Source organism: Rothia sp. HMSC071B01, assembly GCF_001808945.1.
Taxonomy (GTDB): Bacteria; Actinomycetota; Actinomycetes; order Actinomycetales; family Micrococcaceae; genus Rothia.
On sequence record NZ_KV795068.1, the window covers coordinates 17,964 to 66,520 of the forward strand.

Annotated in this window: 36 protein-coding genes; 22 read left to right on the plus strand and 14 right to left on the minus strand. The window is 59.0% G+C overall.

The genetic code is table 11. The features are described 5' to 3' along the window. The first annotated feature begins 172 nt into the window (after window positions 1-172). Window positions 173-520 carry a hypothetical protein gene (locus HMPREF2527_RS00980; protein WP_070505742.1) on the plus strand — a complete coding sequence of 116 codons (348 nt, stop codon included), beginning with the start codon at window positions 173-175 and terminating at the stop codon, window positions 518-520. A 94-nt stretch (window positions 521-614) separates the two neighbouring features. Here the strand turns inward: HMPREF2527_RS00980 and HMPREF2527_RS00985 are convergent, their stop codons facing one another. After that, window positions 615-1,361, minus strand: a complete 747-nt coding sequence (locus tag HMPREF2527_RS00985; protein ID WP_070505744.1) for a hypothetical protein — start codon at window positions 1,359-1,361, stop codon at window positions 615-617. A gap of 311 nt (window positions 1,362-1,672) precedes the next feature. Here HMPREF2527_RS00985 and HMPREF2527_RS00990 point away from each other — a divergent pair, with 311 nt between their 5' ends. After that, window positions 1,673-2,242 carry a hypothetical protein gene (locus HMPREF2527_RS00990; RefSeq protein ID WP_049358833.1) on the plus strand — a complete coding sequence of 190 codons (570 nt, stop codon included), beginning with the start codon at window positions 1,673-1,675 and terminating at the stop codon, window positions 2,240-2,242. A gap of 326 nt (window positions 2,243-2,568) precedes the next feature. Beyond that, window positions 2,569-3,234 carry a hypothetical protein gene (locus tag HMPREF2527_RS00995; protein ID WP_070505747.1) on the plus strand — a complete coding sequence of 222 codons (666 nt, stop codon included), beginning with the start codon at window positions 2,569-2,571 and terminating at the stop codon, window positions 3,232-3,234. 105 nt (window positions 3,235-3,339) lie between these two features. On the opposite strand, the gene pdxT is transcribed toward HMPREF2527_RS00995, so the two are convergent. Beyond that, window positions 3,340-3,978: a pyridoxal 5'-phosphate synthase glutaminase subunit PdxT gene (pdxT, locus tag HMPREF2527_RS01000; RefSeq protein WP_070505938.1), complete on the minus strand. Its 639-nt coding sequence runs from the start codon at window positions 3,976-3,978 to the stop codon at window positions 3,340-3,342. A gap of 107 nt (window positions 3,979-4,085) precedes the next feature. Then, on the minus strand, window positions 4,086-4,991 hold the full coding sequence (gene pdxS / locus HMPREF2527_RS01005) for a pyridoxal 5'-phosphate synthase lyase subunit PdxS (protein ID WP_005507298.1): 906 nt from the start codon (window positions 4,989-4,991) through the stop codon (window positions 4,086-4,088). Window positions 4,992-5,426: 435 nt separating this feature from the next. Between pdxS and HMPREF2527_RS01010 the strand changes: the two genes are divergently transcribed. The 3 genes from HMPREF2527_RS01010 (at window position 5,427) to HMPREF2527_RS01020 (ending at window position 10,653) form a co-directional block, all read left to right on the plus strand. After that, a complete protein-coding gene (locus tag HMPREF2527_RS01010) occupies window positions 5,427-7,067 on the plus strand; it encodes a Na+/H+ antiporter (RefSeq protein WP_070505748.1) in 1,641 nt (546 codons plus the stop codon). Window positions 7,068-7,437: 370 nt separating this feature from the next. Beyond that, window positions 7,438-8,925: an AIPR family protein gene (locus HMPREF2527_RS01015; protein ID WP_070505750.1), complete on the plus strand. Its 1,488-nt coding sequence runs from the start codon at window positions 7,438-7,440 to the stop codon at window positions 8,923-8,925. Window positions 8,926-9,153: 228 nt separating this feature from the next. Beyond that, the gene (locus tag HMPREF2527_RS01020) at window positions 9,154-10,653 is read left to right on the plus strand and encodes an MATE family efflux transporter (protein WP_070505752.1); all 1,500 of its coding nucleotides are present in this window, start codon (window positions 9,154-9,156) and stop codon (window positions 10,651-10,653) included. Window positions 10,654-10,767: 114 nt separating this feature from the next. On the opposite strand, the gene nadE is transcribed toward HMPREF2527_RS01020, so the two are convergent. The 6 genes from nadE to HMPREF2527_RS01045 all read right to left on the minus strand — a co-directional run bounded on the left by nadE (window position 10,768) and on the right by HMPREF2527_RS01045 (window position 25,279). After that, window positions 10,768-11,601 carry an ammonia-dependent NAD(+) synthetase gene (gene nadE, locus HMPREF2527_RS01025; protein ID WP_070505754.1) on the minus strand — a complete coding sequence of 278 codons (834 nt, stop codon included), beginning with the start codon at window positions 11,599-11,601 and terminating at the stop codon, window positions 10,768-10,770. A 237-nt stretch (window positions 11,602-11,838) separates the two neighbouring features. Then, window positions 11,839-12,144, minus strand: a complete 306-nt coding sequence (locus tag HMPREF2527_RS01030) for a hypothetical protein (RefSeq protein ID WP_005507293.1) — start codon at window positions 12,142-12,144, stop codon at window positions 11,839-11,841. 364 nt (window positions 12,145-12,508) lie between these two features. Next, complete coding sequence (locus tag HMPREF2527_RS09775) at window positions 12,509-12,649, minus strand: hypothetical protein (RefSeq protein WP_161800493.1); 141 nt, start codon at window positions 12,647-12,649, stop codon at window positions 12,509-12,511. A 95-nt stretch (window positions 12,650-12,744) separates the two neighbouring features. Beyond that, window positions 12,745-16,785 carry a S8 family serine peptidase gene (locus tag HMPREF2527_RS01035; RefSeq protein ID WP_070505756.1) on the minus strand — a complete coding sequence of 1,347 codons (4,041 nt, stop codon included), beginning with the start codon at window positions 16,783-16,785 and terminating at the stop codon, window positions 12,745-12,747. 325 nt (window positions 16,786-17,110) lie between these two features. Continuing rightward, window positions 17,111-21,097 carry a S8 family serine peptidase gene (locus HMPREF2527_RS01040; RefSeq protein ID WP_070505757.1) on the minus strand — a complete coding sequence of 1,329 codons (3,987 nt, stop codon included), beginning with the start codon at window positions 21,095-21,097 and terminating at the stop codon, window positions 17,111-17,113. 234 nt (window positions 21,098-21,331) lie between these two features. After that, entirely contained in the window at window positions 21,332-25,279 is a 3,948-nt protein-coding gene (locus tag HMPREF2527_RS01045) for a S8 family serine peptidase (protein WP_141744432.1), read from the minus strand. Window positions 25,280-25,642: 363 nt separating this feature from the next. Between HMPREF2527_RS01045 and HMPREF2527_RS01050 the strand changes: the two genes are divergently transcribed. The 8 genes from HMPREF2527_RS01050 (at window position 25,643) to HMPREF2527_RS01085 (ending at window position 33,772) form a co-directional block, all read left to right on the plus strand. Beyond that, on the plus strand, window positions 25,643-26,281 hold the full coding sequence (locus tag HMPREF2527_RS01050) for a hypothetical protein (RefSeq protein ID WP_070505761.1): 639 nt from the start codon (window positions 25,643-25,645) through the stop codon (window positions 26,279-26,281). Next, entirely contained in the window at window positions 26,278-27,111 is an 834-nt protein-coding gene (locus HMPREF2527_RS01055) for a type VI secretion protein (protein ID WP_070505762.1), read from the plus strand. Before HMPREF2527_RS01050 ends, HMPREF2527_RS01055 begins: the two co-directional genes overlap by 4 nt. Before the next feature lie 116 nt (window positions 27,112-27,227). After that, the gene (locus tag HMPREF2527_RS01060) at window positions 27,228-28,187 is read left to right on the plus strand and encodes a hypothetical protein (protein ID WP_070505764.1); all 960 of its coding nucleotides are present in this window, start codon (window positions 27,228-27,230) and stop codon (window positions 28,185-28,187) included. After that, window positions 28,184-28,846 (plus strand): hypothetical protein, encoded by a 663-nt coding sequence (locus tag HMPREF2527_RS01065; protein WP_070505767.1) that lies wholly within the window; start codon window positions 28,184-28,186, stop codon window positions 28,844-28,846. The genes HMPREF2527_RS01060 and HMPREF2527_RS01065 overlap by 4 nt, the downstream gene beginning before the upstream one ends. Window positions 28,847-29,031: 185 nt before the next feature. Further along, entirely contained in the window at window positions 29,032-30,267 is a 1,236-nt protein-coding gene (locus HMPREF2527_RS01070; protein WP_070505769.1) for a pyruvate ferredoxin oxidoreductase, read from the plus strand. A 277-nt stretch (window positions 30,268-30,544) separates the two neighbouring features. Then, window positions 30,545-31,015 carry a DUF4870 domain-containing protein gene (locus tag HMPREF2527_RS01075; RefSeq protein ID WP_012904287.1) on the plus strand — a complete coding sequence of 157 codons (471 nt, stop codon included), beginning with the start codon at window positions 30,545-30,547 and terminating at the stop codon, window positions 31,013-31,015. Window positions 31,016-31,250: 235 nt separating this feature from the next. Continuing rightward, window positions 31,251-32,543, plus strand: coding sequence for an adenylosuccinate synthase (locus HMPREF2527_RS01080; RefSeq protein WP_070505771.1), 1,293 nt, complete (start codon window positions 31,251-31,253; stop codon window positions 32,541-32,543). A 203-nt stretch (window positions 32,544-32,746) separates the two neighbouring features. Beyond that, window positions 32,747-33,772: a magnesium and cobalt transport protein CorA gene (locus HMPREF2527_RS01085; RefSeq protein ID WP_070505773.1), complete on the plus strand. Its 1,026-nt coding sequence runs from the start codon at window positions 32,747-32,749 to the stop codon at window positions 33,770-33,772. A gap of 66 nt (window positions 33,773-33,838) precedes the next feature. Here the strand turns inward: HMPREF2527_RS01085 and HMPREF2527_RS01090 are convergent, their stop codons facing one another. From HMPREF2527_RS01090 to HMPREF2527_RS01100, 3 genes are all read right to left on the minus strand, one after another. After that, window positions 33,839-34,522 (minus strand): hypothetical protein, encoded by a 684-nt coding sequence (locus HMPREF2527_RS01090; protein WP_049338289.1) that lies wholly within the window; start codon window positions 34,520-34,522, stop codon window positions 33,839-33,841. Between the two features lie 285 nt (window positions 34,523-34,807). Further along, window positions 34,808-35,860 carry a FecCD family ABC transporter permease gene (locus tag HMPREF2527_RS01095; RefSeq protein ID WP_070505774.1) on the minus strand — a complete coding sequence of 351 codons (1,053 nt, stop codon included), beginning with the start codon at window positions 35,858-35,860 and terminating at the stop codon, window positions 34,808-34,810. A gap of 25 nt (window positions 35,861-35,885) precedes the next feature. Continuing rightward, window positions 35,886-37,175, minus strand: coding sequence for a FecCD family ABC transporter permease (locus tag HMPREF2527_RS01100; protein ID WP_070505776.1), 1,290 nt, complete (start codon window positions 37,173-37,175; stop codon window positions 35,886-35,888). Window positions 37,176-37,298: 123 nt separating this feature from the next. Between HMPREF2527_RS01100 and HMPREF2527_RS01105 the strand changes: the two genes are divergently transcribed. Both HMPREF2527_RS01105 and HMPREF2527_RS01110 read left to right on the plus strand, forming a co-directional pair. After that, a complete protein-coding gene (locus HMPREF2527_RS01105) occupies window positions 37,299-38,321 on the plus strand; it encodes an ABC transporter substrate-binding protein (protein WP_070505940.1) in 1,023 nt (340 codons plus the stop codon). 266 nt (window positions 38,322-38,587) lie between these two features. Further along, window positions 38,588-39,487 (plus strand): YwqG family protein, encoded by a 900-nt coding sequence (locus HMPREF2527_RS01110; RefSeq protein ID WP_070505778.1) that lies wholly within the window; start codon window positions 38,588-38,590, stop codon window positions 39,485-39,487. 93 nt (window positions 39,488-39,580) lie between these two features. Here the strand turns inward: HMPREF2527_RS01110 and HMPREF2527_RS01115 are convergent, their stop codons facing one another. Beyond that, window positions 39,581-41,182 (minus strand): ATP-binding protein, encoded by a 1,602-nt coding sequence (locus tag HMPREF2527_RS01115; protein ID WP_070505780.1) that lies wholly within the window; start codon window positions 41,180-41,182, stop codon window positions 39,581-39,583. Between the two features lie 418 nt (window positions 41,183-41,600). Here HMPREF2527_RS01115 and HMPREF2527_RS01120 point away from each other — a divergent pair, with 418 nt between their 5' ends. The 6 genes from HMPREF2527_RS01120 (at window position 41,601) to HMPREF2527_RS01145 (ending at window position 47,594) form a co-directional block, all read left to right on the plus strand. Continuing rightward, a complete protein-coding gene (locus HMPREF2527_RS01120) occupies window positions 41,601-43,061 on the plus strand; it encodes an O-acetylhomoserine aminocarboxypropyltransferase/cysteine synthase family protein (protein WP_070505782.1) in 1,461 nt (486 codons plus the stop codon). Next, entirely contained in the window at window positions 43,061-43,567 is a 507-nt protein-coding gene (locus HMPREF2527_RS01125) for a CoA-binding protein (RefSeq protein WP_012904274.1), read from the plus strand. Before HMPREF2527_RS01120 ends, HMPREF2527_RS01125 begins: the two co-directional genes overlap by 1 nt. A 298-nt stretch (window positions 43,568-43,865) precedes the next feature. Beyond that, window positions 43,866-44,870: an Abi family protein gene (locus tag HMPREF2527_RS01130; protein WP_049361881.1), complete on the plus strand. Its 1,005-nt coding sequence runs from the start codon at window positions 43,866-43,868 to the stop codon at window positions 44,868-44,870. 460 nt (window positions 44,871-45,330) lie between these two features. Beyond that, a complete protein-coding gene (locus HMPREF2527_RS01135; RefSeq protein ID WP_049357881.1) occupies window positions 45,331-46,149 on the plus strand; it encodes a transporter substrate-binding domain-containing protein in 819 nt (272 codons plus the stop codon). 28 nt (window positions 46,150-46,177) lie between these two features. After that, a complete protein-coding gene (locus HMPREF2527_RS01140) occupies window positions 46,178-46,852 on the plus strand; it encodes an amino acid ABC transporter permease (RefSeq protein ID WP_070505784.1) in 675 nt (224 codons plus the stop codon). After that, window positions 46,845-47,594 (plus strand): amino acid ABC transporter ATP-binding protein, encoded by a 750-nt coding sequence (locus tag HMPREF2527_RS01145; RefSeq protein ID WP_070505786.1) that lies wholly within the window; start codon window positions 46,845-46,847, stop codon window positions 47,592-47,594. Before HMPREF2527_RS01140 ends, HMPREF2527_RS01145 begins: the two co-directional genes overlap by 8 nt. 99 nt (window positions 47,595-47,693) lie before the next feature. Here HMPREF2527_RS01145 and HMPREF2527_RS01150 read toward each other — a convergent pair whose 3' ends face one another. Beyond that, the gene (locus HMPREF2527_RS01150) at window positions 47,694-48,485 is read right to left on the minus strand and encodes a trimeric intracellular cation channel family protein (RefSeq protein WP_070505788.1); all 792 of its coding nucleotides are present in this window, start codon (window positions 48,483-48,485) and stop codon (window positions 47,694-47,696) included. Between the last annotated feature and the right edge of the window lie 72 nt (window positions 48,486-48,557).

Here is a 48,557-nt window from a genome sequence, read left to right on the forward strand (position 1 = left end):
GGGGGGGGGGTGTTTACCTCTTGAATAGGGTTCATGTTTGCCGTAAAGTAACCCACAATACGATATGCACGTGTTGCACGCTACTTGTTTTTGAGAAGTTTTCACCAATGATGGTGCGCCATCAGCTCGTCACCGGCGTAGCGAGCGAACCCCAACATGAAAGGCGGTTCCCATGTTCTTCGATATTTCTGTGTTCCCGCTGGCGGTTTTGATCCTTGTGGGTCAACTGAAAAAAGCACCACCAAGGTTGCTAAACAACCCTAGCTATCAAAAGGAGAGGGAGCAGGTGCTAAAGCATCGGCGCATCCTGGATACGCTCGGCGTGGGTTTTGCTCTTGCCCTGATGATTATTCAGTGGGGTAACCCCGCGTTATCGCTTGCCTTTCAGGCGTTCGTTATTTGGTTGATTCCCAGCCAGCTGTATGATCTCTGGCAGAAGTTCAATGTGTCGCGTGGGGTACTCTTCGCGTGTGCTATCGCGCTGATTGTTATTGAGTTTGGGTTGGCGCTCCTGCCCTAACCTGCACCCTATAACAGTTGTGGCGGTGACCGAACAACGGTCACCGCCACAACTATTTTTAAGATGAGACAGACTCAGATTAGACGGGGTTCGATTAGACAGGGTTGTCGGGGCTGGGCAGGGTTACCACCTCAGACCAGCGAGTATCCTGAGCGGCCGCACGGTTCGCGTCGCTCTTCTGCTTCACATCGGCTGGCGCCTGCCGCGCCCACGCCTCAAAAGCAACAATGTAGTTCTCGGGGTAGTTTGCCGCGAGCAGCTCCTGGCGGGTCGGGAAGTACTCCTTACCCTCTCGAATATCGACGTAGTTGCTTGCCTTATAGGGGTCGGCGCTCTGGATGTCAGCGCGCGGGCCGGAGGCTACCTTTCCGCTTGCCACGTTATTGTCATCGATAGCGCGCACCCACGCCGCGGCGTAGGCGTGATCGGCCTTGTTCTTCTCGTACAGTGCCAGGCACTCGGCTCCTGCTGATTCAGCTTCGGCGCGGGTGGGGAAGTTCGCCTGGTTGCGTACAACATGCCGTGCGGAGACATAGGAGGGGAGTGCCGTACCGCGGTCGGCGCTGAGGGCTTCCTGCTGCTTGAGGGTTTCAGCTTTCGCGGCTTCGTCAGGTTCAAGGCAGGGGGTGGAGGTCTTCTTCGCCGCGGAAGAGGAAGCGGACCCGGTGGGACTTGTTGCTGACGGGGAGGAAATCACGGTCGTATTCGAGGGTGCCGGAGTATTTGATGCCGTGCTGGTGGAGCTACCGCAGGAGGCAAAAAGCAGGGGAAGAAGCGCCAGCGCGGCACTTCGTCGTAGACCGCTGGAACGGAACGAAAGAAGAGCAGGGGTGTGGGTCATGAGACCACCTCACAAGAGGGATGGAACGATATATTGCGTCTAAACATACCCGAATATTTGATAGATGGTCAATGGAAAATATCATCTTAGTTTAAAACCAACACTCTAGACGCAAGATGTGCAACCCAGTAGTCTTAAAGTTCTGACCTGCTTAAATATGTGGTAGATGGGGTAAGAGTGCGGAGGCTTTGCGGGTCGCCTACCTATCCCAGTATTGGCTTTGAGGCTTAGTGGATAAGAAAAACAACATTGAGGCTATGTGTTCGATGTTCCGCTACTAGCTTTTTATGCTACTGAAAGGAAATGGCATCATGAATTCTACTTATAAGATGTTTGCCGTAAATGAGAAAATAATTTTGTATATCTTATTTCTCATTGTATTGCAATTTTTCTATATTTTCCCAACTAGCCTGTATATAGAGTTCAATGGATTTGTCTCGCCATGTGATAGGTGGCAAAGTGCATATTTCGACTATATACCCTTCTTCGTGGTGGGAGTTGTATTAGCTAGCTTGTGGCAGATCTTTAGTATATGGCTGGGTGTAAAGCTTCGCATAGGCATTTTTTGGATTGCGTCGCTATATTTAGTTTTTAAAATGTATGGGACTTATGAAATTTTAAAAGGCAATATCTTAAGTTCATGTAAAGTTCCTACAGAATATATGCATGGAATATTGTGGCCATATGATCTACAGGCATTCATTCTCTTGGGTCCCGATATTGTCTCATGCGTTATTTTTATAGCAGTTTTTATTGCATGTTCTAAGCGTAGCTACTGGATACCAACCCTCGCAGCTGTAGCCGCATTTGTTGTGCAGTGCGTCATCTTGGTACTGCTCTGGGAATACGTTAGGGGACTTATCTATTTCCTCCTGCAGTAGCGATGGACCGTTGAGGCGCAGGCTTTTACGGAGCTGGAGGTTGCACCATCGGCACCCTAACCGTGCTCCTCCGGGCATGTTGGCTTCCGCTGATTATCGGGCAAATAGCAATATCTGATGCTGGTGTCTTTGTGCCGTATTTGCTTCAAGAGCCCGGTGGCTTCCGTGTTTACGCAAGTCAAGGCGCTGAATAAACTTGTTTATCGATTTTCCTCCGAGGTGTTGGATTTTAAAAAATAAACATATTTTTCTCTTGACCATGTATCAAAACTGCCCGTATAGTGAGGGTCAATTCGGCATGTTCCAGCCCACAATGAGGTGACATTATGGCCCTGAATTCTAGGACCCCCAACCCCCGCTATAACGCACTGCGATACGGCGCCGCTCTCTTAACCCTGCCCCTGTTCCTTGCCGCCTGCGGCGGTGCGAACACCGCGGCAAGCAGCACCTCCTCACCCTCCACGGCGAGCGCCTCAGCAACGGCAAGCACCACGCCCACCGTCAGCTGCTCCTCATACTCCGCTGAAGATCTCGCATCAGCAGAAGCCGCCAAGCCCGTCCCGCGCACCGATGAACAATACCCCGCGTACATCCAGTACCGGCACATCCTCGCAGACGGCGCCCACATCATTGAGCCCAGCGAAATCGACAGCAAGTGCCACGCCGCACTCAAAGCAGGGCGCAGCACCCTCCCCGAATACGTTCAAAACATTGATGTCTACAACGCCCGCCCCAGCGTCGGACTCACCGACCCCTTCGCCGGTAGCGAGTACCGAGACATCAAGAACCGCAACGAATTCATCCCCCACCGCGCAGACCTGGAAGAAGCCGGGTACCCCGAGACGATTATTCGTCTCTACGAAAAGTGGTACGAGGCAGCCCCCGCAGACATCAAGAAGCTCAGCGACGGCAACCGTGCACGATTCCTCGCCACGAGCGCCTACCAGCAGTGGAAGGCCCAGCCCCAAACCCCCAGCAGCGCCCGCCCATAAACCCACTCACGCATAAACCCACTCAAAAAACAGCTGTGGCGGTGACCGAACAACGGTCACCGCCACAACTCTTTAACAGGTCTACAACGGGCCTCGGGGGAGGGGCTACTTGCCCTTCACCTCGCGTGCCAGAGCCAGCAGCTCCTCATGCACCGTCGTATCGCCCGTAACCTCCGGGTGGAAAGAAATACCAATCAGGTTGCCCGAACGCACACCCACAATCTTCCCTTCATGACGAGCCGTCACCTGCACACCCTCACCGGTACCAGTCACAATCGGCGCACGAATAAACGCCGTATCAATAACTACCTCATCACCGGCAGGGGTCAGCCACGGCAGGCGCACCTCCGCAGAATCAACCTGCGAACCAAAAGCGTTACGACCCACCGAAACATCCAAAATACCCAGCGACTGCTGACCCGGTGCCGGATCATCAATACGCTCCGACAGCATAATCAGGCCAGCGCACGTACCCAGAGTCGGCATGCCCGAAGAAATCGCCTCAATCAGCGGCTCACGCACACCAAAAATACGGGTCAGGCGGTCAATCGTCGACGACTCACCACCCGGCAGAACCAGCGCATCCAGGCCCTCAAGCTGCTCCGCGGTACGCACCCAGCGCACCTGCGCACCCAGCGACTCCAGCATCTCCGCATGCTCACTCACGCCGCCCTGCAGCGCCAAAACACCAACCGTCAAACCCTCACCCGGCAAAACACCGGTAGGCTGAACCTTCTCAACCATCACCGCTCCCTTCAGAAAATCAACAAAAACAAGGAGGGTGGGACCCGCCTCAGCGAACCCCACCCCCTCATCAAACACTCACCCCAAACGTGGGGTGCGCGCACGAATTACCAGCCGCGCTCCGCCAGGCGGTGCGGTGCCGGAATGTCAGCAACGTTAATGCCGACCATAGCCTCACCCAGGCCGCGAGAAGCCTCAGCAACCTTCTCCGGGTCATTGTAGAAAGCGGTAGCCTTCACAATAGCCTTCGCACGAGCAACCGGGTCGCCCGACTTGAAGATACCGGAACCAACGAACACGCCGTCAGCACCGAGCTGCATCATCATTGCAGCGTCAGCGGGGGTAGCCACGCCACCAGCGGTGAACATGACCACGGGCAGCTTGCCGGTCTGAGCAACCTCACGAACCAGCTCGTACGGTGCAGCCAGTTCCTTAGCCTTCACGTACAGCTCATCGGGCATGGTGTTGTACAGGCCCTGCAGCTCAGCAATCTGACGCTTAATGGTGCGGATGTGCTTGGTTGCCTCAGAGACGTCACCGGTGCCAGCCTCGCCCTTCGAACGGATCATAGCGGCACCCTCGGTGATACGGCGCAGAGCCTCACCCAGGTTGGTAGCACCGCACACGAAAGGCACCTTGAACTGGTGCTTATCAATGTGGTTCACGTAGTCAGCGGGAGAAAGAACCTCAGACTCGTCAATGTAGTCGACCTTCAGGGTCTCCAGGATCTGAGCCTCAACGAAGTGGCCGATGCGTGCCTTCGCCATGACCGGGATCGAAACAGCATCAATGATGCCCTCAATCATGTCCGGGTCAGACATACGAGCCACGCCGCCCTGCGCACGAATATCCGCGGGAACGCGCTCGAGAGCCATGACGGCAACAGCGCCAGCATCTTCAGCGATCTTAGCCTGTTCGGGGGTGACGACGTCCATAATGACGCCGCCCTTGAGCATGTCGGCCAGGCCGCGCTTAACAAGCGGGCTGCCGGTTACGGTGTTGTTATCAGTCATGACCTTATCTTCTCACGTTCTGAGTGTTCGCGCGCACTCACAGGGGCGGATTTTCTGTTCTCTGACACAGTACGACCCCAAGTTCACGTCAGAACGACACAAAACGTCATGAAAAGCGGTCAGAGTAGGGCGGTTCGTGGGCTGAGCAGGCCCGGCTGAGCAGACCCGCCGGATGCACGCAGGTCGCCTCCCATAAACTCACATCCCGAGCGGCCATAAGGCAAGGTTTTGCTCAGGGTAAACATCCACCCACCCGCACTGAACAACGGTAAAATACAGAAGCTACGCCCGCACTCGTCCCCACGCGGAAGCCTCACGGCCCAGGGAACGAGCAAAACATTTTGGGCACCCTGGCACCCGCACACTCGCGGACATCAGCCGTCTATCAGACGCACACCATGAACCAGCCGCCACATCCAAAAGGAACACACCAAATTGCTTGAAGTCATCATTGCCCTATCGCTGGCAATTCTTCTGGGTAATATCCTCGCCCATAAAATACGGATAACCCCCGCCATTGTGCTGATATTCATTGGCCTGGCTATCGGCATTATGCCCGCCCACGAACTGCACGAAGTTCAGAGTATCGGCCTGCCGCCGCACGTCATCCTCGAAATCTTCCTGCCCATCATGCTCTTCTGGGAAGCCCGCAACACCTCATGGCGTGAAGCGCGCGCCCGTCTGCGCGGCATCCTGCTCTCGGGCACGGTGCTCGTAATTCTCACGGCGTTCGTTATCGCTTGGGTGATTCACACATTTATGGGCGTCTTCATCTGGCCTGTGGCGCTGATTATCGGTGTGGCGCTCGCCCCCACCGATGCTGTGGCCGTGGCAACGCTCAACGGCAAACTCCCCAAATCTTCCATCACCACCCTTAAAGCGGAAGCACTCATTAACGACGGCACCACCCTAGTTCTTTTCGCACTCGCCCTGCAGCTTGCGGGTGGTCATGAACTTACCCTGGGGACTGCATCCGGAATGTTCTTCTTCTCGTTCCTGATTGGAACTCTCGTTGGCCTGGCCGTCGGATGGGGTGTAGATAAGCTGCGTGCGCACATCGGCAACCCCATGAACTTCAGCGTGTTCATGTTTACCGTGCCGTTTATTGCTTTCTTCCTGGCTGAAGAGATCGAGCCTTTTGAGGGCATGAAAGGTTCCGGAGTGGTGGCTGTGGTGGTCGCCGCTTTCTACCTGACCTATCGCGGACCGGATACCATCAAACCCCAAAACCGTTTCTACGGTCTGCCCATCTGGTCGTTTGTCTCCTATGTCATGAACGGTGCGCTCTTCGTGCTCGTGGGTGTTCAGCTGCCCAGCGCCACAGCGCCTGTGGATGATGTTCTTCGTGAATACAACTATGCGTGGGCTTTGACGTTCGCCGTGATTGTGGTGGCATGGCTTGTTTCCATTGCGGCGCGTTTTATTTTCCTGCACGTCTCGATCGGTATTATTCGTGCCCTTGACCGTTCAGAAAAGCAGAAGCAGCTGCGCACAACTTTCCGTGGCCGTGTAGTGAGTACCTTTGCGGGACTGCGCGGCGGTGTTTCCCTCGCGGTGGCTCTCTCCGTGCCGACTGATGTTCCCGCGCGTGACTTTATTATCTTTGTTGTTGCGGGCGTGGTTCTGCTGTCGATGGTGGTTCAGGGGATGCTCCTGCCGCTCGTTATTAGGTGGGCGAAAATTCCGGTTGATACCACCGAAGAAGATGAGATTAATGAAGCAATCCGCACGATCATTGCCGAGTCCTTCGACTCTGTGGCTGAGATCGGCCAGGAAATTGGTGCACCACAGTGGATTATCGACCGCATTGCCGACGAACAGATGTACAACGCGAGTATACACCGCAACCTGCACGCCGTTCGTAAAGACGGTGCGAATGCGCCGGAAGAAGCCCGCCGCATTATTGAAGCGGGCGACCTTGAGAAAGAGCTGCGCCTGCGGCATTTGGAGAAGCAACGCAGCGTGCTCAAGCGCCTGCGTAATGAGCGCATAATCGACACGAATGTGCTCCACGCGATTCAGGAAATCCTGGATATTGAGGAGGTTCGCGTGCTTGGTCCGGTTGAACTCGAATAGCTCACACTCCTACATGCGATACGTATGAGGCGAGGCGCCCCACCCCCAACAGCGGGGGAGGGGCGCCTCGTTACTTTTATGTAATCCCCCTTTTGGACTGTTGTGTGAGGTGCAGGGAGATGACCCGTCCGAAGCTTGACAAAATAAGCCCATTTTAGTGATCTAATGCACAAATTAGATCTAATATGTGACTAAGTATACAATTTAGATAATTGACAGAGGGTGGATGCAACCCGTATAGTTGTGGATACAGGGTTCGGATGAATCCTGGAGCACTTATTTCAAGTGTCCGGATGGCACTTGGTGTATTTATGTGGCGTTTAGGATGCCCGAGTACGATAAGAAGCTAATCATTGAAAGGGCATTACTTATGTCGACTACCCCCTCCAACCCCATTTCTGAAGCAACCGTGAAGATCGAATACCTCGAGGAGCGCACTCTTGACGATCTCCGCCGCTTCTCCGGTTTCATCAAGGTTCGCGGTATGGTTGATGTCATCACGAACCTCAACCTTGAGGCAAACCCCCGTAGCGCAAAGCGTTCTCCCGTCACCGCTGACATTATCGAAACGATTCGCGAAACCCCCGAGCTTTACCCCTTCAAGTCGAAGGGTATCCTCATTGGCGCTGCTGAATACATGAAGCGAGATCGTGACCGTTTCACCCTCACCATTCGCAACCCCCGCCTTGAAGGCATCCTGGACGGTGGTCACAATACCCTCGCCATTGCTCTCTACCTTCTTGAAGAAGCTATTCTCCTGAGCGATGACCCCCGCGAAATTACCAAGCTTCAGAAGGAACTCCGTCGCGTGAAGACTTGGAGCCAGATGAAGGAAATGTGGCACGAGATGGAGCCTAAGCTGAGGACCCTCAAGACCAAGGCAACGGCATCCCACGATGCGCTGGTACCGGTTGAGCTCCTCGTGCCTAATACCGAAAGTGACGCAGGTCAGGAGAAGTTCCTGAATAACATCCTCGATATTTGCGCGGCACGTAATAACAATGTGCAGCTCAAGGAGGAGACGATTGCTAACCAGAGCGGTGTGTTCGACTACCTGAAGCGTGTTCTTGAAGAACGTATGCCTGATGTCTACAAGAATGTAGTATGGAAGACCAATGATCCTGGCGAAATCGACCTTCGCTTCTTGATCGCACTGGCATGGATTTCCCTGGGTGCCGTTGACCTGCCCGCTGAGATCCGTGCGCTACCTGGTACCTCTGCATACAGCTCTAAGGGTGAAGCATTCAAGCGCTTCGATGCTCTTATCCGCCACCCCGAAGTTGCTGAGGAACGTACCAACGGTAACGAGAAGACCTGGGAGATCACTAACGCTCAGGTTAAGTCTGCTCTCCAGATGGTTCCGCAGATCCTCGAGGCATACGACCTGATCTACGCCAACTACCAGGATGCATACAATGCAAATGACGGTAAGTTCGGACGTATCGGTGCAGTGAAGACCGAGACCAAGCAGAAGAAGAACCACTTCGCACCCTTCTCTCGTGAGCAGCTAGATGATGACCTCTGCATTGCTCCTGCAGGTTACATGATGCCTGTTGCATACGGTATGCGTGAGCTCATCCAGAAGAACTCCGAGACCGGTCTGCTCGAGTGGGCTATCGATCCGGTCGAGTTCTTCAGCAACAAGGACAACCTCGCACAGGTTATCGGTAGCCTGAAGGGCATCCTGCGAGATGTTGACTTCGACTCTCAGCGCGTTGGTAAGGGTGAAAGTTCCTACACTCAGGTTGCTAACACCATTAAGGCGATGCGACTGGAGCTTGAAAACCAGCGCACCGCTTCTAAAGCCCAGGAAGAGATCGAGCGTCTCAAGGCTCAGCTGGCAGCACTGCAGGGCTAGCATGACTGCATAGAGAATGCTTTGAATGGCGCATTCTCCAAAAGAACGGCGAGGCGCCCCACCCCTAAACGGGGAGGGGCGCCTCGTTACTTTTTTGTCTAAACCCCTAGCCCAACCACTACGTGGAAACGGTACAATACACTAGCCCGTTTTTTTGTGCGGACCACGCTTCTTACCGCGTCATTCACCGCGCGCCGGACACGACACAGACCAGAACCACAGGAATCTATGGCACCTCAGCAGACTGAAAACAACGCGCCCAAAAACGGCGCACCCGCAGGACACGGCCCGCACGGCGCAAGCGAAGACCCGCAGAACATCTACCTGCTCAAAGAAGCCCCCATCCTCAAGGCGCTCCTCTCCCTCGGCGTGCCCATGGCACTCGGCCTCGCCATCACCAGCATCTACAACGTGGTGAACTCCTACTTCGTCGGCCACTACGGCGGCACCGAAGACCTCGCCGCCACCAGCTACGGCGTGCCCGTCTTCGGCGTCATCATGGCGATCGCAGGCCTGTTCGGCCTGGGCTCCTCAACCCTCGCCTCCCGCAAGCTCGGTGAAGGCCAGCCCGCCCACGAAATTCACCGAGTCACCTCCTTCGCCCTCTACTCGGCGCTCGGTGCCGGTATCGTCGCGGCGGCTATCGGCTTCATTCTCGCCGACCCGATCACCAGCATCATGGGTGCATCCGGCGGCTCCTACGAACCGACCCGTATCTACGTGCACCTCATGTTCCTCGGCGCGCCCCTCGCTATCGGCATGTTCACCCTCGAACAGCTCGTCCGATCCGAAGGCTACGCCAAGCAGTCCATGTACGGCATCATCGTCGGCACCGTCGTCACCTGCATCTTCGACGTGCTGTTCATTGCCATCATGGGCATGGGCGTCGCCGGTGCCGGTTGGGCAATGCTGCTGGCGAACGGCGCATCCATGCTGTACTACCTGCTGTTCCTGATGCGCAAGAGCGAGAACTTCTCCGCGAACATCCGCGACTTCTCCCTCGACCCCGCTATCATCAAGCCCGTGGTCGCGGTCGGTGCCGCTGAGCTCATTCAGAGCCTCAACCTGATCTTCGCCGCCCTGCTGCTGAACAACCTCGCCGCCTCCTACGGTGACGACACCGTCGCGGCGTTCGGCCTGGCAATGCGCCTGAACATGGTGCCCGAAATGCTGTGTATGGGCCTGTGCATGGGCGGTATTCCGCTGTATGCCTACGCGTACGGTGCCCGCAACGGTGCCCGCGTGAAGGAGGCGCTGCGCACCGCAACGATTCTGTCTGTGGCAACTTCCGTGGCGCTCACTATCCCGGTGCTGATTTTCCGCCGCGAACTGCTTGCCGTGGTTGGTGATGAGCGCCTGGTCTCCACCGGCGAAGAGGTCTTGGTCGCGCTGATGCTTGCCGCCGTGTTCAACGCGGTCAGCATCGTGTTCGTTTCCTGGTTCCAGGCGGCCGGTAAGGGCGGCCCGGCAATGCTGATGACCCTCGGCATTGCGCTGCTGTTCTTCCCCGCCGTGTACTTCGGCAACATGTGGTTCGGCTTTAAGGGCCTGACCTGGGCGTTCCCCTTCACTCAGGTGCTTGCCTGCGTGCTGGGTCTGGTGCTGTTCCTCACCACCGGGGGCGCGAAGGTACCCCCGGCTGAGGCTGAGGTTGAGACTGAAGGTTCTGAGGATTCGGATGCTCAGGCTGCCCAGGTTCCCGCCGCACAGCCCGAGCAGAAGGCGTAGTCCTCGGTCTGCGAAAGCATAGTAAAAGCCCCGGACTCCCACCAAGGGAGCCGGGGCATTTACGTTAGTTCTATGGCGGTTAAAGCGCTAGTGTTTCGGCGCTAGTTCTTCCACCTAGTTCTTCCACCAGGAATCAAAAATCGTCACCGGAGTAGTGCGCTTATGGCGGCTACGCAGGTAAATCTGCTCCAGCTTCGCAGCTGCCGCCTCGTCGATTTCCTTACCCTCCAGGTAGTCGTCAATCTGCGGGTAGGTCAGACCCAGCTCATCCTCATCGGTACGGCCGGGCACGCCGTCCAGCAGGTCAGCAGTCGGCGGCTTAGCCCACAGACGCTCAGACGCACCCAAAACACGCAGCAACAGCTGGTTCTGGCGCTTATTCAGGCCGTACAGCGGCAGCAGATCCGCGCCGCCGTCACCGAACTTCGTGAAGAAGCCGGTAATGGACTCCGCCGCGTGGTCGGTGCCGACCACCAGGTAGCCGGGGCCGCCAGCAACCGCGTACTGGGCGATCATGCGGGCGCGCGCCTTCACATTACCCTTGTTGAAATCGCTCATCTGCTCGCCGGTCGCGGCAACGTAGGCGGTGTCGAAGCCGTCGACAGCCTCCGCAATGTTGAAGGTCAGGGAGCGGGTGGGCTGGATGAAACGCAGCGCCTCCTGCGCGTCCTCTTCGTCGTGCTGCACACGGTAGGGCAGGCGCACCGCCACAAACTCGGTGGTGCGGCCACGCTCGTTGAGGCGGTCCACCGCCAGCTGGCAGAGGCGGCCCGCCAGGGTGGAGTCGATACCGCCGCTGATGCCCAGTACCAGGCCGCGGCTTCCGGTGGCTTCCAGGTAGTCGCAGATGAACTGGATGCGGCGCTCCACTTCTTCGCGTGCCTGCTCTTCGGTCATGTTGGGCTTGACGCCCATTTCACGGATGATCTGTGCCTGTAATTCACGCATGACTTAAGTGTACGCTCCACCTTATAGCCCGTGCGGTGAACCGCCGAGGGAGGCGAGGTAGTGTTCCACACGGTGCGTTCAGACCCGCCCGCGCTAACTAGCCCACCTCGGGCAGGGTGAGGCAAGCAAATACCCCCGGCAGACGCGTACAGCATCCGCCGGGGGTATTTAGCTAGAATGAGAATGGCGTCAAAAAATAAATTACATCCCTAATAGTATTAAATCATTTTAGGTGTATTAATTTTTTCGACGATCTTCCTTGCGGGAGATTTTTTCGATTGACGCCTCTATATTATTTTTTTTATAGTTAAGCCACCAAAGGCTAAACATCCCGCTAATAGTATTTTTGCCAATATCGACAATACTTGGAAGTCCTTGGTCTTTGAGGGATTTTTCAATCTCTTCATGTGAATAACCCTGTTCTTTCATGATTTCAACAAGGCTACTAGCTTCGGCGTGAGGCCCAGAAATCATTGGGTGGTGATCAATCTTGTTCTGTATGTCAACAAGCTCGTCGTAGAGGGCTTCTTTATTTTTTGCCATGAGTATCAACGCCCCATAATGCATCGAAGGCCTGCGTAGCCAACACCTGCCAGAATTGCCTCGGGAGATCCAGTAACCAAGGGCAAGATGCCCCAGTGAAGATTGGAAAAAATATTAGACATAATTTCCTCCTAATAATAAGTTGAAAAATTAACCATGTGTTGTGGTTCATAGAGTAGCAGATTTTGGGTGAGTTAAGCCAGGAAAACACTGTTGAAAATATCACATATTTGCACTGTATTGAAATATGTTTGATTTTGTGCTTTTCTATGGTTTTTATAAAATATTTTCATAAAAATTTCTTGGGTTTATGTGGGTTTAAGGGCTTGTGGTGTTTACCGGGGGTATTTCTTTCGAAGGAATATCAGCGGCTTAGATGTTCAAAGACGCTCTCATAGCGGTCAACGAAGTCCGCCGCCGCGTTCAGAAGCTCCTCCTGATTGGGGGCATCCTGGATAGCTGACAGCGTCTCATCCTCGCCGTTCTGAACCTGTAACTCACGCATAAGTTAAGTCTACGCCGCAGACATAACAGCCCACAGAAAAGGCCGTGCCGGGGCAGAAAACTCCACCCCGACACGGCCCTCACATCCGCATCCGACTAGCGGTTATTCAGCACACGCACGTTATAGCGGTGCAAGAACGCCGCCATCGCGCCACGCTCAATCGGCTGAACCGGACGGAACGAACCATCAGCCCAACCCGTCGTAATACGCTGCTCAGCCAGCCACGAAATCTCACGATAGAACTGGCCACCGGTCGACACGTCACTAAACGGCGAAGCCACCGGAGCAGAATACGCCGGCGAACCCGCAAAACGGTAGAAGAACGCCGCCATAGCATCACGGTTCACCGCAGCATTCGGACGGAACGTACCATCCGACCAGCCGGTCGTAATACCGCGGGCACGCATCCACTCAATCTCCTTGAAGAACGGGTGATCACGCGGCACATCCTTAAAGCTCGGAGTGGACGGCGCAGTGAACTGCGGCGAACCCGCCATACGGTAGAAGAACGCCGCCATCGCGCCGCGCTCCACCGAACCGTTCGGGCGGAACGTACCATCCGGGTAGCCGGTCGTAATACGACGCTGAGCCAGCCAGTTAATGTCATTCACGAACGGGTAATCCGCCGGAACATCCTTGAAGTGCGCGCTCGCGGCGGTAGCCTCAGAGTTCGACGAGACACGCAGAACCTGCGCACGCTCACCCGCTGCGCCGTTCACACCGGACAGGTCGCCGGTCGCATTGTGCATGTGCAGGAACAGCGCAGAAACGTTCTTCGCGTCGCCGTTACGGTGCGCCACCAGCTGAGTCTCCGGTGCGTCCACGAACAGGTTCGGCACGCCCGCCGAATCGCCACTGAACCACAGCTTCTGTGCCGCATAGTTGAACACCACCGAATCAGTCGTATCAACCACAGTGGTTGCGGAGAACGCGCTAGAAGTGGTCACCGAGTACGAAATCTCGGTGGACTCGGCGTTCGGGTCCAGACCCAGAACGCTCAGCGGAACAGTCATCACCAGGGTGTTCGAATCCATGATGTTGGTGTCCGTGTCACCCCAGGTGCCGTTCAGCGGGTACAGGGCGTTCTCAATTGCCTGCCACTTGCCGTTGCTGCGCTTAGAAACCTTCACCAGCGGGTAGTCCAGGCCCTTCTCACGCACCGTCTGCAGGCGGTAGTCGCTCGTGCCGTCCTTGTTGGTGTCAACGAACACGTAGTAGGTGCCGCGCGGGGTCACCTCCTGCCAGTTACCCCAGGTGGAAATACCGAAGGACAGGCGCGCGTCGGAGGTGTCCGCACCGGCAGCCTTCAACGCCGCCACGTTCGAGGCGGCACCCACATACTGCAGGTCCATGCGGGAATCCGAGCCGATACCCAGCTTCGCGGTCGGGATGCGCGGGCTCGAAGCGCCCAGCTCAAAAGCACCCAGCAGCGAACGGTAACCGCCCTGGTCCACCGCGGTACCCTGCAGGGTCAGGGTCTGCTCGGTCGCGCCGGAACCCTCAGCATCGAAGGCGATATCGGAGCCAGCCACACGCATCGCGGAGACAGGCTTCGGTGCCACGTGCAGCGGCATGCGCAGGGTCTTCACCGCAGCCGAGGAATCAGTATCGGTCAGGATCAGGCGGCCCGAAGCGCTCGCAATGTATTGGCGGGCACCCGAAATGGTGACCGTACCGGTCGAGTAGTTTACCGAATCCTGGTTCGGGTACATGGACGGGTCGCGGGTCTTCTCCAGCTTCGACGGGTCAATGCGCACCGTCACGGTGAACGTCGCCTTCTGGCCGGCACCCACAGACACGGACTGAGGGTAGGAGAACTCCACACCCGGGATGCTCGTGCTGCCCTCATAGTTCAGGGTGTAGGTGTGCGCCACCGAGTCGGTGTTCTCGACGCTCACGCGGTGCTGCAGGGTCTGCACACCGGCGTTCGGGGTGTACTCGAGCACGCCGAAAGTGTCCGAAACCTGTTCGGGGCGTGCCGCGTTGAACAGCAGCACCTTGCCGGCTACAGCAGCCGGGGTGTTGATGCGGCCGGTACCCACACGGTCCACCGCGTAAGGGTTGCCCCAGGCGTCCTGCATGTGGTGGTCGGCGGTGTTCATGATGACGGTCTTAATCATGCGCGGACCGTACTCCGGGTGCGCCTGCATAATCAGCGCCGCAACACCGGCAACAAAGGGCGTGGACATGGACGTACCGGTCTTCACGCTCGAACCGGTGCCGCTACCAACCTCGATGGAGGAAATGTTCGTGCCCGGTGCCGCAACGTCCGGCTTGGTGATGCCGTGCGAACCGTGCAGACCACGCGCGGTGGAGGTGTTCGCCTGATCCAGCTTGCCGTTGGGCACGCGGATCGAGTCGCGCAGGTTCTCGCCGAGCTGCAGGGTCAGCTCACCCGAATCAATCTGCGCGGAAAGGCGCTCCACCTGGCTCTTTGCCAGGCGCACGCCCGGAATGGAGGAGTTACCGCCGATAGCGGTGTCACCAACCTCAGTGTTCGAGGTGAGCACCACGCCGGTTGCGCCAGCCGCCTGCAGGTTGTCGAAGCGTACCTTCGAACCGCAGGGTGCGGTGCCGTCAGCGTCCGCCCAGTCGATGAGGGCCCACATGCCCTTCAGCGCTGCGGCTTCCTCTTCGGTGAATGCTTCGCAGGCGTAGCGGTTGCGGGAGGCGGCACGCACCACGGTACCGCGCAGCTGCTCCTCGGTCGCCTTCGAGTAGTCGAAGCTCACCGAGTAGTCACCGTAGGTGTCCGCCTCGTTCGCGGGGGCGAGAATCTTCACGCGGTCTACCAGCTGGGTCGAGCCGATGGAGTTCGCCACGGTCAGGCCGTAGGCGCTGGTGCCGGGGCCACCCGAGTTGGAGTAGGTGTCGCCCACGGCGTTGTAGTTGTTGGCGTTACCCGCCGCAACCACGGAGAGGATGCCCTCGCGGTAGAGGGAGCCGACCGCGTAGTTCACGGTCTCATCGAACACGCCGAACTCGTTGCCGAGCGACAGGTTCGCGATGTCGGCGCGGTCGGAGAAGTCGCCGTCGTCGTTGGGGTCGAGCACGCGGTCAAGGCCCAGGGGAACGAACGCGGTGGTGCCCTTACAACCGAAGATGCGCAGGCCAATCAGCTGGGCGTCCGGTGCGGAGCCGGGGCCGATCTTCATGTTCTTGAGCTGCTCTTCGGTGAGCTTGGAGTAGTCGCCGCGGAAGGTCGAGCCGTCCGCATTCACGCCGTAACCTGCCGCGGTGCCCGCAACGTGGCTGCCGTGGCCGCCGCAGTCGAGCGGGTTGTTATCCGGGTGGGGCGTGGAGGTTTCCTTCTTGGCGGAGTTGTAGTCGTCACCGACCAGGTCGTAGCCGCCGAGGAACTTCTTCGGATCGTAGGTGCCCTCGGGAATCGTGTCGGATGCCTTCGCCTTCTCGAAGGCTTCCTGCGTGCCGGGGCCGCCCAAATCGGCGTGCGTGTAGTCGATACCGGTATCGAGCACGACAATCTTCACGCCCTTGCCGGTGTAGCCGGTGGAGGCGGGGTTCGCTGGGCTCTTCGCCCACACGGAGAGCGTGTCCGTATCAATGAGGGTGCCGCTGTTCTGCGGTGCCATGTCCTCAATGATGCTGATGCGTTCCACATCGTCACGGTTCGCGAGCGCACGAATCTGCTCGACGTTACCGTAGAGCGCCACGCCGCGCATCGTGTTGTGGGTGGTGTACAGGACCTGCGCGCCGGATTCCTTCGCCGCGGAGGCGCCCTGCTGCTGCACGCTGGCGCGGATTGCCTGCACCTGTGCTTGCGCGTTGACGGGTGCCTGCGCGCGGGAGCGGACAGCGTCCGGCTGGGTCTGAGCGTACGCGCCCTGACCCTTGAATCGGACGAACACGGCGCGTTCGCCGGTGGCGCCGTCCAGGCTGGGGGAGAGAACTTCGTTGTTGTTCTCGCCGGTGCCGGTGTTCTGGTGGGGTGCATCCCGGTCTGCGCCGCGTACTACGCCCGGTGCCGCGTAGGCGGCGGTACCGAACGGCAGGGCGGTCAGCCCGAGGGTGATCCCCAGGGTGAGTGCGCCGCAGCTGCGTGCCAGCTGCTTGAGGCGACCCGGCTGTGTGTGCCGGGTGGCTCGCGCGGGGGTAGCTTCAGGGAAGGTTGCCACTGAATGCTCCTTTTTAGTGATGGTGCGTTTCTTAGCGGTTTCTGCACTGTGTTTCCAAGTGCGTCTGCACTGCGTCTCCAGCGTGTCTGCAGTGCGCCTCCAGTGTGTCCATGCGGCGTAAACGTCAAGGTTCATGCCGATGGTGAAGAAACCTTCACTTATTGTCTCAACGATTCTTTATATAACCTAGTCAGAATCGTATAACGGAACATTACGCGTAAATAGAAAGCACCCGACCACAGAAAAAGGGAGCCGCACCGCCGCAGATAAACTGCAACGGTACGGCTCCCTCGGTAGAACCTATAGGTTCTTAGATTCCGGAACCCTAGATTTCAGGGCTTTCCTTCAACACACCCGTGCTGTAGCGGTACACGAACGCCGCCATAGCGTCGCGGTGCACCGGCTCCACGGGGCGGAACGAACCATCGGGCCAGCCGGTGGTCACGCCCTGCTCAGCCAGCCACGAAATCTCGCGGTAGAACTGCTTGTCGGTCGGAACGTCCGTGAAACGAGCCTGCGCGGGGGCAGTGTACTCGGGCGAACCTGCGTAACGGTAGAAGAACGCAGCCATCGCGTCACGGTTCACCGAACCCTCCGGACGGTACGTACCATCGGGCCAGCCGGTCGTGATGCCCTGAGCCTTCATCCACTCAATCTCCTTGTAGTAGGGGTGGTTGAGCGGAACATCCGAGAAGCTCGGGGTGGACGGTGCGGTGTACTGCGGCGAACCGCTCATACGGTAGAAGTACGCAGCCATGGTCGCGCGGTCCATGTTGTTCAGCGGGCGGAAGGTGCCGTCCTGGTAGCCGCGATCAATCTGACGGGCAGCAATCCACGTGATTTCACGGTAGAACTGGTTATCCGCCGGAACGTCGGTGAAGCGTGCATCGTGGATGGTACGAGCCACCTTCACGACCTGTGCACGGTCGCCAGCGGCAACACCGTTAGCGGTCTTACGGCCGCTCAGGTCACCGGTCGCGTTGTGCATGTGCAGGAACAGAGCCTGACGCTCCTTGTTGTTGTTCTTGCGGTGAACGGTCAGCTGACCGCCGTCACGGTCCACGAACAGGCCGGGCACGCCCGACTCCTCACCGGTGAACCAAACACCGGGGTTGAAGGGGGAGTACTCGATAGCCGAGGTGGTGTCCACGTAGGGGTTGCCATCGTTGTACCAGGTGTCAGTCTGCACCGTGTACTTGATGCTCTGAGCCTTCTCAGCGGTCAGGCCCAGGTCCTTCAGCGGCACGCCCAGAATCATGGTGTTGGTGTCCATGATGTTGGTGTCGGTGTCGCCCCAGGCGTTGTTCAGCGGGTAGCGAGCCACCACGGTGGATGCCTCACCGGAGATGGACCAGACCTTCACCAGCGGGTAATCCAGACCCTTCTCGCGGGTCACCTCCAGAACGTAATCTGCGGCGGAGTCGTTATTCGTATCAATCTGAACCTGTACCTGACGGCCCCAGTGCATAGTGTCCCAGGTGCCCCAGGTCGAAATGCCGAAGAACAGAGAACCATCGTTCGGGTTCTTACCGGCAGCCTTCAAAGCCGGAGCGTCCGAGGCGGCACCCACATACTGCAGGTCAACAGCCTGGTTCGACGGCAGCTTCAACTGACCGGACGGAATACGGTCACTGACCGCACCCAGCTCAAATGCACCCAGCAGCGAACGGTAACCACCCTGGTTCAGGGTCGTACCGCGCAGAGTCACCGTGGACTCCTTATCGGCAATGCCCTTGTAATCAATACGGGAGGCATCAACACGCATCTTCGAGACGGGCTTCGGTGCCACGTGAATCGACTGGCGGATCGCCTCGCGACCATTCTCAGAGAAAATCAGGCGACCAGAAGCGCTCGCAATGTACTGGCGCTTACCGGCAGCCAGAGTCTTACCGTTCGTCCAGTCCTGAGCGACCTGGTCGGCGCTCATTGCCGGGTCCATGGTCTTCTCCAGCTTGGACGGGTCAATACGCACGGTCACGGTCACGTTCTTACGCTCACCGGCACCCACGCTCACCTGCTGCGGGTAGGAGTACTCCACACCCGGGATGGTCGTGCTTGCCTCGTAGCTCAGAGTGTAGGTGTGAGCCTGCGAATCGGTGTTGTCCAGCACGATTTCACGCTGAACAGTCTGAATACCCGAATCGGGGGTATACTCCAGCACACCAAACGCGGTCGAAACACGCTCGGGGGTCTTCGCATCGTATGCGATAACCTTCGCGTCCACGGCGGCGCGAGCATTCACCATGCCCGTACCCACACGATCCACCGCGTACTGCGCACCCTGCTCATTCTTGATCGGGGTGGACGCGCCGTTCATCAGCGCAGCCTTAATCATCTGCGGGTTGTAATCCTGATGCGCCTGCATCACCAGAGCGGCAACACCGGCAACATGCGGGGTCGCCATGGAGGTACCGGTGAAGGAAACACCCTTATTACCCATACCCACAGCGGCAGACACAATCTCAGTACCCGGTGCCGCAAGGTCAGGCTTAATGAAGCCGTCAGAACCGTGCTGACCGCGAGCACTCGAGGAATTCAAATCAAAAGCGTGCGAGTGAGGACCGCGGCCCGAAGCCTTGTAGTCCAGGTTCATCTCAACGGTCACCGGACCGGCAGCCAGAGCCTTCTCCAGGTCCTTCGTCGAAGAAGCAGTCAGACGCAGACCCGGAATGGTCGCATTACCACCAATGCCGATCGTGTAGCGCTCAGCCTTACCGGCCATCACCACGCCAACACCGCCGGCAGCCTGAACGTTATCGAAACGCACCTTCGAACCGCACGGGAACGTCAAATCGTCCTGATCCCACTCGAAGTAAACCCACTTACCCTTCAAAGCCTTCGCCTCTTCAGCGGTGAAAGCCTCGCAAGCGTAACGGTTACGCTTCGGTGCGGCAACAACCTCGCCGCGCAGCTGATCAGCGGACGCCTTCGAATAATCGAAGTTCACCGAGTAATCACCCTGCAACCACTCCAAACCAGTCTTCGTGGTCACGCGGGCACGGTCAATCGGCTGAGTGGAGCCGTAGGCGTTCGCCACCGACAGCGCCGCAGCAGCATTCGCCGGGCTACCCGAATCGGAGTAGGTGTCACCCACACCGTTGTAGTTATTGGCGTTACCGGCAGCAGCCACAGTGAACACACCCTGGCGCGCCATCGTATTAATCATGTACGACTCAGGGTCGTCAGCCGGGGCGAACTCGCCACCGAGCGACAGGTTCACAATGTCGGCGCGGTCAGAGAAATCACCGTCACCATTCGGGTCCATCACGGTATCGAGCGCCTTCATCACAACACTCGAATTGCCGTAGCAACCGAACACACGAATCGCCAAAATCTGAGCATCAGGAGCAGTACCGGGGCCAATAGACATGCCCTTCAGCTGCTCCTCCGTCAGGTTCTTGTAATCGCCACGGTAAGTCGTACCGTTCGCCGTCACACCATAACCGGCGGCAGTACCCGCCACGTGCGTGCCGTGACCGCCAGAACCGAAACCATCCGGGCGGCAATCCAGCGGGTTATTATCCGGCTGCGGAGTCGACTTCTCAGCCACCGACGCATTGTAGTCATCACCGACCAAGTCAATGCCGCCAATGAACTTATTACGATCAATCAGACCCGAATCAGCGGACGGAAGCTCCGTCATCGCCTTAGCCTTCAGGTACGAATCCACCGTACCGGGGCCACCAAAATCAGCGTGCGTATAGTCAACACCGGAGTCAACAACCGCAATCTTCACGCCCTTACCCGTGTACCCCGTATTCTCACGAGTCCACGTGGCAAGAGTCTTCGTATCAATCTCGCTACCGGAGTTCATACGCTCCTTCGCGATAATCGGCGAAATACGCTCCACATCCGGGCGCTCCGCCAACGCACGAATCTGCGCAGCATCACCAGTAATCGCCGCACCACGCATCGCATTATGCGTGGTGTACATCAGCTTCGCGCCAGAAGCAGCCGCCACAGACTGAGCCTGCGACTGCACCTGAGCTGCAATAGCCTGCACCTGCGCCTGACGGTTCGCCGGCGCCTCCTTACGTGCCAGAACAGCCGCGGACTGGGTCTGCTCATACGCGCCCTTGCCCTTGAACTGCACATACACGGTGATTTGGCCTTCAGCCTTCTGCAGGCCCGGGCTGATACGCGAGGCAGCGTCACCGGATGCGCTCGCAGTGCTTCCTTCGACCTGCTGGGGGCTCTGAGCGTGAGCTGCAGAGAAAGTGGCGGGAACGCCGAGAGTAAGGGCAAGAGCTGCACTCAAACCGGTCGCACCGACAGCCTTCATTCTGCGGCGTGGCGCATGAGGCGTTGTCATGGAATCCTCCTTCGGATTTTCTATTTTTCGATGGTGCTGTGTGCTCTGTGGTTGTGTATCGGTGATGTGCGGAGGCGGCCCCACCGGCAGACGACGAGTGAGTGCATCCGCCGGTGAAACCGCCACCAAAACTTGAGAGGTTCCGGGGTCTTCAGGCCCCGGAGCCTGCCGGTTCCGGGTACCCCTCCCACCCCATGCAGGAGGTGGGAGAGGACCCGAACCATTCGCTACCGTCTAGCGGCCGGCCTGGTTAGCAACCTTCTCGGTGTAGCGGTAGATGAACGCAGCCATTGCGTCGCGGGCAATGGGGGTCACCGGGCGGTAGGTGCCGTCCGGCCAGCCGGTGCTGATGCCCTTCGAAGCCAGCCACGTGATTTCACGGTAGAACTGGTTATCGGTGGAAACATCGCTGAAGTGGCTGGTTGCGGGCAGATCCACGTGCGGGGAACCCGCTGCACGGTAGAAGAACGCAGCCATGGCGTCACGGTTCACCGGTGCGGAGGGGCGGAACGTGCCGTCCGAGTAGCCGGTGGTGATGCCCTGAGCCTTCATCCACTCAATCTCCTTGTAGAAGGGGTGCGTGGTGGGCACATCCTTGAAGCTCGGAGTGGAGGGGGCAGTGAACTGCGGGGAACCCTGCATGCGGTAGAAGAACGCCGCCATTGCGCCACGTTCCACGGACTCCAGCGGGCGGTAGGTGCCGTCCGGGTAGCCGGTGGTGATGCCGCGCTGAGCCAACCAAGAGATCTCGGTGTAGAACTGGTCGGTGTTCTTCACATCGGTGAAGCGGGACGGAGTGATGTACTCGGTCTGCTGCTCCTTGATGTTCAGCACCTCGGCGCGGTTGCCCTTGGCGCCGTTGGTACCGGAGAGGTCGCCGGTGCCGTTGTGCAGGTGCAGCAGCAGCGCCTTGGCGGGGGTACCGGATTCGCCGAGCGCGGGGATTGCGTCAGCGGAGCGGTGCGCCGTCAGGGTGGTGGTGGAGGCATCCGGGTGAAGGCCAGCCACGGCGGAGGAGTCGCCGCTGAACCACAGCTTGGGGCTGAAGGGGCGGTACTTGATCCAGCCGGTTTCGCTGACGTTACCCCACTCGTACTGGGTGGTTGCGCTGACTCGGTACTGGATGTCCGGGTTGTTTGCGCTGGTCAGGCCCAGGTCCTTGAGGGGTGCACTCATGATGAGGGTGTTGGTGTCCATCATGTTGGTGTCCACATCACCCCAGGCGCCGTTGAGCGGGTAGTAGCCAAGCTCGACAAGGTTGCCGTTCTTGTAGCCGTAGAGGCGAACCAGCGGGTAGTCCAGGCCCTTAGCGCGGTCGGTGACCAGCTTGTAGTCGGCGCGGTTGTTGCCGTCAGTGTCGATTTCTACGGTGAAGGTGTTCTCGTAGGAGACAACATCCCAGTTCGCCCAGGTGGAGATGCCGAAGCGCAGGGTACCGTCGTCGGCGTTACCGCCGGCGGCCTTCAGCGCGGGAGCATCCGAGGAAGCACCGACGTACTGCAGGTTCGCCTTAACGTTGCTGTTCAGCGACAGGGAGGTGGGAGCTACACGGTCCACGCTCGCACCGTACTCGAAAGCGCCAAGCAGGGAGCGGTAGCCGCCCTGGTTGACCTCGGTGCCGCGCAGCGAAATCTGGGACTTGGTCCAGCCGGTGTCTGCCTTCTGAGCCTCGTCGCTGGAGGGCTTCTGGGTGAAGGTGACGGTGTCTTCGGCAGCGTGCATGGTGCTCACGGGCTTGGGGGCTACGTGAACGGGCAGGCGCAGTGCCTTGGTGCCGTCTTCGGTGAGGACGAGTCGGCCGGATGCGCTGGCAATGTACTGACGGTACTGTTCGGGAACGATTTCGTTGCCGGTGTAGTAGTCAGTTGCGTTCTGGGTGGTGTCCATTGCTGCGTCGCGGGTCTTCTCCAGCTTGGACGGGTCGATGCGCACGGTGACTTCGAACTTCTTAGTTTCACCGGGTGCGAGGGTGACCGCGGAGGGGAAGGAGTATTCCACGCCGGGAATATTAGTGCTTTCAGCGTAGGACAGGGCGTAGGTGTGCGCCACGGAGTCGGTGTTCTCGACCGTCACCTCGCGGGTGAGGGTCTGAACGCCAGCATCCGGTGCGTACTCGAGCACACCGAAGCTCAGGGACACGGTACCGCTCTTGTCAGCGTTGTAGACGAGGGACTTCGACTGCACGGCAGCGAGGGTGTCGACTCGTCCGGCGCCCACACGGTCCACCGCGTACGCGGCACCGGATTCGGTGCGCACATCGTGGGTTGCGGTGTTCATGAGGGCGGACTTGACCTGTGCGGGGGTGTAGGTCGGGTGGCTCTGCATGACCAGGGCGGCGGAGCCGGTCACGTAGGGTGCCGCCATGGAGGTGCCGCTGAAGGTCACAGAGTTGTTACCGGTCGCTACCGCCGCGGAGGTGATGTACGAGCCGGGTGCCGCAATGTCGGGCTTGGTGTAGCCGTAGCTGCCGTGGAAGCCACGGGCACTCATGGGGTTCAGCTGATCCAGCTTATCGGTGTCCACGCGCAGGGAGGACTTCAGCTCGTTGCCGAGGCGCACGGTCAGGGGCTTACCTGCCGCTTCTGCTGCGGTGATCTGTGCACGCAGGTCCTTAGCGGCGGATGCTGCCAGGCGGAAGCCGGGCAGGGTCTCGTTACCGGCGATGCCCAGGCCGGGCTCCTCGTCGTGACCGGCGAGTAGCACGCCCTTGGCGCCTGCGGCCTGCAGGTTGTCGAAGCGCACCTTGGAGCCGCAGGCGAGTTCACCGTCGGCCTCGGCCCAGTCGATGAGCACCCACTTGCCCTTTACAGCTGCCGCTTCGTCGGCGCTGAGGGCGTTGCAGGCATAGCGGTTGTTCTCGGAGATTGCGGTGAGTTCACCGGTGAATTCCTTGGTGCCCGCCTGTGCCCAGGGGTAGGAGACGCTGTAGTCGCCGCGTACCTTGCGGGTGGTGCCGGTGGCGGGGTCGGTCAGCTCTGCCGCATCGACGGCGCGGGTGGAGCCGTAGGCGTTAGCTACGGTGATTGCGCTGGCTGCGGTGGCGGGGTGACCGGAGTTGGAGTAGGTGTCGCCGCGCAGGCTGTAGTCGTTGGCGTTACCCGCGGAGATCACGGAGAGCACGCCGGCGCGGGTGAGCGCGTCAACGGCGTAGGCTTCGGGGTCGTCCTGCGGGGAGAATTCGCCGCCGAGGGACATGTTGACCACGTTCACGCGGTCGGAGAAGTCGCCGTCACCGTTGGGGTCGAGGGCACGGTCGAGCGCCTCGATCACCACGTTGGTGCTGCCGCTGCAACCGAAGACGCGGAAGGCGTAGATTTCAGCGTCGGGGGCAACGCCGGGGCCAATCTTCATGGTCTTGAGCTGCTCTGCGGTGAGCTTGCTGTAGTCGCCGGTGAAGGTGGAGCCGTCGGCGTTCACGCCGTAGCCTGCCGCGGTGCCCGCCACGTGGGTGCCGTGGCCGCCGGTGGTGCAGTCGAGCGGGTTGCCGTCGGGGGTTGCGGTGTTGCTGCCGTCGTAGGCGTCACCAACGAGGTCGTAGCCGCCAGCAACCTTGGTGCGGTTGATGAGTCCGGAGTCTGCGGAGGGCAGCTCGGTGAGCTTGGATGCCTTCTCGTAGTCTTCGAGCTTGCCGCTACCGCCGAAGTCGGTGTGGGTGTAGTCGATGCCGGAGTCGATGACGGCGATCTTCACGCCCTTGCCGGTGTATCCGCCCGCGCCGGCGGGGTTGGTGGTGCCGGTCCAGGTGGCGAGGGAGCCTGCGTCAATAGCGGCGCCCGCGTTCTGGCGGTACTTGGGCAGGATGGGCGAGATCTTCTCTACGTCGGAGCGGTTGGCGAGTGCCTTGATGGACTCGGCGTCACCGCGCACTGCCACGCCGCGTACTGCGTTGTGGGTGGTGTAGAGGACCTGCGCGCCGGACTGGCTGCTGACCTGCTGTGCCTGGCTCTGCACCTGGGAGGCGATTGCCTGCACCTGTGAGCTGGTGTTGACGGGTGCCTGCACGCCGGCGCGTACGCCTGCGGGCTGGGTCTGTTCAAAGGCGCCCTTACCCTTGAAGCGGACGAAGGCGGTGACGGTGCCGCTGGCGTTCTTCATGCTTTCGCTGAGTACCTGCTTGACGGCGTCGGGGTCTTCCGCGGCGTGGGCGGTGGTGCCCAGGGCTGCGAGGGGGCTCAGTGCCATGCTGAGGGTGAGTAGCCCGCTGCCGATTCGGCGTCGATGCGACCGGCCGCGGGGGTTTGGGGAGGCGGTGTGTTGCACGGTGCTCCTTTGCTTGGCTCCCGGGGTGTTTCTGGGAGGCTGGTGTGTTTTTCTGGTGGGTTCCAGCTGAGCTTGAACACACTAGATGTGAACTAGGATACACCTCAAAATGGCTTGTGAAGCGTTTATTACTCCTAAATGCATCAAATTGTGGACATGTTCGACCCTTTTCTTTTTCACGTTTTTCATTTGCATTTGGGCTCAGGTTCTTTTCAGGTTCGGTTGTTACTGTAAAACCATCTATTGAACATCTATCAAAAATGATGGGATAGGGAGGGCTGAACCATGGTCAAGCGACGCGTTTCTGGTGACGATTCTGTTCTGCTGATGTCCCCCCAGGTTATGTACGGCCGCCCCGGTCCACGGTTGGAACGCATCCATAGAGGAGAGGTGCAGGGCATCCTCACCGAGCACAGCTCATCCGCCTGGCAGATTGGCGAGGTGGTAGGCTACGCCCCCATGGAGAAGCCACCCGAAACCCTGGATATGAAGAGCCTCTTCACCGACTGGAGCGGCTTCACCTGGTATGTCCTGGGGCCGTTGCTTCGGATGGTGTTCTGGTCATCTTTCTTTATCGTGCTGATGAGCCCGATACTTTTCAGCCTGGGTTTCAGGGGAGTGGGCGAGGAAATGGCGATGATACTTGTCATTTTTTTGATTCCGCTCTTTTATTTCCCTCCGCTGATTTTGCTTGTGGGCTTTGTCGGCCTCGTCGCAGAAATCTGGTTGCTGCTCCTCTGCGTAGGAAAGTTTCTGAATGCTGTTGGGGATGCCGTCGAATCGACGCGCCTGCTCGTTAGGCAGCACAAGATTCAGCAGGATTTTCAATTCCGGCTGGTGTACGAGTGCACCCCGCTTGACGGTGGTTCAGCTGAGGCATTGCTGCACCGCATCCTTGAATCGCACCAGGAGGAGGAATCATGACCGACGATAACAACCAGCCCATCGACGACCAACCCGTTTCCCCTCATCAGCGTGTTTTAAAGGTGGCACCGCAGGTGCATTACGGTCGTCCCAATCCGCAGCTGATGCGCATCCACGCGGATGATGTTCAGGGAACTCTCCCCAATGGAGAATCGCCGGAGGAACACGGCGGCGAGCTGGTTGGTTACTGCCCTCTGCCGGTTCCTAACCGCAAGCCCCACACTGGTAGACGCGTGGTGGAGGTGCTGGTGTACCTAGCGTTGGCTATCGCGGCGAATCCTTTCGTATATTTCTTGTTGCCTTCTTATACCCTGAGCGAAGAAACTCTAGGTTCTCTTTACCTGGCAGGCATAGGATTTTCGGTGCTGAGCATCGGTATTCTTCCGCTAACGCTGTTCTTTTTCTCTCTGTGGGCTCTCATCAATTTCTTAGGTGTGATGGTGCGGCTCATCTGGAGGCGTAAGGCCGGGGAGAAACTTACGTTCCGGCTGGTGTATGACTGCGCCCCGCCCTCTAAAACAAACCAGGAGCGCTACGCTTCGCGGCATCGTAGTGGCATTACTCAGCCGGTGACGAGTTTTGGCGGTTCGTCTGATTCATCTCAGAAGGGGGAGGCGAAGCTTCTGTTCTTTGCCGTTTCCGTACTGAATCCTTATATTGCGGCGGGGATTCTCTCCATTACGGGCCTGTTCGGGGCGGGGCCACTCGTCGCAGCTCTCTTTATGATGGTGAATCAGGTGAGCGCAGGGCTCATGGGGATTCCCGGCATCATCTGGTTTGTGGCGTGGATTCTGAGCATCGTGCGGCTTAACGAAGCGGCCGAGGCTTAAGCAGACTAGCCACTGGCTCAAAGAACAGCTACGGGATTGAGCCCCCGCGCACCGAACACACAATGTAGACAACACAACAGACACTAACAAGCAGACAAGCATTGGAGGAGGTTACCGTGGCGGAGCATAGCGAAGCACCGAAAAACCCTCAGAACCCAACCGAGAAGAGCGATAGCAGGTATCAGCCCCTGTGGGATATGGGGCAGCCCGCCCCCGATTATTCGGCTTTGCTTCTTCACGGAACGCCGGTTGCCGCGCCGACCGGGGAGATTCCCGAGCCGGTGAAGGAGGTCATGGAGATACAGAAGGCTCGTTCTGCATCCGCGTCTGCTCACCCCGTGGTTCCTGCAGCACCTGATTCTGCGGAGCCCAACCCTGCAGCGCCCAATTCTGCGGCGTCTACTTTGTCGGTTTCTGCTCCTGCGCCGTCTGCGCAGGCGGCGAATTTTTTCCCCTCGGCGACGGGTCACCCGGTGCTGAACCGACCGCTGTACGGTCGCCCGGGCCCTACGATGCGCCGCATGTCCCCCATGGGCACGGATGCTGGCGCATCTGCACACCGGCAGGTGCCGACCGCTTTTCCTGCCTGGATGGATGAGAAAGTAGTCGGTACTCCGCGACCTATCGGGTATATCTCAGCAACCCCACTTGCGGGCAAGGTGCGCGGATCAGACCTGTGGAAGAAGGCCTGGCCTGAGCTCATTGCCCTCTTCTTCGTGGGTGTGGTGTTAAATCCCCTGACTTATCTTCTGTTGGCTACCGTTACAGGGGACCCTCAGATCGGTGGGTATGTCTTCTACTACTTCTTGATGCTTTCTCTGCTGACGATGGGTCTTCCCATGTTCTTGTGGGGTGGGGCACTGTTTTTTGCGCTAGTCCGAGTTAGCCGAAAGTACCGGGCACTGAAGTGGGAGGCTATGCCGCTTGGGTCGTTCTGGTTCTATCTGGTGTACGACCGTCTGCCCAAGAACACCGAGGAAATGCAGGGAATCCTGGGCGCAACGTCTTCGATGTCCTCTGCGGCGGTTGCTCCTACCCCTGCGCCGCCGAACTCACATATGGGCGGCGCATCATGACCGGCGGAGCGCAGGCGCAGACCCCGCAATGGCGTATGGATTCCTTCACCGTTGATGCCGCCCTGCCTGTGGCGACGGAACCTGTCTACGGTATTCCCGACCCAAGTCTGCAGCCCATGCAACTACTGAGTGCGCTGTCGAAGGATGCCGGACCCACGCAGGTGGCTTCCGTGCGCTGGCAGAATCAGCCCGGCACCGCGACGGCTCTGTCTGAACCGGCTCTGTCAGCACCGGGGGAAGACACCGGCGAAGCTCGGGTTGTTGGCTACATCCCCGCAAGTACACCGGAGGCCACCGTTGATTGGGCTAAGGCTCGTCTCGGGTACATGTGGTGGCTGGTTTTGTGTGTGGTGTTGCAGGTGATTAACCCGTTCCTTGTGCTACCCCTGCTGTACATGGTGAATGAGCGGGTTGCCGGGGAGGTTCTTGGCGCCTATTTCTTTGTCTGGCTGTATTCGTTTTTTACGGTGCCCTTTATCTGGCTTGGCTTGATGATTTATTCGCTGGTGAAGCTCTCGCAGAAGCGGCGGGAGGCGGTAGCGAGGGCAACGACGTACGGTGCGTTCTGGTACCACCCGGTGTACGACCGCACCCTGCAGGAGGGTGCCCACCCGGACGAAGCGGGGGAGCCCGAGGGAGTGTCAGTGCCGGCGGAGTAGCTTCCCGCAAATGCCCCCAGTAGACCCCTGGTAACGTTGAACCCCCGGCAGTGTTAACACGTGCATGTTTGCACTTGTCGGGGGCTTTTTCTCAGCTTTTATCAGGCAGGTTTCAAGGGACTGCCCAGCGCACGCTGGTACGGTGGTGCCACTAGGAGTATGTCTGGTAAGCGAAGGAGACGACCATGGCAGACCGACCCATTGAAAAGAAGGAAACTGCAAAGAAGGACGAGGCATACCAGCCCCTCTGGGACACCGACCAGTCCGTCCCGGAATACATGACGCTACTCATGGGCGAGCAGACGCAGAAAAATGAAGACGCTGAGCTGCACGAAGACTCCGAAGAGGAAGAGTACGAAGAGCTAGAGCACCCCGACCCCGATTATGAATACGTTTACCCGGGTGCCCCCAAGCGCTACGACTCCACGCGGAAAGACTCTCATGACAACGACGACAATGACACCGACGACATCGAAGAGCCGGAAGACGCATCAGAAGATACCCCGGAAGACACTCACGAATCCCGCAAGGACGACGAGGCGAACCACCCGGTAGCGCTCGCCTCCACCCAGCCTACCCAGCCCACCCAGTCCGCCGGGTCCGCCCAGCCTGTACTCTCTGCCCGTGAGCGGGCGCAGGCAATGCAGACTCAAACGATGCACGCCTACGGCGAGTACGTTCAGTTGGAATCCCTCGGTTTGAGTCCGGGCGCTATCCTGCCGGTCATCCCCGACCCGCTCTTCGGCACCCCCGACTCAAAACTCATCGAAATGCGCATGCTCGACCGCTCCCAGGATGAGTCCGCACCCATGCAGGCGTGCGCCGCTCACCTGAACCCGGTCAAGGTTGAGGAGAACCCCATATCGCGGGCGGCAATGCTGCAACCGGTGGGCTACGTTCCAGTGAATAGGCCGCCGACAAGGTACAGCGTTGAAGGCTTGAAGAAGGAACTTGCCCTCTCGAACATTTGGCTTGCTGCCCTGCTGATACTGAACCCCTTCGTGTTGGCGCCTCTTGCCAGCATTGTAGACCCCGAATACGGGTTTATGGTCGCGTTCATTTTCGTAGTGATCGGTGTGGGGTCAGCATTTGTGGTGCCAATTCTGTGGATCATGGGCATAGTTCGCACCTTCAAACGCCGGAATCAGATAAATGACCTCATCGAGGAGGGGCAGGCCCCGCCTACCGAGTTCTGGTACTACCTCGTGTACAACCGCCTGCCGGAAGGCTACACGGGCGTCAACGGCTTCACGAAGGAAGAAGAGGACTCTTTCTCGGTGTACGAGTTTCTGAAAAAGCAGGAACGCGCAAAGCTACACGAGTCTGCAGCACAGCGCGAGGCCGCCGCACAGCGCGAGGCTGCCGCACTACAGAAGCCCGCCGCGCATCCCGCGCTCGCTGATGAAGAGAAACAGGACTAACCCCGGCCAACCCACACCGTAAAACGACCTGCCCCTCCACGCACGTAACACCGCGTGGAGGGGCAGGGGCGTCTTTTCTTGTCATATTCGGGTTTCTTTGTCTGTTGTCCGGCGAGGGTTAATATTCCATTTACCTTGCCTTGATTAGGGTGAAACCATCACGAGCGTTGAGACTAAGCAGAGCAAGGCGGGCACCCGCCGAAAACGGCGAGTTAGCCTGCCGCCGCACCTCAACGATTAGCTGTATCCACTCATCGATAGATTAAGGAAAAGAAAGATGTCCCAGAACCCGAACCCTGAACAGTACAACCAGTACTCCCAGCAGGCACCCTCCTACTCGCAGGCGCCGGGTCAGCAGCCCAACGGTTACGTAGTCTCCTCCAAGGACGACCAGAACATGGCGATGCTCGCGCACCTGGCTTCTGCAATTCTGTCTCTGCTGTCCTTCGCATCCGCAAGTATTCTCGCGCCGCTGGTCATGTGGTTCATCTACAAGGACAAGCCCGGTTACTCCTTCACTAAGGAAGCATCCCGCCGCGCGTTCAACTTCAACTTCTCCCTGTGGGTCATCAGCATGGCTTCCTGGCTGCTGATTATTCTGACCTTCGGCATCCTGGGCATCATCCTGTGGGTCGTCCCGATGGTTGTGGCTATCCTGATGGTTATCTTCCACAGCCTGGCTGCTCTGGCCGCAAACCGCGGTGAGCAGTACACCTACCCGATGACCTTCATCGAGATCATCAAGTAGTCTTCATAAGCTCATACCGGTAGCGCCCCCGTCCAAATATCGGATGGGGGCGTTGCCGTGCCCGGTGAGGCTCACCGGCACCGGATCTGGCACGCCTACCGCCCCGTAACACGGGACTTAAAGGGACGGGCACGGTATCATTAGAAGAGCTGTGCCTACCCGAAACATGAGGCGGTAGGTCGCCGCCGCGCCGTGAAATCCGGTGCGTATCTTCAAGGCTTTCAAGGAGCACAAAATGTCAGCTGTCGTGATTGTGGGCGCCCAGTGGGGCGATGAGGGTAAGGGTAAGGCAACCGACCTGCTCGGCCCCCGCGTAGACTACGTGGTCAAGCCCAACGGCGGTAACAACGCCGGTCACACCGTGGTGGTGAACGGCCAGAAGTTTGAGCTGAAGCTGCTGCCCGCGGGTATTCTGAGCGATAACGCCGTCCCCGTGATTGGTAACGGCGTGGTTGTTAACCCCGAAGCTCTGTTCGCTGAGATTGACGGCCTTGAGGCACGCGGTGCAGACACCTCCCGCCTAAAGATTTCCGCTAACGCACACCTGGTCGCACCCTACCACCAGACCATGGACAAGGTGACCGAGCGTTTCCTCGGCAAGCGCGCTATCGGCACCACCGGCCGCGGTATCGGCCCCGCCTACATGGATAAGGTTGGCCGCCTCGGCGTGCGTGTTCAGGACATCCTGGACGAGTCGATCCTGCGTCAGAAGGTTGAAGGCGCACTGCGCCAGAAGAACGAACTGCTGGTGAAGGTCTACAACCGCCGCCACGTTGAGGTTGACGAGATCGTCGAGTACTTCATGTCTTACGCTGAGCGTCTGAAGCCGATGATTGTGGACACCACCCAGCTGCTGAACAAGGCACTGGACGAGGGTAAGACCCTGCTGATGGAGGGTGGCCAGGCAACCTTCCTGGACGTTGACCACGGCACCTACCCGTTCGTGACCTCCTCCAACCCGACCTCCGGCGGTGCGTGCGTCGGTTCGGGTGTGGGCCCGACCCGCATCTCCCGCGTGATCGGTATTCAGAAGGCGTACACTACCCGCGTGGGTGCTGGCCCCTTCCCGACCGAGCTGTTCGATGAGATGGGCGAGTTCCTGCGCACCACCGGCGGCGAGTTCGGCGTGAACACTGGCCGCCCGCGTCGTTGCGGCTGGTACGACGCCGTGCTGGCGCGTCAGGCTGTGCGCATCAATGGTTTCACCGACCTGTTCATCACCAAGCTGGACGTGCTGACCGGCCTGGATAAGATCCCGGTCTGCGTGGCTTACGACGTTGACGGTGTGCGCCACGACGAGATGCCGATGACCCAGACCGATTTCCACCACGCCAAGCCGATTTACGAGTACTACGACGGCTGGACCGAGAACATTTCGGATGCGAAGAGCCTGGATGAGCTGCCCGAGAACGCCCGCAAGTACGTGCTGAAGCTGGAAGAGCTCTCTGGCTGCCGTATTTCTGCGATTGGTGTGGGCCCGGACCGCGACCAGACCATTGTGGTTCGCGACCTCATCAACGAAGACTAAGCTCAAAAGCTCAATACGCGAAAGCCCCCGGAGGCTACCTTATAGGTGTCTTCCGGGGGCTTTCCCATACTATCGACAGGAGCGTGATCGGAGACTTATCACATGGCGGATGGGAGGCGCCTGCGGTGACTGCGGAGAGGTGCATCCCGTATGCTGGGTAAGGGCCACAAAAGTGGTGCTAGTGCGTTCAGAGGAGAAAAACGATGTCCTATATCACCGGAGCTATCTACCCGAGCTCGGACCGCCCTCAGCTGGGTGCCACCGAGGAAGAAACCCTCCGCGCCTACGCGGACAAGAACACCGCCGTAGCCCTCGGATACGCCAACCCCGACATCCACGAACTACACGCCCTGCAAAAAACCTTCAACCTGCACGAACTCGCCGTGGAAGACGCCACCCGCGGCCACCAGCGCGCCAAGCTCGAACGCTACGGAGACTCCCTCTTCGCGGTCATCCGCCCCGCCATCTACCTCGACAAAGAAGAAGAAGTGCGTCTTAGCGAACTGCACCTCTTCGTTGGCCCCCGCTACATCCTCGCACTCGTTCGCGACGAACAGCGCATCAACGACAAGTTCAACCTGCTCTACGCCACCCCCGATGCATCCCCCGCCCGACTGCTGCACCGCATCCTCGACAGCACCGTCGACGGGTACGCCCCCGTGCTCGAGGGACTCGAGAACGACAACGACGAGATTGAAGACATCCTCTTCTCCACCAACGAGCGGCGAGACGCCAACTCCCTCGCCCAGCGCATCTACGAGCTGCTCAACCAGGTCATCGACTTTCAGCGAGCCTGCCGACCCCTCGAACCGATGATGGGTCGCATCATTGAAGGCCTACGCACCGGCGCGCTCGACCCGTCCCCCTACCCGGGCGCGAGCCAGGGCGAGGTTGAAGACGAGGCCGTGGAACTTGCCCGCCAGTTCCGCAACGTGCTCGACCATGTGGTCCACACGAAGGAACGTTTGGAGGACCTCCGCACCTCCCTCGAAAACGCCCTGCGCGTACACGACACCCTGCTCGGTCAGCAGCAGAACGACGACACCAAGAAAATTTCCGCCTATGCGGCGCTACTCATGGTGCCCACCATTGTTGGCTCGGTGTACGGCATGAACTTTGAGGTCATGCCCGAGCTCAAGTGGGAGTTCGGCTACCCGGCGGCCCTGCTGCTGATGCTGGTCTCCTGTCTGCTCCTCTACTGGTTCTTCAAGAAGAATAAGTGGCTCTAACAGTCCACAAAACGCCACTGGCTAGGCCTTTAAACGCGTATGCCGCGTAGGGCATACACACATGCCTTACGCGGCGCGGTCGTACTGTGCGCGCATTGCGCGGCGGCAATCGCGACGCTCACGCTTGAACTTCTTACACACAGCCTCCGAATCGGCAAACATGTAGAAGTCCTCCGGCTCAGCCGACAGACCCAAAGTCGACAAGTGAACCAGCGACAGCATCGCGTAGAACATCTCGCGGCGCAGCTCAAAATTGCAGGCACCTGGAGCGGACTCCACCGCAAACACGCCGCCGGTGCACTCCAGCGCGCGCATCGCCCAGTGCTGAGTCCACAGGTCACCATTGACCGGGCTCACGCCCAGGCGAGTTAGCGCCAGGCCGGTACCCTGCACACGCTCAAAGCGCAGGCACATCTCCAGGTCCTTTTCCAGGGGGAACACGAACAGCAGCGCGTTCTGCGCCGCCGCACGCAGCTCAGCCAGGTTCGCCTCGTAACCGGAAGCACCCTGAGTCAGGTGACGCATCACGCGGCCCATGGTCGAAGAGGCCGGCGCGGTGCGGAAGCACGAACCGTCAGCCACCAGCTGTTCCAGAACGCCGCGGAGCTCCTCCACGTTGAAACGCTCCATACGAACGATGGTGCCCGCCTGCATCAGCAGGTTGAACTCTGCATCACGGCACAGCTGCTCATCGGCGGTGCAGGAAATCTCTGCGTTTGCGTACTGGCTCTCGTGAGTGGTGTTGTCCATGACCGTTCCTTCCGTAGATGCTGAATCAACCTAGCGGCAACACCGCAGGAGACGGTGTGCCCGGTTGGAAGGATCGTCCCTTCCAACACCTACACTCTATGAGCGACCCCTGACACGATAAGCAGTTTTTAATCTACCCCGGGGTAAAACTGGGAAAATTCTGAAAAATTCTGAAACCACCCGTGAAACCCAGTGAAACCGCTCATGAAACCTAGCGAAATAGAGAAAACCGGGTGCCCCCACAGTCGGGAACACCCGGTCACTCATACGGAATAGACGGCGCAACTAGCGCTGACGGTACAGCAACCACAGCATATACACGCCACCCAACGCACCCGTCACCAGACCCACCGGAATCTGGAACGGCGCCAACGCACGAGCCGACACAAAATCAGCCAGCACCAAAATCACCGAACCCAACAGCGCCGAATGCCACATCGCCATACCCGGAGTGTTCCACAGGCGGCGCGCAATCTGCGGGGCAACCAGCGCCAAGAAACCAATCGGACCCGCAACAGAAATCGCCACAGCCACCAGAAGCACGGCAGCCGCCACCAGCAGGTTCACGGTCCTCTTCACCGGCAGACCCAAACCCGCCGCCAAGTCATCGCCGAGCTCTAAGACGCGCAGGCGATGCGTCAGTATCAGCACCAGCGGAATCGCCACCAGAAGCAGTACCGCCTGAACCGACATCTGATTCCACGATAGGGCATTCAGCGAACCGTGCTGCCAGGTCTTCGCCGCCTCCGCCTTCTCCAAATCACCGCGCGTAATCAGGTAATCATTCACGGAACTGAGCATCGCACTCACCGCAATACCGATCAGCACCATCTTCTGACCCATCGTCGCACCACCGCGCGCACCCGCCAGAAGCATCACCACAGCCGCCGTCGCAAAACCGCCAATAATAGCGCCCAAGCCCATACCCACGCCGGTAGAACTCAACGACCCAATCAGCACCACAGACAGGGCACCGGTCGCCGAACCCACCGTGAAACCGATAATATCCGGCGAACCCAGAGCATTACGCGAAACTGACTGAAAAATAGCGCCCGACAAGCCCAAAGCCGCACCCACCACCACTGCGGCAAGCATACGCGGCAGACGCTGATTCAACACCAGCTGACGCTCAATCTCCGTGCCCTCACCCTGAAAAATCAGGCGAAACACCTGATCAGGGCTCATCTGATAACTACCAAACACCAGGGAGGCGACCGCCGCCACCACAAGCACCGCCACCACCAGCAGGGTACGCGGAATAGGGGTGCGGTAACGCCCAGGGATACGCACAGACCCGGCAACAGCAGACCCGGCTACAGAACGAGACACAACGCTCACAATAAAACCTCTCAGAAACCGGGGCCTACAAACCAGATACGCCAGATGAGCTAGACGAACCAGTCGAACCAGACGAACCACCCACAACAGGGCGGTGAGCACGATGCGGACCGTGCTCCGACACATGAGCCGGGCCCGCCTCGTCGTGCGCCTGCGCCTTCTCACCCATGCGGCCCTTCTTCGCACCGCGCGCACCCGTACTCAACCGCAGCACCAGAACCATCAGCACTGGGGCACCAATAAAGGCGGTCACAATACCCACCTCAAGCTCACTCGGCATCACCAGAACGCGACCCAGAATATCGGAGGCAAGTACCAACACCGGGCCGTACACCAGCGACAGCGGCAGCACGCGCGCAATGTCGGAACCCACCAGCAGACGCACCACATGCGGCACGACCAGGCCCACAAAACCAATCGGGCCCGCAATCGCAGTCGCCGCACCACACAGCGCCATGATCGCAATAATCGTCGCGCCACGCACCATTGTCACCGGTACACCCAGGCCAGCTGCCGCATCCTCGCCGAGTGCCAGGGCACGCAGAGGACCGATCAGCATGAAAGAGAGCACCAAACCCAATGCCACAAAGGGCAGCGCAGACAGCACCTGCTCAAAGGTGCGGTTCTCCAGCGAACCCACCACCCAGAAACGGTGCGAATCAAAAGCCTTCGAATTAAACATTGTGATAATGCCGGTAATCGTGCCCAGGCAGGCGTTCACCGCCACACCCGTCAGCACCAGACGCGCCGTCGAATCCAGGTTCGGCTTAGAATCCACCAGGCCCATGACGAACACCAGCGCCGCCGCCAGACCCGAACCCAGTAGAGCCAGCCACAGCTGAACGAACGGGGACGACACCCCAAAAACGCCCACACCGACCACCACGGAGGCGGCGGCACCCGAGTTCACACCCAGCAGACCCGGCTCAGCCAGCGGGTTACGGCTCAACGCCTGCATGAGCACACCCGACACCGCCAACGCGGCACCCACCAGCAACGCCGCGGCGGTACGCGGGGCACGCTTCGCCCAAATCAGCTTCGACTCGATGGTGTTCGCCTCCGGGTGGAGGAAACCGTCAATCGAGCGGTCCAGGGTGAACAGGCGCGAACCCACCGTAAACGACAGGGCGCAAAGCAGCACTAGCAGAACGCCGCCAATAATGAGCGCAACCGCCAGACGCGAGATAGACTTGCCACCCTGACCGCCAGAGGAGGCGCCAGATACGGCGTCCGAAGAAGCGGAGAGGGCACGAATTTTCGCCAGGGAGGCAGTGCTGACGGTGGGTCCGGAAGAGGGGGAGGTCTGTGGTGTCATAGGCTTTGGAGGTGGTGGGGGAGCGGTGTGCTCCCGTGCGGACGGAGGATGCTTAACGTATCAATAGATAAGTATTAAGTATCGCATATGCATATATGAGGTTATCCTAATAATATGGCAAATATGACGAACAAGATCACCCGCCGCTCCTTCGGCGCACTCGCACTCGGTTCCTTCAGTGCCCTCGCCCTGGCGGCTTGCGGCTCCTCCAACACTTCCGGCTCTTCCTCCTCCGCGTCTGCTTCTGCGACCGGTAAGAAGGTGGCACCCTCCGCCCTGCCCTCCGGCATGGGCACCACCACCGTTGACGGCGAATTCCCCCGCACCGTCAAGCACTTCCGCGGTGAAACCACCATCAAATCCGCACCCTCCAAGGTCGTGATTCTCTCCACCGGTCAGCTCGACGGTGTGCTCTCCCTGGGCGTCGTGCCGGTCGGCGCGGCAACCGCAGGCGACGCCGACCTGGTCCCCACCTACCTGAAGACCAAGTTCTCCAATAAGTCCGCAGAGCTCGACAAGATTGCCAAGGTCGGCAAGCGCACCGACCCGGACGTTGAGGCCATCGCAAACCTCAAGCCCGACCTAATCCTCATCAACAACACCAACAAGAAGGACGAGCTGTACGAGTCCCTCGCCAAGATCGCGCCGACCGTGGTCACCGAGGGCACCGGCATCAACTGGAAGCAGGACTTCCTGCTGATTGCCGCCGCGCTGGGCACCACCGAGAAGGCTGAGAAGCTCATGGAGGAGTACAACACCAAGGCGAAGTCGGTCGGTCAGAAGGCTGGCAGCGAGAAGACCTTCTCCTTCCTGTACACTTCCGCTGACCGCACCCGCATCTTCGCGAAGTCCTCGTTCGTGGGCTCCATCTGCGTGGATGCATCCCTGGCACGCCCCGCGGCTGCGCAGGTTGAGAAGACCTCCGTGGACCTGAGCGCCGAGCAGCTCGACCAGGCTGACGCAGACTACCTGTTCTACGGCGTGCAGGGTGGCGACGAGTCCAAGCTGACCAAGGAAGCCCTGTGGAGCACCCTCAAGGCTGTCACCGAGAAGCACGCACACAGCGTGGATCCCGACATGTTCTTCCTGAACGCTGGCCCGGCTGCTGCGCTCGGTGTTCTGGAGACCATCGAGAAGGCGCTCTAAGCCTTTCTCGTCTCGTGTAGAGATTCGTTTTCGCTGGAAGCCCCGCATCTGTATCTTTCACGTCCTGCGCGTGAGGGTGAGGAGGCGGGGCTTTCTGCACGCTCTGCACCAGCGTTTCTGCCTGCCGGATGCACTCGTGACCGAAACCGGTGCGCGCCTGCCCGAAATAGGGTCTAATGGGGGTAGAAGGCGCCGCGGTACCGTTGCCTCGCGCCTTCACACCGAACCTTTCACACCGATTAATTCACCGACGAAACGAGCACATCATGCCGATGAATAACCCCTCCGAAGAGACCCTGGCGCAGGCACGCCGCGTCATCGACGCGCTCAACGAGCGTGGCGCGCGTAAGCAGGCGATTCGCCTGAAGGTCAGCAGCCCGGACGCGCCGCTGCCGCAGACCGCATCCAAGTTTGGCGGCCGCCCGTACCTGCCCGCGGGCGAGTCTGCACCGACTAATGAGAAGGGTGAGCCGCTGGGCATGATTGCGCAGATTAACTGCGCCGACCTGCCCGAAAACGACATCTACCCGGCGACCGGCATGCTGCAGTTCTGGATCGACCCGAACGACGAAGAGTGCATGTGGGGTTACGACTACGAGAACCCGCTCTCGCAGAAGAACCACCGCGTTATCTACTACGAGACGCTGGGCGAGCCGAACCCGGATGCGCCGTACCCGACCGTGAACTGGGATGACTACGGTTGGCCCTTCGGACGTGACGGTAAGGGCACCGCCGAGGAGGTTGTCGAGTACGCGCTCGCCTTCGAGACCTGGGAGCAGGGCTTCCTGGATGGCGGCTACGAAATCTACGACCGGTTCGCTGACGCCTGGGACGAGATGTACCCGGACCAGAAGCTGCCCGAGGAACCGAACGCACGCGATGACGCCTCCTATAACCTGCTGGAGCCCTTCGAATCGGAGGAGAGGGATTACTCGCATATCGGCGGCTACCCCTCGTTCGTGCAGAATGACCCGCGCGACGAGTTTGAGGAGCTGCGCGGCCACACGGTGAACCTGCTGACCATCGAATCGGAGTGGGGTGAGGACGCCGAGGAGGGCGTGTACGTGATGTGGGGTGATGCCGGTGCGGCGAACTGGCTGATTACTCCGGAGGCGCTTGCCGCCCGCGATTTCTCGCAGGTCGTCTTTGAGTGGGCTTGCGGCTAAACGTGGTTTTGGCTGAATAGTCGAATGGGGAGGGAAATAGAGAATAACTGCTCTATTTCCCTCCCCTTTTTGTGTACCTTTTATCGGGCACGTCTAAGAAGCGCGATACTTACGGTTCTTACTACGCGGTGGAGCCGTAGGAACAATCAGCTTCGCCTCCACAAGATGGCGCAGATCATTCGTAATGGAGGTACGTGAAGCGCCCCGACCCCAATGCTCTTGGATATACGCCGTGGAAACAGCCTCGCCCTGTGCACGCAGGCCGCGCACAATACCAGCCTGGCGTTCGCTGAGGCCGTCAAGCGACGCGTCGGCGCCCGCCGGTTCGACGGCGTCGGCTGAATGTTTGCCCGTGGAATGGGTTGCGTGCTGAGTCTTATCCTCAGGCGCGGTTTTCTGTTCCGTATAAGACACATCCTGCGGGGGCTGCATCAGAGTGACCTGCACATAGAGTAGACGGTCAGCAAACTGGGGAGCGGGTAGACCCGCCTCCTTCAGCGCGCGCAGAACCGTGGGAATACCGGAAGCCCTATTCTCTGCAATCAAACGCCCCGTACCCGGGTCGGGCAGATCAGTCAGAATGCTTGCCAAGTAGCTGTTGCGGGTTGAAGAAACACCGGGCTGACCGAAATCTCGGATAGTCACAGCACCGTAGATACCACCCGGGCTGCGCACCACCAGGCGGTTGGTGTAGAGCTCAACCTGTACCTGTGAGCCGCGCGCACCCGGCGAGTAGTCGCGGTGCATGAGGGCGTTGACCAAGAGCTCGCGGATAGCCTCCAGCGGATACTCGTAGCGCTCAACCCGCCCGATGCCGCTACTGTTGAGACCCTCCATCGTGGACGTTTTGCGCATATTACGAACCAAAACGCCCATAGCTTCATCCAACATGGAGGGGATAGGCCCGGTACAGCTGTGATTGTCCAGAAAACGTCGACCGTCCTCAGTGACCTCACCAAGCTCTTCACCGGGAAGAACAACAACGCTCATCATCAGCTGCGGGAAGAACGCCTGCGGGTAGGATCCCATGGCGAGAAGCGCCCCAAGAGTGGGCACTTCTCGGCCCTCAGAATCGATGCGTAGAATGCGTGCCTGCAGAAGAACCTCACGGTCAGAAAGCGCCGCAAAAACGCGCGGCTGCTCCTCGCGGAGGCGAGCGACATAGGCACTCACAAGGGTGGGGGAGAGGTCCTTGAAGCTTGCCTCGCTGACCAGCTCCTCGTCGTAGCGGGGCTGACTGCGGTTCTCTAGGAGGCGGTCAATCTCGTACTTGGTGAGGCGAATATCGGCCTCGCCGACGCGCTGGTAGGAGCCGTTATACATGCCGTGTGCTTCGATGTAGTAGGGCTTCTGTGTCGGGTCGCCGGGGAGCACATCGATGCGCACGATACGGTGCTGCTCGTCTGCCGCCTCAATCTGAATATCTACCGGGGGTCGAGGTGTGATATTGGAACGGATTGCCTCAACGGATGCGTCGTGGACTGCCTGTGCGTTGAAACCTTCAACTGGCTGTAGACCTTCTGCCGGGTCGGTGAGGCCAAGAAGAATGGTGCCACCGTCTCCATTGGCGAAGGCACTAACGGTTTCAAGAACGGACTTGGGGAACCCGCCAGCTGCAGCTTTGACTTCTACTCGCCCGTTTTCAGCCTGGCTACGGCGTAGGTTTTTGATGAGTTCGGCGGTGTTTGTTTCCATGCATGCTCCCGATGGCTACTTCTTGGTGAACGTCATAGCAACGTCATAACAGCATCATAACAATTTCTGCGATGATGTTGTTATGATCCTGCGATGATGTTGATATGATTCGCTGTCTTCATCATTCTTAGAATCTTAAAAACCCCGAAATTGCAGGCTAAAAACGGGCATTCCTGTCGGTCTCATTGACCGCGCATCATAACAGCCGTCATAACAACTTCTGTTATGACAGCTGATATGACGCCCCGCTAAGACCCGTACGGCAGTCCCCGCTCACCAAAAACCGCCCGTCATAATCCGCAATAAACGACATATAGGTACCCGCACTTGGTGCACCCCGCCGCTGGTGGCACAGTATAAAGTCGAGCCACTATCGACTCCCCGCACACAGGCGGGCAGATACACCAGGAGCAAACCAATGGCTGAACACACTTTCGGCTTCCGCACCCGCGCACTACACGCGGGCGGCACCCCCGACGCTGAGCACGGTGCCCGCGCGGTCCCTATCTACCAGACCACCTCCTTCGTCTTCAAAGATGCCGACGACGCAGCTAACCTCTTCTCCCTGCAGAAGTACGGCAACATCTACTCGCGCCTATCCAACCCGACCGTCGCCGCGCTGGAGGAGCGTATCGCCTCCCTCGAAGGCGGTATCGGTGCGGTAGCGACCGCCTCCGGCATGGCTGCCGAGTTCATCACCTTCGCGGCTCTGTGCCAGCAGGGTGACCACATTGTTGCTTCTTCGCAGCTGTACGGCGGCACCGTCACCCAGCTGGATGTGTCCCTGCGCCGTTTCGGCATTGAGACCACCTTCGTTCCCGGCACCGACCCCGCCGACTACAAGGCGGCACTGACCGAGAACACCAAGGCGATCTACACCGAGATCGTGGCGAACCCCTCCGGCGAGGTTGCCAACCTGGAAGGCCTCGCAGAGGTCGCCCATGAGGCGGGTATCCCCCTGGTCGTGGACGCAACCCTGTCCACCCCCTACCTGATTCGCCCCCTCGAGCACGGTGCGGACATCGTCATCCACTCGGTCACCAAGTTCCTGGGCGGTCACGGTACCACCCTCGGCGGTATCGTCGTTGAGTCCGGTCGCTTCAACTGGGGTAACGGCAACTTCCCGTCCATGACCGAGCCGGTTCCCTCCTACAATGGCGTGTCCTGGTGGGGTAACTTCGGTGAGTACGGCTTCCTCACCAAGCTGCGTTCTGAGCAGCTGCGTGACTTCGGTCCGTCGCTGAGCCCGCAGGCCGCGTTCAACCTGCTGCAGGGTGTTGAGACCCTGCCGCAGCGCATGGACGCGCACCTGGCGAACGCTAAGCAGGTTGTGAACTGGCTGGTTGAGGATCAGCGTATCGCCTACGTGAACTACGCCGGCTTGGAAGACCACCCGCACCACGAGCGTGCGAAGAAGCTTCTGCCGCTGGGTGTCGGTTCCGTGTTCTCCTTCGGTGTGAAGGGCACTGAGAAGGCCTCGGGCCGCCTGGTCGGCGGCGAGTTCATCGGTGCGCTGCAGCTGGCAAGCCACCTGGCGAACATTGGTGACTCCCGCACCCTGGTTCTGCACCCGGGTTCGACCACGCACCAGCAGCTGTCGCGTGAGCAGCTTGAGGCTGCCGGCGTGGGCGAGGATCTGATCCGCATTTCGGTGGGTCTGGAAGATGTGGAAGACATCATCTGGGACCTGGACCAGGCGCTGACCTACGCGACCGGCCTGAACCACGCCGGTGAGCGTGTGGGCGAGTCCAGCGCGGACAAGCTCGTGGAGGCTGAGGAGGCGGTTGCCGCCGCTAAGGCCGCCGAGGACGCTGCCGCCGCTGAGGCTGCTGCTGGCGCATCCTGCTCCCTGCCTACTACCACTCAGGAGGAGAAGTAATGACTGAGAAGCGTACCTGGGTGGGTCCTTCCGCCCCTGAGCGTCTGAACATTCTGCGTAATACCCGCACGATCGCGATTGTGGGTATGAGCGATAAGATTTCGCGTGCCTCGTACTTTGTGGCAACGTACCTGCAGTCGGCGTCGCCGTACAAGCTGTATTTTGTGAACCCGATTCTAGCGGCGAAGGGCAAGCTTGTGCTGGGTCAGCCGGTGTACCCGTCCCTGCAGGACCTGCCGGAGGTTCCGGATCTGGTGGAGATTTTCCGCCGTAATGAGGACCTGCCGGGCGTGGTTCAGGAGGCTGTGGACCTGGGCGCGAAGACCGTGTGGATGCAGCTGGGCTCCTGGAATGAGGAGGCTGCCGCGATTGGTGAGGCTGCCGGCCTGAACGTGGTGATGGATAAGTGCGTGAAGATTGAGCATGCGCGTTTCCACGGTGGCCTGCACCTGGCTGGTTTCAACACGGGCGTGATTTCTTCGAAGCGTCAGGTGCTGTCGAAGTAAGCAGCCTGCGCTGTATAAACCGCTGCGGCTTGTAATTACAAAAAATCAGGCGCTCGTTAGCGTTTGAACGGAAGGGGCGTACCCGGGGTGATTCCCGGGTGCGCCCCTCCTTCTTTGATGCTGACGCAGTGATATAAGCAACCATAAGATGACCAGGGAAAACGCCCAGATTCCTTGAGAGTGCGTAGCTCCAATGTTATTGTTGTAGTAACAGTCCCCCCTCCGCCTCTGATTCAAGCGCATCTCGAGGGGGTCCTTTTTTATGTTCGGTTCTACGGCGAACCGAGTAAGGAGAGCAGTGGTTTTGCCCAAGGAATCGTGCGTATTTCTGCCTTCAATAGAGGACCAGAAGGAATACCTTGTTGCTAAGAGGTATTTTCCTCAGGGAACGACCCTGAGCGATGATGACCGAGACATGCTTGCATGCTCTAATTTCCACTACCTTCTGGGATACTTTCGTAATTACAACAAATACAAGAGCGAGGGATTTCTGCCTGAGAAGCCAGACATCTCAGATATTTTAGATATTGTGCGTATGGATGTGGAGGTCTCTTCCCTCCTGTACGGATACATGAGGCAGAGCGAACAGGCGATTCGAGCTGCATGGGTGGAAGCATTCTGTACTTATCGTAGTCCCCATGAGTACCTCAACCCGGATGTATATATCTGCATAAATCAGGACAGGCCAGTAGATGCGCTTATCAAAGATATGATGCGGCATATCCTGCGATACCGTGAACCGTATGTTCGTGAGCGTATTGAGGAGTGGTGGAAATCTTGCGCTAAAAGTTCCTCTAAAAATCCCTCTGAAAGCTTGGAAGACTGGGAAGATGTTGAGGCGCTTCGAGAGATGATGCAAAAAGAGCTTCCCCTGTGGTCTATTGTTGATTCGTTTTCTTTGGGACTTCTCTCCCACGCAGTGGTCCAAAGTTATGCTTCAGAAACCTCCACTGAGTCTGGAGGTTCTGAAAAGTTGCTGCTCTACAAAAAGACCGCAGGGTATATGGGGGTGAACCATAAGCACTTTGAGGGCCGTCTTAAGTCTCTGACCACTCTGAGAAACCGTGTAGCTCATGGTTCTCGCCTCTGGATGATGCCAACGACTGATACCTCTGCAAAGCCTAAAATTTTTGCTAAGGACCTCCGCGAAGCGGACCCGAAAGGTATGTTGGTCAGCTTCGCCAATGTTGCTCTTTTGCAGGGAAACACCTGTCGTCAGAGGGAGGCCTGGAAAGCGATAAAAGCTTTAGTGAAGCAGAATGAGAGCTACTACATTGGCGTAGGTTCGCAGAAAATCTTCTGAAAACAGCGACAGTCCCGCAGGCACCTCGCATTATGACGCTGGCGTTCTCATTGGACTAAGAGAGGGGGCGTACCCGGGGTGATTCCCGGGGCGCCCCTAATCTGTGCCCGGTGGAGCATTCGGCGCGTTGTGGGCGAGATTGAGGGCGTAGCATCGCCCCTTGTCGAGAGCAGTTCAGCTTTAAGGTAAACCTGACCCCTATGTTCTGGGGTGCTAAGCCGGTATCCTAGTGTGGAGCCCGGCGGCCGGTACACAGCACACACGCGTACCGACCGCCGGGTTTTCCTCTCTCACAGATTGTGACGGAATATTACGTTGAATTCTCTCGGGTCTGGAATAACTGTAGGATAGCCAGCGTTGCACCCGCAGAGAGGGGCACACCGCATGATGCCCCCGGGTTACCTCAGGGTGACAACCCGCAACTACAAGAGCATCAACCACCACACGAAAGAAGAACAATATGTCCGCAATGATTAACCGCCGTACCGTCCTCGCAGGCTCCGCATTCACCGGCCTGGCTGCACTGCTCGCAGCGTGCGGCTCCAACGGCAGCAGCACCGCATCCAGCACCAACAAGCTGGAGGCTATCAAGTCTGCCGGCAAGATTCGTGTGGGCCTGGAGGGCACCTACCGCCCCTTCTCCTTCCACGACTCGAACGGCACCCTGGTCGGCTTCGAGAAGGAAATCGCCGACCTGATCGCTAAGGACCTGGGCGTGACCGCCGAGTTCATCGAGACCCCCTGGGATTCGCTGATTGCTGGCGTGGACGCTGACCGCTACGACATCGTCATCAACAACGTTTCTGCAACCGATGAGCGTAAGCAGAAGTACGACTTCTCCGTACCCTACCTGTACTCCGAGCCGAAGATTGCCGTGAAGAAGGATTCTTCCCTGCAGAACGTAAGCGAGATTTCCGGTCACTCCTCGGCGCAGTCTGAGACCTCGAACTTCCGCAAGATGGTGGAGGCGAAGGGCGCCTCGATTGTGGTTGTTTCCGGTTTCGATGAGGCTATCGAACAGGTCCTCTCGGGCCGTGCAGAGATGACCGCGAACGACTCCGTGTCCTTCGCTGAGTACCTCAAGGAGCACCCGAACGCTAACCTGCGCCTGCTCTCCGGTGACCTGGGCACCGGAAGCAACTCCTCCATCCTGATGGCTAAGGGCCAGGACGCCCTGCGTAACGCTATCGACGAGTCGCTGAAGAAGCACCTGCAGAACGGTGACATCAAGGCGATTTACGAGAAGTACGTGGGCGAAGACCTCTCCCCGAAGAACTAACACTCTCATAAGGAGCTGAGTTCCGCGCATGGAACGCTACCTGAATCTTTGGGCTGAGTCCCTGCCTCAGCTGCTGGGCTCGACCCTGGCAGTGACTATTCCGCTGTCGCTGATTTCTTTCGCGGTGGCACTGCTGGTGGGCATCATCTCCGCCGGCGCGCGCACGAGCCGCTTCGCCCCGGTGAACTGGCTGGCGTGGGTGTACATTTGGGTTTTCCGTGGCACCCCGCTGCTGGTTCAGCTGTTCATCGTCTTCTACGGCCTGCCGAAGGTCGGTATCGCCCTGGACGTGTGGAGCGCCGCGATTATCACGATGAGCCTGCACACCGGTGCGTACGTGGCGGAAACCTTCCGTTCCGCGGTGGCGGCTATTCCGCGCGGCCAGTTTGAGGCGGCGGCAACCCTGAACTTCACCCGCATGCAGACCCTGCGCCACGTGGTCATCCCGCAGGCGGTGCGCATCGCGCTGCCGAACCTGGGCAACAACTTCATCGACCTGATTAAGGGCACTTCGCTGGTGTCGGTCATTTCGATGGTTGACCTGTTCCAGACCGGCAAGCAGATCGCGTCGCGTACCTTCGAGCCGCTGGCAATGTACTCCGAAGTCGCCATCATTTACCTGGTGATTTTCACTCTGCTGACCGCCGCGCAGTCGGCGCTGGAGAAGTACAGCAACCGTTACGTGAGGAGCAACAATGCTTAGCGTTGATTCCCTGTCGAAGAGCTTCGGTGAGACGCAGGTGCTCAAGAACATCAGCCTGGACATCCCCGACGGTGAGACCACGGTGATTCTGGGCCCCTCCGGTAGCGGTAAGTCGACTCTGCTGCGCTGCCTGAACCTGCTGGAAACCCCGCAGTCCGGCACGCTCACCATTGACGACGCGCAGGTAGATTACAGCCAGAAGCTCACCGATGCGCAGGTGCGTGATATTCGCTCCCGTTCGGCGATGGTGTTCCAGCAGTTCAACCTGTTCCCGAACTACACGGCGCTGAAGAACGTGGCGCTCGCCCCGACCCTGAACGGCACCCTGAGTGCTCAGCAGGCGCAGGAGCGTGCCCGCGAGCTGCTGGCGAAGGTGGGTCTTGCCGATAAGGTGGATTCCTACCCGGATGCCCTCTCGGGCGGTCAGCAGCAGCGTGTGGCGATTGCTCGCGCCCTGGCGTTGGAACCTTCCTACCTGCTCTTCGACGAGCCGACGAGCGCCCTGGACCCCGAGCTGGAGGCGGAGGTCATCCGCGTGCTCATGCAGCTGGCGAAGGAGGGCCGCTCCCTGGTCATCGTGACGCACAATATGGCGTTTGCGAAGAAGGTTGCGGACCGTATCGTGTTCCTGGAGAACGGTACCCTGCGCTATAACGGTGAGCCGAACGGCTTCTTCGCCTCGGATGATGAGCGCATCCGCAAGTTCCTGACCGTGTACGACAGCACCGAGTACACGATTTAGCCGTACTGCATATAGTAAATATGGGCTGTTTTCTGCCGTCAGATAAGCATCTGACCAGCGGAAACCAGCCCATATTCTATATTCAGCATATATTGGCTTTTATTCCGAAAGCCCCTTAGAGCGGCGGTACTCCTCCAGCTGCTCAGCGTTAATAACCTCAAGCTGCTCAGTGAGCGGCTCACCGGGCGACCAGCCCTCATTAGCGACGGTGCGGTCCTCCTGCTTACCAAAAGCGAAGAGACGCGGGCGAGGCACACGCAGCTCCGCCGGGGTGGTCGGCAGCTGCCAATTCTTCATATGGGCGAGCACACCCAGCACCAAACACAGCAGAATGGACAGGCCCATCGCCAGGTTCGGACGATGGAATAGGCCCGTCACAAGGGCGGTCTCAGCGGCACCCACAAACGCCACAGTAGCGTACAGAGAGTTACCACCAAAGATCGCCGGAATACGGTTGACCATAATGTCACGGATAACGCCGCCACCGACCGCGGTAGTCACACCCAGTGCGATAGCGGGCAGCCAGTGCAGACCCAGGTTCAGGGACTTAATGGTGCCGGTTGCCGCCCACGCGCCCATACCGATGAAGTCAATGATGAGCATGGTTCGGGTCGCCCAGCGGGCACTCAAATCGATACTGTACGCCAGAATCGAGGAGCCGATAGCACCCACCCAGTAGCCGCCGTCGGTGAGCGCCACGGGCAGACCAGAGTTCAGCAGGATGTCACGGATCATACCACCGCCCATGCCGCAGGCGACCGCGAGCAGCAGGAAGCCCACGATGTCGAATCGGAAGGCGCGCGCCACAGCACCGCCGAGCAGGCCGTTAGCAACAACGGCGGCAATGTCGACGATGCGGAATACCTGATCTGGGTCAAAGAGCTCGTGCATGGGCGTTCTCCTGCGTACGTGATGCGTGTGCTACGGGTGCCGGTAGGGGGAGGCGCGCGCAACGGGGGGGGG

What these genes read in the sequence shown, in the direction of transcription:
- nadE (WP_070505754.1), bottom strand. Translation starts at nt 11,601, where the DNA reads ATGCGTGAATTACAGGCACAGATCATCCGTGAAATGGGCGTCAAGCCC.
- HMPREF2527_RS01140 (WP_070505784.1), top strand. Translation starts at nt 46,178, where the DNA reads ATGGAACGCTACCTGAATCTTTGGGCTGAGTCCCTGCCTCAGCTGCTG.
- HMPREF2527_RS01040 (WP_070505757.1), bottom strand. Translation starts at nt 21,097, where the DNA reads ATGACAACGCCTCATGCGCCACGCCGCAGAATGAAGGCTGTCGGTGCG.
- HMPREF2527_RS01110 (WP_070505778.1), top strand. Translation starts at nt 38,588, where the DNA reads ATGCCGATGAATAACCCCTCCGAAGAGACCCTGGCGCAGGCACGCCGC.
- HMPREF2527_RS01085 (WP_070505773.1), top strand. Translation starts at nt 32,747, where the DNA reads ATGTCCTATATCACCGGAGCTATCTACCCGAGCTCGGACCGCCCTCAG.
- HMPREF2527_RS01120 (WP_070505782.1), top strand. Translation starts at nt 41,601, where the DNA reads ATGGCTGAACACACTTTCGGCTTCCGCACCCGCGCACTACACGCGGGC.
- HMPREF2527_RS01065 (WP_070505767.1), top strand. Translation starts at nt 28,184, where the DNA reads ATGACCGGCGGAGCGCAGGCGCAGACCCCGCAATGGCGTATGGATTCC.
- HMPREF2527_RS01020 (WP_070505752.1), top strand. Translation starts at nt 9,154, where the DNA reads ATGGCACCTCAGCAGACTGAAAACAACGCGCCCAAAAACGGCGCACCC.
- HMPREF2527_RS01080 (WP_070505771.1), top strand. Translation starts at nt 31,251, where the DNA reads ATGTCAGCTGTCGTGATTGTGGGCGCCCAGTGGGGCGATGAGGGTAAG.
- HMPREF2527_RS00995 (WP_070505747.1), top strand. Translation starts at nt 2,569, where the DNA reads ATGGCCCTGAATTCTAGGACCCCCAACCCCCGCTATAACGCACTGCGA.
- HMPREF2527_RS01055 (WP_070505762.1), top strand. Translation starts at nt 26,278, where the DNA reads ATGACCGACGATAACAACCAGCCCATCGACGACCAACCCGTTTCCCCT.
- HMPREF2527_RS01030 (WP_005507293.1), bottom strand. Translation starts at nt 12,144, where the DNA reads ATGGCAAAAAATAAAGAAGCCCTCTACGACGAGCTTGTTGACATACAG.
- HMPREF2527_RS01145 (WP_070505786.1), top strand. Translation starts at nt 46,845, where the DNA reads ATGCTTAGCGTTGATTCCCTGTCGAAGAGCTTCGGTGAGACGCAGGTG.
- HMPREF2527_RS00990 (WP_049358833.1), top strand. Translation starts at nt 1,673, where the DNA reads ATGAATTCTACTTATAAGATGTTTGCCGTAAATGAGAAAATAATTTTG.
- HMPREF2527_RS01015 (WP_070505750.1), top strand. Translation starts at nt 7,438, where the DNA reads ATGTCGACTACCCCCTCCAACCCCATTTCTGAAGCAACCGTGAAGATC.
- HMPREF2527_RS01135 (WP_049357881.1), top strand. Translation starts at nt 45,331, where the DNA reads ATGTCCGCAATGATTAACCGCCGTACCGTCCTCGCAGGCTCCGCATTC.
- HMPREF2527_RS01050 (WP_070505761.1), top strand. Translation starts at nt 25,643, where the DNA reads ATGGTCAAGCGACGCGTTTCTGGTGACGATTCTGTTCTGCTGATGTCC.
- pdxT (WP_070505938.1), bottom strand. Translation starts at nt 3,978, where the DNA reads ATGGTTGAGAAGGTTCAGCCTACCGGTGTTTTGCCGGGTGAGGGTTTG.
- HMPREF2527_RS01105 (WP_070505940.1), top strand. Translation starts at nt 37,299, where the DNA reads ATGACGAACAAGATCACCCGCCGCTCCTTCGGCGCACTCGCACTCGGT.
- HMPREF2527_RS01090 (WP_049338289.1), bottom strand. Translation starts at nt 34,522, where the DNA reads ATGGACAACACCACTCACGAGAGCCAGTACGCAAACGCAGAGATTTCC.
- HMPREF2527_RS01070 (WP_070505769.1), top strand. Translation starts at nt 29,032, where the DNA reads ATGGCAGACCGACCCATTGAAAAGAAGGAAACTGCAAAGAAGGACGAG.
- HMPREF2527_RS01115 (WP_070505780.1), bottom strand. Translation starts at nt 41,182, where the DNA reads ATGGAAACAAACACCGCCGAACTCATCAAAAACCTACGCCGTAGCCAG.
- HMPREF2527_RS01125 (WP_012904274.1), top strand. Translation starts at nt 43,061, where the DNA reads ATGACTGAGAAGCGTACCTGGGTGGGTCCTTCCGCCCCTGAGCGTCTG.
- HMPREF2527_RS09775 (WP_161800493.1), bottom strand. Translation starts at nt 12,649, where the DNA reads ATGCGTGAGTTACAGGTTCAGAACGGCGAGGATGAGACGCTGTCAGCT.
- HMPREF2527_RS00980 (WP_070505742.1), top strand. Translation starts at nt 173, where the DNA reads ATGTTCTTCGATATTTCTGTGTTCCCGCTGGCGGTTTTGATCCTTGTG.
- HMPREF2527_RS01045 (WP_141744432.1), bottom strand. Translation starts at nt 25,279, where the DNA reads ATGGCACTGAGCCCCCTCGCAGCCCTGGGCACCACCGCCCACGCCGCG.
- pdxS (WP_005507298.1), bottom strand. Translation starts at nt 4,991, where the DNA reads ATGACTGATAACAACACCGTAACCGGCAGCCCGCTTGTTAAGCGCGGC.
- HMPREF2527_RS01075 (WP_012904287.1), top strand. Translation starts at nt 30,545, where the DNA reads ATGTCCCAGAACCCGAACCCTGAACAGTACAACCAGTACTCCCAGCAG.
- HMPREF2527_RS01100 (WP_070505776.1), bottom strand. Translation starts at nt 37,175, where the DNA reads ATGACACCACAGACCTCCCCCTCTTCCGGACCCACCGTCAGCACTGCC.
- HMPREF2527_RS00985 (WP_070505744.1), bottom strand. Translation starts at nt 1,361, where the DNA reads ATGACCCACACCCCTGCTCTTCTTTCGTTCCGTTCCAGCGGTCTACGA.
- HMPREF2527_RS01150 (WP_070505788.1), bottom strand. Translation starts at nt 48,485, where the DNA reads ATGCACGAGCTCTTTGACCCAGATCAGGTATTCCGCATCGTCGACATT.